The following is a 57,671-nucleotide window of genomic DNA, read 5'->3' on the forward strand; positions in this document are numbered from 1 at the left end:
ACCGAACCCTTCCCCCCTTCCCCCCCCCCCCCCCCCCCCCCCCCCCCCCTCCCCCCCCCCCCCCCCCCCCCCTTTTCCCCCCCCCCCCCCCCCCCCCCCCCCCCCCCCCCCCCCCCCCACCCCCCCCCCGCCCCCCCCCCCCCCCCCCCCCCCCCGCTTCGTTGTCCTCCCGCACCTCAGGAGCCGAGGATGCGGGCCTTCTGCGCGGCGAACTCCTCCTCGGTGAGCACCCCCTGGTCCTTGAGCGTGCCGAGCTCCTTCAACTGGGCGATCTTGTCCTCCATGGAGGGCGCGGCCGCCGCGGGCGGGGGCTGGGAAGTCGCCTGCGGCGCCGCCGCCGCGCTCTGCTGCGCCTCCTGCTGGGCCCAGCGGCCGGCCTGGCGGCGCGAGACGCGGTTGGAGACGGCGGTGGCCGTCCCCGCGACCACCGCGGTGCGAGCGACCCCTCGAAGCAGTCCGGGCATGGTCTTCCTCCTCCGTCTCGTGTCAGGCCGCGCCGTCGAGGGCGTCCAGTGCCTCGACGATGTCCTGGACCGGTATGCGGCCGCTCGCGATCATCCGGGCGTCGGCCCGGCGCAGGGCCGCGGCCAGGGGCGCCGCCCACAGGTTCTCGTACAGGAGCACGGCCGCGGAGTCGCCCGGCCCCAGCAGCGTCCCGGCCTCGTCGAGGTCCTCCTGGCCGAGCAGGCCCGAGGAGACCCCCTCGAAGAGGGTGAGGTCGAGGCTGCCGTCGCCCGTGACGTCGGCCAGGGCGAGGCCCCGCACCGACCCGTCCTCCCCCTTGGTGAGGAAGGTGAGGTCGAGAATGCGGATGATCCCGCGGTCCACGAGATCGGCCAGCAGGGGCATTCCCTCGCCGGTCAGGTGGCTGCCGGGAAACTCGACCACCAGGTAGTCGATGGGCCCCATCTCGTCGAGGCCGTTCTCTCTGGTCACGTCCGCTCCTCCTGTCGCATCCCGTCACACGGTCACGGACGAAGTCGACCGTAGACGCGCCGCAGCCCGCGGGAGGTCACCCCCCGCGGGTGAGGCACCGGGGCGGGCGCCGGGCCATCCTCGGAGGGAGGGGAGAGGCTGGAGCGCGCTGTCCGCGCACTCCCCTGCACCCCGCCCGACGAGGTGAGGAGGAGCCATGAGCGCCCCCGAACGGCCCGTACCGCCGGAGCCGGCCGACGACCCCTTCGGCAGCTCCTCCGCGACCCGCGGCGGCCTGGCCGCCGACCCGCTCGACCGGCTCGGCGCACTCGGCGCCTCCTGGAAGTGGGTGCTGGGCTCGGCCCTGGCGACCCTGGTGTTCGGCGTCCTCATGCTGGTCTGGCCGGACAAGACGCTGTATCTGGTGGCGGTGCTCATCGGGCTCTACCTGCTGGTGGCGGGCGTCTTCCGGTTCGTGGCGGCGTTCGCCGGGCCGCACGAGGCGGGCGAGCGGGCGGCCGGGCTGCTGGCCGCCGTCGTGTACGTCGTGGCCGGCGTGCTGTGCCTGCGCGGCCCCCAGCTGACCATCACGGTGCTGGCGCTGGTCATCGGCATGGTGTGGCTCGCCTCCGGGATGCTGGGCGCCTACGCGGCCGTCGCGAACAGGGCGCTCCCCCACCGCGGCCTGGCCTTCGCGCTCGCGCTGCTCGTGATCGTCGCCGGCATCGTCGTGCTGTCCCTGCCGATCGAGTCCGCCGTCGCGCTGACCCGGCTGCTCGGGCTGTGGCTGGTGCTGCTCGGCCTCGCCGAGGCCGCCGCCGCCTTCGCCCTGCGGTCGGCGCTGCGGCACTGACCGGCGCCCGTGCGGGGAGCCCGTACGGCGGGACGCGCAACGGCCCCCGCCCCTCCTGCGAGGGTGCGGGGGCCGCCGTGCGGTGCCGTCGCCGTGCCGGTCAGACCCGGAGGGCCTTGATGGCGGTCGGGGCGTGGCCGGGCTCGGTGGCGAGTTCCTCGAACTCGGTCACGTTGCTCATGTCGACCGTCTTGCTCATGGAGATGTTGGTGACGCGCTCCAGGATGGCCTCGACGACGACCGGGACCCGGTGCTCGACGGCCAGCTTCTTGGCCTGCTCGAAGGCGGCGCCCAGCTCGTCCGGGTCCGTCACGCGGATGGCCTTGACGCCCAGGCCCTCGGCGACCTTGACGTGGTCGACGCCGTAGACGCCGATCTCAGGGGTGTTGATGTTCTCGAACTCCAGGTTGACCTGGAAGTTGATGTCGAGGCCCGCCTGCGCCTGGCGGATCAGGCCCAGGTAGGCGTTGTTGACGAGGACGTGGACGTACGGGACCTTGTGCTGCGCGGCGACCGCCAGCTCCTCGATCATGAACTGGAAGTCGTAGTCGCCGGACAGCGCGACGATCGGGGTCTCCGGGTCCGCGGTGGCGGCGCCGATGGCGGCCGGGATCGTCCAGCCGAGCGGGCCGGCCTGGCCGCAGTTGATCCAGTGGCGCGGCTTGTAGACGTGCAGGAACTGCGCGGCGGCGATCTGCGAGAGGCCGATGGTGGTGACGTAGCGCGTCTCCGGGCCGAACGCCCTGTTCATCTCCTCGTACACGCGCTGCGGCTTCATCGGGATGTTGTCGAAGTGCGTGCGGCGCTGCAGGGTGGCCTTGCGCTCCTGCGCGGAGGCGGCCCAGGCGGAGAAGTCCGGCAGCCGGCCCGCGGCCTTGAGCTCCTCGGCGATCTCGACGAACAGCTCCAGCGCGGCCTTGGCGTCGGAGGCGATGCCGTAGTCCGGGGCGAAGATCTTGCCGAGCTGGGTGGGCTCGATGTCGACGTGGACGAACGTGCGGCCCTTGGTGTACGCCTCGAGGTTGTACCCGGTGTGGCGGTTGGCCCAGCGGTTGCCGATGCCGAGGACGAAGTCCGAGGCGAGGAAGGTCTCGTTGCCGTAGCGGTGCGAGGTCTGGACGCCGACCATGCCGGCGGCGAGCTCGTGGTCGTCCGGGATGGCGCCCCAGCCCATCAGGGTGGAGATGACCGGGACGTTGGTGAGTTCGGCGAACTCGACCAGCAGGTCGGAGGCGTCGGCGTTGATGATGCCGCCGCCGGCGACGATCAGCGGGCGCTCGGACTCCAGCAGGAAGGCGAGGGCCTTCTCGGCCTGGGCGCGGGTGGCCTGCGGCTTGTAGACCTGCAGGGGCTCGTACGTCTCCGGGTCGAACTCGATCTCGGTGAGCTGGACGTCGATCGGCAGGTCGATGAGGACCGGGCCGGGGCGGCCGGAGCGCATCAGGTGGAAGGCCTCCTGGAAGACGCCCGGGACCTGCGCGGCCTCCAGGACCGTCGTCGCCTTCTTCGTGACCGGCTTGGCGATGGAGGCGATGTCGACGGCCTGGAAGTCCTCCTTGTGGAGCTTCGAGACCGGGGCCTGGCCGGTGATGCACAGGATCGGGATGGAGTCGGCGATCGCCGAGTACAGGCCGGTGATCATGTCTGTGCCGGCCGGGCCGGAGGTGCCGATGCAGACGCCGATGTTGCCCGCCTTGGCCCGGGTGAAGCCCTCCGCCATGTGCGAGGCGCCCTCGACGTGGCGGGCGAGGGTGTGGTTGATGCCGCCCACGTTCTTGAGCTCTCGGTAGAACGGGTTGATCGCAGCGCCGGGCACGCCGAACGCTTGCGCGACACCCTCGCGCTTGAGGATCTCCACGGCGGCGGCTGCGGCTGTCATACGGGGCATCGGGTCTCCTGCGGGGTCTGGCGGGTCAGACGTTTCCGTAATACGGAAGTTTTATTCTGTTATACGGAACAAGCTAAGCGGCGGGTCGGGGCACGTCAAGGCACCCGGGCACCTCCGAACCCACCAAATGCCGCGCCCCGTTCAAGCGGGACGCACAAACAGCGGCCCGCGGGGCCGGAAAACGCCGCCGCTGCCGCCGGGGCGGCCGCCGTTGCGGGAGCATGGACGCAGCCCACAGCGACGGAGGGGGGCCTGTCCCATGCCGGAAGCGGTACCGGTGCGCTGCCCGGAGTGCCTGCGCGAGAACGGCTACGCCGCACCGGTCTTCCCGTGCGCGTGCGGAGCCCCGGCCGTGCTGCCGCTGGACCTGTCGGCGCCGCCGGCGGTGCTGACGCACCGGACGTGGTCGGAGGCGTGGGTGCGGGCGCGGTGCGCGGCGTGCGGACGGGTCGGCGAATGGCCGCAGCCGGAGGTGGGGTGCGGCTCGTGCGGCACGGTGGTGCGGCTCGCGGTCCTGCCCGCGGACGCGCCGGGGCGGCCGGGGGCTGAGGCGTACGGAGAGGGGGCCGGCGGATCAGGGGCCGGCGGGGGCTCCGGCGCGGGGCCCGCGGCGGCTGTGGGCGGCCCGGCGGTGCCGGTGCCTCGGGCGCCGTTCCGCCCGGTGACGATCCGCACCGCCCGCGACGCCGTGGCGACGGCCGCCCTGTACCTGCGCTGGCTCGGCTTCCGGGACGTCCGCCACCCCGGCGGGCCGCCCGTCCCCTCCGCCGCCGTGGACCTGTGCGCCCCCGGGCTCGTCGCCCAGGTGGACCCGACGACCGCGCCGGCCGGGCTCCGGGCGGTGGAGTGCGTGTGGCTGAACGCGCTGGCGTCCTCCGCCTCCGGCGTCTACTTCGCCCTCGCCGGCTACACGCAGGAGGCGCGCTCCCGGGCGGACGCCCTCGGGATACCGCTGTTCGCCATGGACCTGACGGGCGCACCGCAGCCGCTCAACGAGGCGGCCGAGGCGCTCGTCACGGCGGGTGCCTGACCGCCGGGGGCGGGGCGCCGGCCGCACCGGCCGCACCCGCCCGCCCGGCCGGCACGTAGGCTCGGGGCGGAACCGGCTGGCCGCGACAGCCCCTTCACCTCCGAGGAGAGCCGATGAGCCTGTACGACATCCCGCTGACCACCCTGTCCGACGAGCCCACCACCCTCGGCGAGCACAAGGGCAAGGTGGTCCTGCTGGTGAACACCGCCTCGCAGTGCGGGCTCACCCCGCAGTACTCGGGCCTGGCCCGGCTGCAGTTCGCGTACGAGGCGAAGGGCTTCACCGTCGTGGGCGTGCCCTGCAACCAGTTCGGCGGGCAGGAGCCCGGCACCGCCGAGGACATCCAGACGTTCTGCGCGGCGGGCTTCGGCGTGACGTTCCCGATGCTGGAGAAGACCGAGGTCAACGGCGAGAACCGGCACCCGCTCTACCGCGAGCTGGTGAAGACCCCGGACGCCGACGGCGAGGCCGGCGACATCCAGTGGAACTTCGAGAAGTTCCTGATCTCCCCGGCCGGCGAGGTCGTCGCCCGGTTCCGGCCGCGCACCGAGCCGGAGTCCGAGGAGATCGTCTCCGCGATCGAGGCGCTGCTCCCCGCGCGGTAGGCCCGGCGGCGCGGCGGGGACAGCCCGGAGCGCGGCTGCCCCCGCGGCCTCAGCCCAGCTCCGCCTCGTCGTACTCGGTCCCCGACCCGGCGACGGTGAGGGCCCGCAGCTCCACCCGGCGGATCTTCCCCGAGACCGTCTTCGGCAGCTCGGCGAACTCGATCCGCCGGATCCGCTTGTACGGGGAGAGCACCGCGCGGGAGTGCGCGAACAGGGCCCGGGCCGTCTCCGGCCCCGCCTCCCATCCGGCGGCGAGCGCGACGTACGCCTTCGGCACCGCCAGCCGCACCGCGTCCGGGGCCGGGACGACGGCCGCCTCGGCGACGGCCTCGTGCTCCAGCAGCGCGCTCTCCAGCTCGAACGGGCTGATCTTGTAGTCGGAGGCCTTGAAGACGTCGTCCGAGCGGCCCACGTAGGAGAGGTATCCGTCGGCGTCGCGCGCGGCGATGTCGCCGGTGCGGTAGAGCCCGTCCGCCATGGCCTCGGCGGTCCGCTCGGGGTCGTCCCGGTAGCCGGTCATCACCCCGGCCGGACGGGCGCCGAGGTCCACGCAGATCTCGCCCTCGTCCTGCGACACCTTGCCGCTGACCGGGTCCAGGAGCACGATCCGGTAGCCGGGGGCGGGCCGGCCCATCGAGCCCGGCTTCACCGGCACACCGGGGAAGTTGCCGATCTGCAGGGTGGTCTCCGTCTGCCCGAAGCCGTCGCGGACGGTGACGCCCCAGGCGTCGCGGACCTTCTCGATCACCTCCGGGTTGAGCGGCTCCCCGGCGGCGACGGCCTCGCGGGGCGGGGTCCGCAGCTTCGACAGGTCCGACTGGATCAGCATGCGCCACACCGTCGGCGGGGCGCAGAAGGTGGTCACGCCGTGCCGGTCCATCAGCTCCATCAGCCGCTCCGCGTCGAAGCGGGCGTAGTTGTGGACGAAGACGGTGGCGCCGGCGTTCCACGGCGCGAAGAGGTTCGACCAGGCGTGCTTGGCCCAGCCGGGCGAGGCGATGTTGAGGTGCACGTCGCCGGGGCGCAGCCCGATCCAGTACATGGTGGACAGGTGGCCGATGGGGTACGAGGCGTGCGTGTGCTCGACGAGCTTGGGGCGGGCCGTGGTGCCGGAGGTGAAGTAGAGCATCAGCGGGTCGTCGGCGGAGGTGTCGCCGTCGGGGGTGAAGCCGGGGTCGGCGCCGTACATGTCCGCCAGCCGCCGCCAGCCGGCGGGAACGTCGGGGCCGGCCGCGATCCTCGTGTACGTGCCCGGCGCGGTATCGAACTTGCGGGTGTCCTCGGCGCGTACGACGACGTGGCGTACGCGGCCCCGCTCGATGCGGTCGCGGAGGTCGGCCGGGCCGAGGAGCGGCGTGGCGGGGATGACGACGGCGCGCAGCCGCATCGCGGCGAGCATGACCTCCCACAGCTCGCGCTGGTTGCCGAGCATGACGAGGACGCGGTCGCCGGCGGCGACGCCCTGCGCGCGCAGCCAGGTGGCGGCGCATCGGGAGGCGGCCGCCAGCTCCTCGAAGGTCAGGGCGTGGACCGTCCCGTCCTCCTCGGCGATGCGCAGGGCGTCGGCGCTGTTGCCGGCGGCGAGGCGGTCGAACCAGTCCTGGGCCCAGTTGAAGCGCCGCGGCCGCGGCCAGGTGAATCCGGCGCTCGCGGCGTCGGGGTCGCCGCGGTGTGCGAGGAGGAAGTCGCGGGCGGCGAGGAACTCGGCGGCGGGGTCTCCGCCGCCGGCGGTCCGGGCGGTGTCGTCGTGGGTCATGGAGGGCATCGTGCCGTGCGTGGTGCGGGGCCCACCAGAGCGGCGTCAGCTGCGGATTGACGCGAAGCGGACGGAGCCGCTCCCCTCCGTCATGTCGGCGAGCAGCCGCTCCCCCTCGGCGGCGACGAGCTCCTCCTGCGCGGCGCCGATCCCGTCGAACAGCTCCACGGTGAGCCCGCCTCCCTCCTCCAGCCGCCACAGCCCGGCCAGGAACCCGTCGACGAGGAGCGTGCAGTGGGCCTGATTGCCCGACCAGCTGCGCCCCTTGAGCTCGGGCGGCACGACGCGGCTGCGGTCGGCGTGGGAAAGCAGCAGGTTGTCGAACTCCGGCAGGAAGCGTGGCGGCGCGGGCGTGTCCTCGCCGGGCCGCGGAGCGTCGGGCAGGTCGAACAGCTCGACGCCGTCCGGGTCCCGGAAGACGACCAACTCCGGCCGGAGCCGCTCGAACACCTCCCGCAGCCGGGTCGTCCCCGCCCACACCTGCATGTCCTTGACGGACGCGGGGCCGAACGCCCCCAGATACCGCAGGGCGAGGTCGTCGATGCCCTGCGGCCGCTCCTGCGCCGCGGCGACGGCCTCGGCGCCGAGCCACCGCTCCACGGTCGTCAGCCGCACCTGCCCGCTGCGGCCCCACACCCCGCGGGGCGTCACCTGGACGAGCGGCAGCCGCCGCGTGGCCGCCACGGACAGCCCCAGCGGATCGGCCCCGGGCCACTCCCGCAGCAGCTCGGCCCGGATCTCCGCCATGGTCCGCGGCTCGTCCTCGACGTACGCCCGGACGCGCCGCGTCAACCGCTCCAGATCCACCCCGCCGAGCTTCTTCCGGAACTGCGCCACCTCCCGGTCCCGCGCGGCCTGCACGAGGGGCCTCAGGGTCAGCGCGTCGTGCGCGGTGTGCGTGTGGATGGTGGACCGCAGGGTCACCATCCGCACGACCTCCCGCGCCTCCATGGCCGCGGCCAGCCCGGCGGGCCGGAACCCGTCGAGCCGGGCATGCAGCTGGAAGTACGGGGGCCGCACGTTCTGCGCCTGAAGCCCGACCAGCCCCGAAACGGCGTCCCCCACCCCCACCGGGACTCGCTCGAGCAGCATCTGCCGGGCGAGGGTGGCACGGTTGAGGGCACGGGTACCTAGCACGGTCTGCGAAGTCCTGGAGGCCATACCCCCAAGCTATCCCCGAACGAGGACAGAAACCGTCCTCATTCGGGGATGCCGCCTACTCCGCACACCTGTCGCCGGGGGCTGCCGGCCGGGGGCGAAGGCGCACCCGCAAACCCGCCCTTGTCAGCCGACGGCGTGGTGGAAGGCCGTTCCCACCACACCGCCGTACTGATCGATCTCGTACGGCGCCGCGCCTGCGGAGGTCTGTCGGTCCTGTCCCGTCGTGCCGTCCAGGACGAGGGGCTCGTCACCCACTTGCCCGTACACGGCGCCGTGCCAGAATCCGTTGACCTTCGGCACCTTGCGTCCGGAACCGTCGGGCAAGGCCCACCGCTTCTGAACCGAAGCGGCGTCGAAGACCGCGACTCCGCGGTCCTTCTCCCTGTACCCGTTCCTGGAGCACAGGACCAGGGACTGGGCGTCGTAGCGGCACCGCCAGCCGCTGCCGTCGAGTTCCACGCGCTGCTCACCACTGACGGAATCCACCACAAGCGTCTTCCCTGCGAGCGTTGCGCTCAGCAGCCGAGGCGCGGCGGCGGCCGGCTGCCGCGCCTCCGCCACGGTCCAGCGCTGCTCACCCGTGGCGGCGGCAAGTCCCAGGAGCCTGCCCTCGCCGAAGCCCGTCCTCTCGCCGCCGGCAACGATGCCGTCGGCCAAGGCCACCGCACGGAAGTCGGGCTTCTTCCAGCGGACGGTGCCCGCAGAGGCTTCCACCGCGTACGTGGTGTCAGCCGCGGTCACAAGCGCCGTACCGGCGTCGACGCCGACGACTTGCGGTGCGAGCATCTCGTCGGCCCCGATGGGCGTGGCAGCGAGTCCGCGGGAGCTCGGAGCGGCCTCGACCTCGACCGTCCACGCGGTCTTGCCGCTGGCCGTCTCAACGGCCAGCACCTCGATCACGGCTCGGTCCGGTGCTGTCCCCTGACCCTTCACATGCCTGTTCCAGGCGGCGTACACGGTTGCGCCGTCAGCCGAGACGAGAGGAGCGGCCCGGTTGCTTCCGAAGCCTCCCTTCTCTGCGGGGTACTTCGTGTTGACTTCCCATCGCGGCTCACCGGTCCCGGTGTCGATCGCCTGGAGTCCCTCCTCGGCCGTGACGTAGGCGACGCCGCCGGCAAGCGTGAGCGCGGGCCGCGTCGCTTCCCCGCTCGTCGTACTGGGCTGGCGGGCCTCCGAGAATTCGACCGCGGACCCCTCGAAGCGCACGGGCGGGTCGAATGCCGGACGGCTCGCCGGTCCGGTCGCCGTAGGGGACGGTTCCGCAGACGTGCCGGACGACTTCGCATCCGACGAGGCGCCTTCTCCACAACCGCTCAGTACGGTTGCCGCCAACGTCACTCCCACCGCCGCAGAAACCCACCGCCGCGTCCCGCCCGTCCGTACCATCGCTCCCCCAAGTCGCGGTCTTCGTTGATCACGATGACCATAGCGGTCGGGCCGCGGGTACGCCGCCGCGTTATGCCGCCGCCCCGGCAACCAGCCGGGGACGCCTGCCCGGCTCGGCTCAGGAGACCGGCATGTCGTAGGTGATCCACATCGTGCGGGTGGCCACCTGATCGTACTTGGCGCGGGCGCGGTGGTTGTCGTCCGCGGTGATCCAGCGGACGACGCTCCAGCCGCGTTCCGCGGCCAGGTCGCGCAGGGCCGTGAGGAGGAGGTCCGCGGCGCCCGAGCCGCGGCTTTCCGGGGCGACGAAGAGGTCGTCGAGGTAGCAGCCTGTCGAGGCGGAGAGGGGGCGGGCGAAGGGGCGGTGGTGGGCGAGGCCGACCAGCCGGCCGTCGGCGTCCTCGGCGACGAGGCCGGACACCTCGTGGCCGGGGTCGTTCAGCCACGACCACACGGTCGCCGCCATCTCCTCGGTCTGGTCGACCCCGTAGAAGTCGGCGTAGCCGCGGTAGAGGACGCGCCACTGCGCGAAGTCCTCGGCGCGGACGGAGCGGATCTGGATGCCGGTCGACACGGGCCTCCCCTTCGGTCGCAGGGGCCGGTCCCCCGCCGTGCAGTCATCCGATCATCCGTGACGGGGGCCGGGTCCTTTCCGCCGGGGCCTCTCAGTGGAGGACGTCGGCGGCCTTCAGGCCGGGTTCGCCGTGCCAGGTGAAGGTGAGGCCGCGCTCCTCGGCCGCCCGGGCGAGGAGGCGGCGCAGGAGGTCCGCGGCGAGGGTGAGGGCCTGGATGCCGTCGATGCCGTGGACCTCGTGGATCTCGGAGTCGCCGAGGCCGTCGATGCGGCAGGGGCAGATCCAGTCGCCGGAGGGGTCCGGGTCGGGGTACGGGGCGCCCAGTTCGAGGGCGAGCGGGAACGGGGCGCCCTCGCCCTCGCGCGGTACGGCCTCCAGGCGGCGGTCGGCGATCAGCGTGCCCAGGGGGTGGGCGTCGGGGGTCATCGGTCCTCCGGAGGGAGCGGGGCCTCGTGGTCGCCGCCATCCTCCCAGGCCGCGCTCACGGCACCAGCAGGCGCTCCCTGAGGCGTTCCGCGGTGTGCCGCGTGATGCCGACGCGGTCCGTGAGGTACGCGGTCGGCGAGCCGTGGCGGGTGGTCAGGTCGGCGAGGGTCAGGGACATCACGGTCGCCGGCGCCCTGCCGTACGAGGGCCAGCGCATGGTGCGGCCCGGGTTGGCGTCGTGCCAGTCGGCCAGGAGGCGGGCGGTGGCCAGTTCGGTCAGGGCGAAGTCGGCGAGGATCTGCTCCTCGGGCACCTCCAGGAGGGTCAGGACGAGCGCGGCGATGAGCCCGGTGCGGTCCTTGCCGGACGTGCAGTGGAACACCGCCGGCCCCGGCCCCTCGGCGAGCAGCTCCAGGACCTGCCGGATCTCGGCGGCGCCGTCCTCGGCCACCTCCGCGAACCGGTCGGCGAGGTAGCGCCAGGGGTCGACGTCCGGGTCGATGGCGGACTGGTCGTACGGGCGGTGCTCGATGCTGTGGTTGGCGTACGTGAAGCGGTCCGGTTCGGGGATCCGGCCCTTGGCCTCGATCTCCCACGGGTAGCGCAGGTCGACGACGGTCCGCACACCGAGCCCGAGGAAGCGCTCCCAGTCGGCGCCGCGCAGCTTGCCGAGGGAGTCGGCGCGGTAGAGGCGGCCCCACGCCACGGTGCGGCCGTCGGCGGTGCGGTAGCCGCCGAGGTCTCGGAAGTTGTGGAGCCGGTCGAAGGGGACGTGGCGCCGGGGGTCCTGGCGGACGGCCGCCGTCTGCTGCGGCTGCGGCTGCGGCTGCTGTCGGATGGCGGTCAACTGCGGCTCCTCGGGGCGGGCTTCGGCGACTCCTGCCGATCAAGGATGCCGTCTGCCGGGCCCCGCCGCGAGGCCGACGCGTAGGGTACGGGGACCCCGGGCGCGGGCGCGGCCGCCGGACCGGGTGTCGTGCAGCCGTCCGGGCGGGAGTTCCACATGATCAGCAACAGCCGCAGCGGCAGCGGCCGCCCACGGCGCCTGCACGTCCGGCTCCTCGTCGGCGCGGGCGGTGCGCTGCTGGCCGCCGGCGGGGCGGCGTACGCGTGGGGGCTGCCCGGGATCCTCGCGCACTCGGCGGCCGGAGACCGGGCGCGCGGCAGCCACGCGGCGGATCCCGCGGACGGCGACCGCGCCGCCGCGGCCCTGCTGGCCGGGGGCGTGCGGGAGGTCCCGGCGGCCGGGCGGAGCGGGCCGGGCGAGGCCGCCGGCCCGGCGGAGGCGCCCAGCCCGGCGGAGGCAGCCGGCCCGACCGGAGCGCCTGGCCCGGCCGAGGCGCCCGGCGCGGCCGCCGGCGGCGGGCAGTCGGCCGGCCCGGCGCCCTCCGGGCCGCTCGCCGCGCGCCCCGCCGCCGCCGAGCCGGCGATAGGGGCGCTGTTCTCCCCGGGCGAGGACGGCGACGGCGCCCACCACTGCTCGGGCGTCGTCGTGCACGCGCCGGGCGGCGACCTGGTGGCCACGGCCGCGCACTGCGTGCACCGTCCGCTGCTGGGTTTCCGGACGAACCTCGTCTTCGTGCCGGGCTACCGGGACGGGCAGGCCCCGCACGGGGTGTGGGTGCCGACCCGGATCGACGTGCACCCGCGCTGGGCCGCCTCCCAGGACCCCGACCACGACATCGCGTTCCTGCGCGTACGCCGCCCCGGCCGCCCCGGCGAGCGGCTGGAGGACGCGGCCGGCGCGTACCCGGTCCGGTTCGGGGCCGGGCTGCCGCTGCCCGCACGGCTCGTCGGCTATCCGGGCGGCGCGGAGCAGCCGCTGGACTGCTCCACCGCCGCCGTCGCCGAGTCGGCCACGCAGCTGCGGCTGGACTGCGCGGACGTGCCGAACGGCACGAGCGGCGGGCCCGTACTGGCCGGCGGCCGCACCCTGATCGGCGTCATCGGCGGGCGCGACGGCGGCGGCGACGAGCGGACCTCCTACAGCGTCCGCTTCGGCGACGCGACCCGTGAGCTGTACGAACGGGCCGCCCGGGCCGGGTAGCGGGACGCCGGCCGGCGCCCAGGTCGTCTCTTTCTGATCCTGCCGGTCAAGCCCGCGTCGTCCGGTGCCGTGCATCGCAAGGCGGAGGGCCGCCGTGGTGGGCGGGGTAGGCGGCCGTCATCGGCGGGGACGACGGCAGCCGCCACTTGGACAGCACCCGTACGACCGTCGCCGGGCCCAGCAGCGTCTCGGGCGGCTCGGACAGCGACAGCACGCGGAAGAAGGGCCGGGAGAGCGCCGGGTCGGTGTTCGCGCCGGCGACGACCCGCGCCATGTAGTGCTGGAGCACCTTCGTCGCCCGGTCCGCGGGCGGGCCCTCCGTCCCGGGGTAGCGCATGTCCTCGCTGGTGGCGATCTGCCAGGCGGCATCCGCGACGGCGGCGGTGCGCGTCTGGATGCGGCGGGCGGCCGCGGCGGCCCCGCGCGGCGTGAGGCCGCGTATGGCGGCGGCCAGGGCGCCGGCGGCGAGCGCGGCCACCGTCATGCCGTGCCCGTACACGGGGTTGAAGCGGCAGGCGGCGTCGCCAAGCACCACGAACCCGTGCGGCCAGCGGTCCAGGCGCTCGAAGTGGCGGCGCTCGTTCGCGGTGCTGCGGAATCCGGTCGGCGCGGACAGCGGTTCGGCGCCGCGCAGGGCGTCGTACAGGGCGGGGCTGCGCAGCGTCCGCGTGTACTCCAGGAACTCGGCGTCGCCGGTCGGCGGGGCGTGCTCGCCGTTGCCGATGAGGGTGGCGAGCCAGCGCCCGTCGTGCAGGGGAGCGAGGACCCCGCCGCGGGGGGTGTCGGGGCGGCCCTGCACGTACATGCCGTGCCAGCGCCGCCTGGGGTCGGGTTTCAGCGCGTAGTACCGGCTGGAGTAGCCGAGGTGCGAGTCGTAGCGGGTGGTCCGCGGGGCGGGCAGGCCGAGGGCGGTGAGCCAGGCCGGGGCGCGGGAGCCGCGGCCCGTCGCGTCGACGACGAAGCGGGCGGGGAGTTCCTCGCCGCCGCGGAGCCGGACGCCGGTGACGGTACGGCCGCCGGGCCCGGCGAGGAGGCCGTCCCCGGGGACTCCGGCGCGGATGCGGATGCGGTCGTCGCGCAGGACCTCGCGGCGCAGCGTCCAGTCGATCAGCTCCCGCCCGGCGAGGAGCAGGTGCGCGCCGGGCACCTGGCCGAACCAGTCTGCGGAGCTGAGCCAGAGGAAGTCGCGGGGCGACTCCAGCAGGGACGCGCCGGCGTCCAGCAGCTTGCGGGTGATGCCGGGGACGAGCTCCTCCATGGTGTCGAGGCCGCGCGCCCAGAGCACGTGGACGTGTCTGGACTGGAGCACTCCGCGCCGGAAGGCCGGTGGGCCGTCGGGGAGTTCGTCCCGCTCCACGACGGTCACCCGGGCGAAGCACCGTGCGAGGACCCGCGCCGCGAGCAGGCCGGCCAGTCCGCCGCCGAGCACGACGGCGTGGTCGTCGGCGCCTGGGTGGTTGTCCGTGTCGTCGTCGTCCATGCCGCCGAGTCTTCCGTGCGGGGCCGGCCCGGGTTGAGGCCTCATCCGGGGCGCCCCGGTGCACCTCGGGGGCGGACGGACTCACGTGGGGCGCTCCGGCGCGGCGGGCCTGCGCCGGCGCGTGTCGCCTGGCCGGCGGAGACCGCGGCGGGCTGGTCGAGGGCGGGGCGGTGCAGGTGGGGGCGGGGGGCGGGCGATCGGGGTGGGTGACCGGACAGTAGGCTGCGGGTTCGGCGCGCGTGCGTGCCGCCGGACCGGCCGGCTCCCGGCCCGCTTCGGCTGCCGCGCCCGCCCTCCGCCGCCCCGATCCGCCGTCCTGCCGACCTTCCGTCCGTCTTCGTACCGATTCCAGAGGTATCGCGTCGTGAGCCCCGTACCGCCCCCCGTGCCCGTCTCGGTCGTCGGCGTCGGCGCCGACGGGTGGGGCGGGCTCACCGCCGCCGCGCGTTCCGCCCTGGCCTGCGCCGAGGTGGTGATCGGGGGGCCGCGGCAGCTGGACCTGCTGCCCGCCGCCGACTGCCCCGGGGAGCGGGTGCCGTGGCCCAGCCCGTTGCGGCCCGCCGTGCCGCGGCTCGCCGCCGAGCACGCGGGGCGCCGTATCGCCGTGCTGGCCAGCGGGGACCCCATGTTCTACGGGATCGGCCGCGCCCTGTCCGAGGAGCTCGGGCCCGACGCGCTGCTCGTCCACCCGCACCCCTCCTCGGTGTCGTACGCGTGCGCCCGCCTCGGCTGGCCCGTGGAGGACACCGAGGTCGTCACGGTCGTCGGCCGGCCCGTGGCCCGGCTCGCCGCGGCCCTGCACGACGGCCGCCGGGTGCTCGTCCTCAGCTCCGGTGCGGCGAGCCCGCACGAGATCGCGGCGCTGCTGTGCGAGCGGGGCTTCGGCCCGAGCCGGATGCGGGTGCTGGAGCAGCTGGGCTCGGAGCGCGAGGACGCGTACGAGGGCACCGCCGAGGGCTGGGACCGTCCGCCGGGCGACCCGCTGAACGTGGTGGCGGTGGACTGCCGCCGCGACCCGGCCTCCGCCGTCCCGCGGCTCGGCGCGACGCCGGGCCTGCCGGATGCGGCGTACGAGCACGACGGCCAGCTCACCAAGCGGCATGTGCGGGCGGCGACGCTGTGCGCGCTGGCCCCGGCGCCCGGGGAGCTGCTGTGGGACATCGGCGGCGGCTCCGGGTCGATCGGCATCGAGTGGATGCGGACGCACCCGTCCTGCCGGGCCGTCGCGGTGGAGCGCGTCCCGGAGCGGGCCGGCCGCATCGCCCGCAACGCGGCCGCGCTCGGTGTGCCCGGGCTGCGCGTGGTGACCGGGTCGGCGCCCGCGGCGCTGGCCGGACTGCCCGTGCCGGACGCGGTGTTCGTCGGCGGCGGGCTGACCGCCCCGGGCCTGCTGGACGCGGTCTGGGAGGCGCTGCCGCCCGGCGGCCGGCTCGTCGTGAACACGGTCACCCTGGAGTCCGAGGCGGTCCTCGGCGAGCGGCACCGCCGCCACGGCGGCGACCTGGTCAAGCTGGCCGTCGCGCACGCCGTGCCCGTCGGCGGGTTCACGGGCTGGCGGCAGGCGATGCCCGTGACCCAGTGGTCGGTCGTCAAGCCGGCCGCCTCCGTATCCGCCGCACCCGCCCCTTCCCCCTCCGACGACAAGGACCAGCAGTCATGACCGTGTACTTCATCGGGGCGGGCCCCGGTGCCGCCGACCTGATCACGGTGCGCGGGGCCCGGACGCTGGCCGCCGCCCCGGTCTGCCTCTACGCCGGGAGCCTCGTCCCGCGCGAGCTGCTCGCCGAATGCCCGGACGGCGCCCGCCTGGTGGACACCTCCCGCCTGCACCTGGACGAGATCGTCGCCGAGTTCGTACGGGCCCACGAGGCGGGCCAGGACGTGGCGCGGCTTCACTCCGGCGACCCGTCCGTCTTCAGCGCGGTCGCCGAGCAGATGCGGCGGCTCGACGCGGCGGGGATCCCGTACGAGGTCGTGCCCGGCGTGCCGGCGTTCGCGGCGGCGGCCGCCGCGCTGAAGCGGGAGCTGACGGTCCCGACCGTCGGCCAGACGGTGATCCTGACCCGGATCGCCCAGCAGGCCACGCCGATGCCGCCGGGCGAGGACCTGGCCACGCTGGGCCGCAGCGGGGCGCTGCTGGTGCTGCACCTGGCGACCCGCTACGTCGACCGGGTCGTGGAGGAGCTGCTGCCGCACTACGGGGCCGACTGCCCGGCCGCGGTGGTGGCGATGGCGAGCCGCCCCGACGAGCTGGTCCTGCGCGGCACGCTGGCCGACATCGCCGGCCAGGTGAAGGGGGCGGGCCTGGTCCGCACGTCCGTCATCATCGTGGGCCGCACGCTGGGCGCGGAGCAGTTCCGCGACAGCCACCTGTACTCCCCCGAGCGCGACCGGCATGCCTGCTGAGGCCGGAGCCGGGCCGCACGTCCTGGTTCTGGGCGGCACCACCGAGGCCCGGCGCCTCGCCGAGCTTCTCGCGGAGGGGGCGTCGCCCGCCGCCGCGGGCCGTGGGTGGCGGGTGACGACGTCCCTGGCCGGCCGGGTGGCCGCACCGGTGCTGCCGCCGGGCGGGGTGCGGATCGGCGGGTTCGGCGGGCCGGAGGGGCTCGCCGCGTGGATCGCCGCGCACGGCGTCACCCACCTCGTCGACGCCACTCATCCGTTCGCGGAGCGGATGAGCTTCAACGCGGCGGGCGCGGCCCGGCTGGCCGGGGTGCCGCTGCTGGCGCTGCGCCGTCCCGGCTGGTCGCCCGGGCCGGGTGACGACTGGACGTTCGCCGAGGACCTTGCGGAGGCGGCGTCCCTCCTGTCCGGGCTCGGCCGGCGGGTGTTCCTGACGACCGGCCGGACCGGGCTGCACGCCTTCGCGCACCTGGCGGACCCGTGGTTCCTGGTGCGCTCCGTGGACCCGCCGGCCGCACCCGCGCCGCCGCGCCTCGAAGTCCTGCTGGCTCGCGGCCCGTTCGGCCTGGACGACGAACGGGAGCTGCTCGCCCGGCACCGCATCGACGTCCTCGTCACCAAGGACAGCGGCGGCTCGGCGACCGCCCCGAAGCTGGCCGCCGCCCGCGAGGCGGGGATCCCGGTGCTGGTGGTGCGCCGCCCGCCGGTGCCGGCCGGGGTGCCGGAAGCCGGTACGGCGGCTGCCGCCGCGCGCTGGCTGCACGGCCTGGCAGGCGGGGGCTGAGCAGCCTCAGCAGCGCCCGGCGCCGTCGTGGCCCGGGCGCTGCTGCGGCTGCCGCCGCCCGTCAGGGGTAGCGGCGGGGCGTCCAGGCGACGGACGTCCCGTCGGGCCGCTCCGTGACCTGCGTCTGCGAGGAGCCGATCAGCAGGATCGTCCGCATGTCGACCTCGGACGGCTCCAGCGCCTCCAGCGTCAGGACGCGCACGGACTGCTCCGGGCCGCCCACGTCGCGGGCGACGACCACCGGCGTCTGCGGGGAGCGCAGCTCCAGCAGCAGGTCGCGGGCCTTGGCGACCTGCCAGGTCCGGCTGCGGGAGCCCGGGTTGTACAGGGCGAGGACCAGGTCCGCGGCGGCTGCCGCGCGCAGCCGGTCCGCGATCACGTCCCAGGGCTTGAGCCGGTCGGACAGCGAGACGGTGGCGTAGTCGTGGCCGAGCGGCGCGCCGGCCGCCGCGGCGGCCGCGTTGGCGGCGGTCACGCCGGGCAGGACCCGTACGGGCACGTCCTTGTACGCGTCCTGCGCGGCGGCCTCCAGGACGGCGGTGGCCATGGCGAAGACGCCCGGGTCGCCGCCGGACACGACGGCGACGCGCTTGCCGCGGCGGGCCAGGTCGAGCGCGAACTCGGCGCGCTCCGCCTCGACCTTGTTGTCGGAGCCGTGCCGGACCTGGCCGGGCCGGGCGGGGACCCGGTCGAGGTAGGTGGTGTAGCCGACGAGGACCTCGGCGTCGCACAGCGCCCGCCGCGTCTCGGGGGTCAGCCACAGCGGCCCGGCGGGCCCGGTGCCGACGACGGCGACCTCGCCGGGGCCGGACGGGACGCTGCCCGGGTTGCCGACGCGGCTGGGGACGACGGCGACGGAGAAGTACGGGACGGTGTCCGGGTCGGTGTCGGCGAGCAGCCCGGTCCGCTCGCCCTCCATGGTGGCCCGCTCGACGTAGCGCGCCTCGGCGAGGCGGCCGCTCGTCTCCAGGGCGCGGCGCACGGCGGGGAAGGTGCGGCCCAGCTTCATGACGACCGCGGAGTCGGTGGCGGCGAGCCGCGCGGCGAGCTCCTCCTCGGGGAGGGTGCCGGGGAGGATCGTCAGGACCTCCTCGCCCTCGACGAGCGGGGTGCCGAGGCGGGCGGCGGCGGCGCTGACCGAGGTCACGCCGGGGATGACCTCGGCCTCGTACCGGTCGGCGAGCCGCTTGTGCATGTGCATGTACGAGCCGTAGAAGAGCGGGTCGCCCTCGGCGAGGACGGCGACGGTGCGGCCGGCGTCCAGGTGGGCGGCGAGGCGGGCGGCGGAGGCCTCGTAGAACTCCTCCATCGCGCCCTGGTAGCCGCCCGGGTGGTCGGTGGTCTCGGTGGTGACCGGGTAGACCAGCGGCTCCTCGATGTGGTCGGCGCGCAGGTGGCGGGCGGCGATGGAGCGGGCGATGGAGCGGCCGTGGCGGGCGCTGTGGTAGGCGACGACGTCGGCCTCGCCGATGGCCTCGACGGCGCGCAGCGTCATCAGGGACGGGTCGCCGGGGCCGAGGCCGACCCCGTAGAGGCGGCCCTTGGCCGGGGCGTCGGCAGCGGCGGCTGCGGTTCCGGTGGCTGCGGGGGTTGCTGCGGTGGTGCTCATTCTTCCTCGCTCGCGATCGCGTTGAGGGCGGCGGCCGCGAGGGCGCTGCCGCCGCGCCGGCCGCGGACGACGAGGTGGTCGAGGTTCGAGGGGTGCGCGGCGAGGGCGTCCTTGGACTCGGCGGCGCCGATGAAGCCGACGGGCACGCCGATGACGGCGGCCGGGCGCGGGGCGCCCTCCTCGATCATCTCCAGCAGCCGGAACAGCGCGGTCGGGGCGTTGCCGACGGCGATGACGGAGCCCTCCAGCAGGCCGCGGTCGCGCCACACCTCCAGCGCGGCGGCGCTGCGGGTGGTGCCCATGCGGGCGGCGAGCGCGGGGACGGCCGGGTCGGAGAGGGTGCAGACGACCTGGTTGTCGGCGGGGAGCCGCTTGCGGGTGACGCCGCTGGCGACCATCTGCACGTCGCAGAGGATCGGCGCGCCCGCGTGCAGGGCGGCCCGGGCACGGAGCACGACGTCCGGGGTGTAGCCGAGGTCCTGGGGCAGGTCGGTCATCCCGCAGGCGTGGATCATGCGCACCGCGACCTGCGCGACGGAAGCCGGCAGTCCGGAGAGGTCCGCCTCGGCGCGGATCGTGGCAAAGGACTGGCGGTAGATCTCCGCCCCGTCCTTCTCGTACTCGAACACTGTGTACTCGCTCATTTCTTCGCTGCGTCGTGGGAGGTGGTGCGGCGTGCGTCGGTGCGGCGTGCGTCCGCGAGGACCGCGGCCAGTTCGGAAGTCTTCACGGTGCGGGGCGCCGGGCCGGCGGTTCCGGCTGCGGAGAGGGCGACGGCGTACCCGTCGCCGGTTGCGACGAGGTCGACCCAGGCGGTGCCGCGGGGGTGGCCGCAGCGGCGCTCGCAGCCGGACCAGTGCACGGGCAGCGGGCCGGTCGCCCGCGCGGCGACGGCGCGCGCGTCGGCCCGTACGTCGACGAGCGCCTTGGCGCAACCGGGCCGCCCCGTACAGGCGGTGACGGACCGCCAGGGGCTGTCGGGGGCGGTGGCGAGCCCGGCGCGGGCCAGGTCGGCGAGCGCGGAATCCGCGGCTGCGGCGGCCAGTCCGGGGACGACGACGCCCCGCCAGGGCGTCAGCCGCATACGGCCCGTCAGCCCGGCCAGCAGCCGCCACTGGGCGGTGTCGAGCCGGCCGAGCGGGGCGACGACGGACAGCGCGGCCGACCCGCCGGGGCCGCCGCGCACCACGCCGGGCAGGGGCTCGGGCCCGCCGGTCCCCTGCGGGGCGGCAAGCGGAGCCACCTCGGCCGGAATCCCGGCGGAGGCAAGCTGTGCCGCCAACTCGACGGCGTCGGGGCGGCGTTCGGGCGTCAGCTCGTCGACCCGCCAGGCGCGGGTGCCGGCGGCGCGGGCCGCGTCGAGGAAGCACAGCGCGGCGACCACCGCGGCGCGCGGCACGTCGTCCGCGGCGACGAGCACGGCCCGGGGGCCCCCGGAGTCCGCGCTCGCCGGGCCGGCACCGCCCGCGCCCGCGGCAACCGCCGGGCCCGCGCCGTCCACGGCAGCGCCGGCCGCCGAACCCGCGCCGGTGCACACGCCGATCGCACCCGCAAGGTCGAGCGGACCCGCGCCCCCCGCGGTCGCGGCCACCTCCGGGCCCGCGCCGGCCGCGCCCGGGCCGGCCACGGCAGCGCCGGCCGCCGAACCCGCGCCGGCGACCGCGCCGATCATGTCCGCAGCGTCTGGCGGACCCGCGTCGCCTGCGGTCGCGTCGACCGTCGACCCCGCGCCGCCCGCGCCCGCCGTACCCGGCCTGCCCGGGGCCCCGTCGCCCGTGCCGAGCCACAGCAGGGCCCGCCCGCCGCCCTGCGCCAGGACGTTGACGTCGGCGGAGAGGGACAGCACGTCGCCGCGGCCGTCGTCGACGGCGAACAGGAACCGCCCCGACAGTGCGGCCGCGGCCGGTTCCGCGCACAGTTCGCGGTCCAGGCGGGCGACCCACGGTGCGACGTCCGCCCGGCCGCGCCCGTCCAGGCCGGTCAGCGGCGAGGCGACGACGTTGCGGACGCGCTCGTGTCCGGGCGCCGGCAGCAGTCCGGCCCGGTCCAGGACGGCGGCGAGTTCCCCGCCGCAGGACGCGCCGAGGCCGCGGAGTTGCGCGTTGCCCCGCGAGGTGAGGTCGATGTGCCCGTCGCCGAGCCGGTCGGCGGCGTCGGCCAGGAGCAGGGCCGCGTCGGCGCCGAGGATGCCGCCGGGGATCCGGATCCGGGCCAGGTACCCGTCGTCGGCGGCGTGGAGCCGCAGTGCGCCCGGACAGGCGTCACCGCGGTCACGTATGACCGGTTCGTCCCGCGATACGGCGGAAGGGGGCTGGGGCATGGCGGCGAGCATACCCACCGATGCGCTCCCCCCATGCTCCCGTGAGCTGTGGCCGACGCCACCCTCCCGGCCTCCCGGCCGGGGTCGGCGGCACCTAAGATGACCTTCGGCGTGCCACACGGCCCGCTCATCGCCGAGGACGGCGACATGGGAGGAAGCCCGGTGCGATTCCGGCGCGGTCCCGCCACTGTGAGCCCGGCAGAGCAGCCGCTCGGCGCCGGGTGAGCCAGGAACTCCCGCCGTCCCCACTGCCCGGGGCGCGGAAACCCCGAGGAAGGCCTGCCGCCGCATGATCCTGCTGCTGTCGACGTCCGACACCGATCTGCTCAGCGCCCGCGCCGCCGGGGGCCCCGTGCCCTACCGGTTCGCGAACCCCTCCCGCCTTCCCCTGGACGACCTGCGCGGACTCCTCGACGGCGCCGACCTGGTCGTCGTACGCCTCCTCGGCGGCCTGCGCGCCTGGGAGGACGGCCTGGAGGTGCTCCTGGACCGCGAGCAGACCCGCCCGGTGGTCGTCCTGACCGGCGAACAGGCCCCCGACGCGCAGCTGATGGAGGCGTCCACCGTCCCGATCGGCATCGCGGCCGAGGCGCACGCCTACCTCGCGCACGGCGGGCCGGCCAACCTGGAGCAGCTGGCCCGCTTCCTGTCCGACACGGTGCTGCTGACCGGCCACGGCTTCGAGCCGCCCGCCGCCGCGCCGACGTGGGGCCCCCTGGAGCGCCCGGACGCCGCGGCCGGGGCGGACGGCCCGCGGATCGCCGTGCTGTACTACCGCGCCCACCAGATGAGCGGCAACACCGCGTTCGTGCACGCCCTGTGCGACGCGATCGCCGTGGCGGGCGGCTCGCCCATGCCGCTGTACGTGTCCTCCCTGCGCACGCCCGAGCCGGAGCTGCTGGCCGCGCTGGAGGGCGCCGACGCCGTCGTCACGACGGTCCTCGCGGCGGGCGGCACCCGCCCGGCGACCGCGTCCGCCGGCGGGGACGACGAGTCCTGGGACGCCGGCGCGCTCGCCCGCCTCGGGGTGCCCGTCCTGCAGGCGCTGTGCCTGACCGGGTCGCGCAGCGCCTGGGAGGAGAACGACGAGGGCCTGTCCCCGCTGGACGCGGCGACGCAGGTCGCCGTCCCCGAGTTCGACGGCCGCCTGATCACCGTGCCGTTCTCCTTCAAGGAGTTCGACGCGGACGGGCTGCCCGCCTACGTCGCCGACCCCGAGCGGGCCGCGCGCGTCGCCGGGATCGCCGTACGGCACGCCCGGCTGCGGCACATCGCCCGCGCCGACAAGAGGATCGCGCTGGTGCTGTCGGCGTACCCGACGAAGCACTCCCGGATCGGCAACGCCGTCGGCCTCGACACTCCGGCGAGCGCGGTGGAGCTGCTGCGCGCCCTCATCGAGGGCGGCTACGACTTCGGGCCGGCCGAGGACATCCCGGGCCTGGTGTCCGGCGACGGCGACGAGCTGATCCGCGCCCTGATCGAGGCCGGCGGCCACGACCAGGACTGGCTGACGGAGGAGCAGCTCGCCCGCAACCCGGTCCGCATCCCCGCCGCCGACTACAAGCGCTGGTTCGCCGAACTGCCGGCGGAGCTGCGCGAGCGGGTCGAGGAGCACTGGGGCGAGGCCCCCGGCAGCATGTTCGTCGACCGCTCGGCCAACCCCGAGGGCGACATCGTCCTCGCGGCGCTGCGCCGCGGGAACCTGCTGATCCTGATCCAGCCGCCGCGCGGCTTCGGCGAGAACCCGATCGCGATCTACCACGACCCGGACCTGCCGCCGTCGCACCACTACCTGGCCGCGTACCGGTGGATCCAGGCGGCCGCCGAGGACGGCGGCTTCGGCGCCGACGCGATGATCCACCTGGGCAAGCACGGCAACCTGGAGTGGCTGCCGGGCAAGAACGCGGGCCTGTCCGCGGCGTGCGCCCCCGACGCGGCGCTGGGCGACCTGCCGCTCGTCTACCCGTTCCTCGTCAACGACCCCGGCGAGGGCACCCAGGCCAAGCGGCGCGTGCACGCCACCCTCGTCGACCACCTGGTGCCGCCGATGGCGCGCGCGGAGTCGTACGGCGACATCGCGCGCCTGGAGCAGCACCTCGACGAGTACGCGCAGATCTCCGCGATGGACCCGGCGAAGCTGCCGGCGATCCGCGCGCAGATCTGGACCCTGATCCAGGCCGCGAAGCTGGACCACGACCTGGGCCTGGAGGAGCGCCCGGACGACGACGGCTTCGACGACTTCCTGCTCCACGTCGACGGCTGGCTGTGCGAGGTGAAGGACGCGCAGATCCGCGACGGCCTGCACGTGCTGGGCGGCGCCCCGGCCGGCGAGGCCCGCGTCAACCTGGTCCTGGCGATCCTGCGGGCCCGCCAGATCTGGGGCGGCACGACCGCCCTGCCCGGCCTGCGCGAGGCCCTCGGCCTGGACGAGTCGAAGGCGACCCGCACCTCCGCCGACGGGGCGGAGGAGGCGGCGCGGGGGCTGGTGCAGGCGATGGAGGACGCCGACTGGGACCCGGCCGCGGTGTCCCGGGTGGCCGCCGGGCACCCGGAGCAGGTCGCGGCGGTGCTGGACTTCGCGGCCCGCGAGGTCGTCCCCCGCCTGGCGGGCACGACCGACGAGATCGCGCACGTGGTGGCCGCGCTCGACGGCCGGTTCGTCCCGGCCGGCCCGTCCGGGTCGCCGCTGCGCGGCCTGGTCAACGTGCTGCCGACCGGCCGCAACTTCTACTCCGTCGACCCGAAGGCCGTCCCGTCCCGACTGGCCTGGGAGACCGGCCAGGCGCTGGCGGAGTCGCTGCTGGAGCGCTACCGCGCCGACAACGGCGAGTGGCCGGCGTCGGTCGGCCTGTCCCTGTGGGGCACGAGCGCGATGCGCACCGCCGGCGACGATGTCGCCGAGGCGCTGGCCCTGCTCGGCGTGCGCCCGGTGTGGGACGAGGCCTCGCGCCGGGTGACCTCCCTGGAGGCGATCCCCCTCGCCGAGCTGGGCCGTCCCCGCATCGACGTCACGCTGCGCATCTCCGGCTTCTTCCGGGATGCCTTCCCCCACGTGATCGGCCTCCTCGACGACGCGGTACGGCTGGTGGCCGCGCTCGACGAGCCGGCGGAGCAGAACTTCGTACGGGCCCACGCGCAGGCGGACCTGGCCGAGCACGGCGACGAGCGGCGCGCCACCACCCGTATCTTCGGCTCCCGGCCGGGCACCTACGGGGCGGGCATCCTCCAGTTGATCGACTCCCGGGACTGGCGCACCGACGCCGACCTGGCGGAGGTGTACACCGTGTGGGGCGGCTACGCGTACGGCCGCGGCCTGGAGGGCCGCCCGGCGCGCGCCGAGATGGAGTCCGCGTACAAGCGGATCACGGTGGCGGCGAAGAACACGGACACCCGCGAGCACGACATCGCCGACTCGGACGACTACTTCCAGTACCACGGCGGCATGGTGGCGACGGTCCGCGCACTGCGCGGCACGGCGCCGGAGGCGTACATCGGCGACTCCACCCGCCCGGAGACGGTCAAGACCCGCACCCTGGTGGAGGAGACATCCCGCGTCTTCCGCGCCCGGGTGGTGAACCCGCGGTGGATCGAGGCGATGCGCCGCCACGGCTACAAGGGCGCCTTCGAGCTGGCGGCGACGGTGGACTACCTGTTCGGGTACGACGCCACGACGGGCGTGGTCGCGGACTGGATGTACGACAAGCTGACCGAGACGTACGTCCTGGACCCGGAGAACCGCGCGTTCCTGGAGGAGGCCAACCCCTGGGCGCTGCACGGCATCGCCGAGCGGCTGCTGGAGGCGGAGTCCCGCGGCCTGTGGGAGAAGCCGGACCCGCAGGTCCTGGAGGCGCTGCGGCAGGTGTACCTGGACACGGAGGGCAACCTGGAGTCCGACGGGGAGTGACCCCTTAGCGGGTCCGCGGCGCCGGCGCGCGAGCGTCGGCGCCGCTTCACCTGATGCGGTGAAGCGGTACTGGGGGCGGGCGGGGCCGGGGTAGGGCACTGCCGATCCCGTGCGGGAGGACGGTTTCCGGGGAGGTGTCCGGCCCTCCGCAGCCCCGGACCGAAAGGCATCCTCCGACGTGACCCAGCCGTTCCGCCTGCCGGATTTCCATGTGCCGTATCCGGCGAGACTCAACCCGCACCTGGAGGCCGCCAGGGAGCACACCCGGCGCTGGGCCCGCGAGTTCGGGATGCTGGAGGGATCCGGCGTCTGGACGTCGGCGGACCTCGAGGCGCACGACTACGCGCTGCTGTGCGCGCACACGCACCCCGACTGCGACGCCGAGGTTTTGAAGCTGGTCACGGACTGGTACGTGTGGGTGTTCTTCTTCGACGACCACTTCCTGGAGCTGTTCAAGCGCACCGGGGACCGCGAGGGCGCGAGGAAGTACCTCGACGGGTTGGCGGCGTTCATGCCGATGGACCTCGCGGACGGGTTCCCCGAGCCGGCGAACCCGGTGGAGGCGGGTCTGAAGGACCTGTGGCAGCGCACGGTCCCGGCGATGTCCGCCGACTGGAGGGAACGGTTCTCCGAGTCGACGCGGAACCTGCTGAACGAGTCGATGTGGGAGCTGCACAACATCGGCATGGGGCGGGTCGCGAACCCGCTGGAGTACATCGAGATGCGCCGCAAGGTCGGCGGGGCGCCCTGGTCGGCCGGGCTCGTCGAGTACGTGGCGGCGGAGGTCCCGGCGCGGGTGGCGCACGAGCGGCCCGTCCAGGTGCTGCGGGACGCCTTCTCCGACGCGGTGCACATCCGCAACGACATCTTCTCCTACCGCCGCGAGGTGCAGGAGGAGGGCGAACTCTCCAACGCTGTCCTGGTGTTGGAGACCTTCCTGGGCTGCGCCACGCAGGAGGCCGCCGATCTGGCGAACGACCTGCTGACGTCCCGGCTGGAGCAGTTCGACTACACGGCCCTCGTCGAGATGCCCGCCCTCGCTGCCCGCGTGGGGCTCGGCCCCGAGGAGGCCGCCGCGCTCACGGCGTACGCGAAGGGCCTGCAGGACTGGCAGTCCGGCGGCCACGAGTGGCACATGGCCTCCAGCCGGTACATGAACGAGGAGGCGCGGACGTCCGGCCCGCGGACCCTGCCGTTCCTGCCCGGGGGGCTCGGCACGGCGGCCCTCGACTGGCGCTCGGTCCTCGCGCCGCGGGCGCTGGAGCTGCGTCGGCGCCGGTTCGCGCACGTGCCGTTCCGGAAGGTGGGCCGGCGGGTGCTGCCGGACATCCACCTGCCGTTCGCGCTCACCCTCAACCCGCACCTGGGCCGGGCGCGCCGCGAACTCGCCGCGTGGTGCCGTCGGATGGGGATGGTCGGGCCGCAGCCCGGGGATCCCGGCTCGGACATCTGGACCGAGGCCACCCTGGACGGCATGGACCTGGCGCTGTGCGCGGCGGGAATTGACCCGGACGCCGCGGCGGAGGCGCTGTCGCTGGGCGCGCAGTGGCTGGCCTGGGGCACGTACGGGGACGACTACTACCCGCGGGTGTTCGGCGCGGCCCGTGACACGGCCGGGGCGCGGGCGGCGGCGGACCGGCTCACGGCGATGATGCCCCTGGAGCCGGGGCAGGGGGTGGAGCCGCTCACGGCGCTGGAGCGGAGCCTGGCCGACCTGTGGGCGCGGACCGCCGCCGGCCTGGACGGGCGGGCCCGGGCGGAGTTCCGCCGGCACATCGCCGTGATGCTGGACTCCTGGGTGTGGGAGATCGCGAACGTGGCGGCGAACCGCATCCCGGACCCGGTGGACTACGCGGAGATGCGCCGCTTCACCTTCGGCTCGGACCTGACGATGTTCCTGGCCCGGCTCGGGCACGGGGACGGCTCCTGCCTGGAGGAGCTGCGCCGCGACGGCGTGGTCCGCTCGCTGGAGAGCGCCGCCGCCGATGTCGGGTGCCTGGTCAACGACCTGTTCTCGTACCGCAAGGAGATCGAGTTCGAGGGCGAGGTGCACAACCACGTCCTGGTCGCGCAGAACTTCTTCGGCATCGGCTACCCGCAGGCGGCCGCGATCGTCGCCGACCTGCTGGCGCAGCGGGTGCGGGAGTTCGAGCACATCCGCGACCACCAGCTGCCGGTGCTGTGCGAGGACCGGCGGCTGGGGGCCGGGGAGCGGGCTGCGCTCGGCGCGTACGTGCGGGAGCTGGAGGACTGGATGGCCGCGATCCTCCACTGGCACCGGAGCGTGCGCCGCTACCGGGACGAGGAGCTGCGGCCGGGGCCGGACGGGCTGCGCGCGCTGCTGGCGGGCCCCGGGTTCGGGATGTCGGCGGCGCGGATCTCCCTGCCGTCGTAGTCCCGCGTCTACCGGGTCCCGGTCCAGTCGGCGGGGACCCGGCCGAGGCGGACGCGCTGGGGGTGGTCGCCGACGGGGACGGAGACCCGCTTCTCCCCGGTGGCGAAGTCGATGGCGGTGACGCGGTCGGAGCCGCTCTCGGAGATGACGCAGGCCGTGCCGTCGCCGCTGACGGTCGCCCAGTACGGCTTGTCGGCGGGGACGAGCGGCCCCTCGGCGAGGGTGGCCCGGTCGACGACGGTGGCGTAGTCGTCCATGGTGCCGGCGATGCACAGCTTCGTGCCGTCGGGGCTCATCGCCATGCCGTGGTGGCGGGAGTCGTTGACCCAGGACGTGCGGTCGGAGGGGGTCTTCGGGTTCTTCGGGAGGGTCTTGACGCGGGTGATCCGGTCGGCGGCGACGTCGTACTCGGCGAAGCCGTTGAAGAAGGACACCTGGAAGTACAGCATCGACTCGTCCGGGGTGAAGGCGTTCGGCCGGATCGAGTCGGACAGGTCGGAGCGGCCCGCGGCGTCGAGGCGTTCGCGCATGTCGACCGTGCGGACGGTGCGGAAGGTCTGCGCGTCCACGACGGTGAACTTCCGGTCGCCCTTGGTCCAGTCGAGCCAGGGCGCGTCCAGGGCGGTGTTGACCTCGCCGATGGAGGCGTTCCAGATGAGCCGGCCGTCGCGGGAGAAGGTGTTCTCGTGCGGCTTGTCGCCGGTGGTGAACGAGCCGGCCTGGCGGCCGGTCGCGATGTCGAGGACGTGGACGGTGTTCGAGGTGGACGCGGACACCGCGACGCGGGTGCCGTCGGGTGAGACGGCCATGTGGTCGGAGCGGTAGCCGGAGACGGGGAAGCGCCAGTTGACGCGGCCGGTGCGCAGGTCGAGGGAGACGACGTCGGCGAAGCTCGGGCGGGAGACGACCACGGCGGTGCCGTCGGGGGTGGTGTACATGTCGTCGGCGAGCTGGTCGTGGCCCTCGCCGGCGCTGTGCCGGATGCCGAGGAAGTAGGCGAGCTTCACCGGGTTGAGGTGGATCTCCCGGAGGCGCTCCTCCTTGTCGGGGACGACGTTGATCCGGCCGATGCGCTCCAGGCCTCCGGTGGAGGCGAGGACGTCGGCGGTGCCGTCCCAGTTGTTGCCGACGAAGAGCACCTCGCGCAGTCCGGCCGCCTCGGGGGCGGCGGGCGCGGCGGGTGCGGGTGCGGCGGCCCCCGCGAGGGCCGCCGCGGCGAGCACGCCGCCGGCGAGGAGCGTGCGGACGGGCGTACGGGCAGTGCGGGCGGTCCGGGGCATCGCTCAACTCCGTTGCGGAAAGGCGCTGTTACCGGCCGGTAAAACTAAGGGGGGCGCCGGTGGGGCGCAAGCCCCGCGACGCGGCCTTTTCCCTGCCCGGCGCGCCCGTCAGGCCACGGAGCCGATCCGCCGGGCCGCGGTGGTCGAGGCGTCGGGGTGGATCGGGATGTGCGCGCCGGTCAGCGCGGCCCCGGAGCCGCCCCGCCGGTTGGCGACGATCTCGGCGGCGATGGACAGGGCGGTCTCCTCCGGGGAGCGCGCCCCGAGGTCGAGGCCGATCGGGGAGCGCAGGCGGGCCAGTTCGAGTTCGGTGACGCCGACCTCGCGCAGCCGCCGGTTGCGGTCCTCGTGGGTCCTGCGCGAGCCCATGGCCCCGACGTAGGCGACGGGCAGGCGCAGGGCGAGCCGCAGCAGGGGCACGTCGAACTTGGCGTCGTGGGTGAGGACGCAGAGCACGGTCCGGCCGTCGGTCTCGGTGCCCTCCAGGTAGCGGTGGGGCCAGTCGACGACGATCTCGTCGGCCTCGGGGAAGCGCTGCTTCGTCGCGAAGACGGGCCGCGCGTCGCACAGCGTCACGCGGTAGCCGAGGAACTTGCCGATCCGCACGAGGGCGGACGCGAAGTCGATGGCCCCGAAGACGATCATCCGCGGGGGCGGGACGCTGGACTCGACGAGCACCTTGAGCGGCTCGCCGCACAGCCGGCCGTCGGCGCCGACCTCCAGGACGCCGGTCCTCCCGGCGTCGAGCAGGGCGCGGGCCTCCTCGGCGACCATGCGGTCCAGTTCGCGGTGGCCGCCGAAGCCGCCCAGGAAGCCGTCCCCGCCGTCCGTGCCGGCCCCGCCGCGGACGAGCACGGCGCTGCCCTTCAGCTCCGCCGGCCCCTCGGCGATCCGGGCGACGGCGGCGGCCTCTCCGCGGGCGGCGGCGGCCAGCGCGGCTTCGAAGACCTCCCGCTGCGGGGTGCCGGCGCGGACGGGGGTGACGAGGATGTCGATGATCCCGCCGCAGGTCAGGCCCACGGCGAACGCGTCGTCGTCGCTGTAGCCGAAGCGCTCCAGGACGGTCTCGCCGTCCTGGAGCGCCTGCCGGCACAGGTCGTACACCGCGCCCTCCACGCATCCGCCGGACACCGAGCCGACGGCCGTCCCCGCCTCGTCGACGGCGAGGGCCGCCCCGGGCTGCCGGGGCGCGCTGCCGGTGACCGCCACGACGGTGGCGACGGCGAAGTCGCGCCCCTGCCCGACCCACCGGTTCAGCTCTTCGGCGATGTCCAGCATGGGGGGCCTCCTGGAGGGGGTTCGGTTCCAGTATCGGATGCGTGGAGGGGCAGGGCCGGAGCCCGCGTCAGTGGACGCCGAGCCAGCCCTCGATCGGGTCGAGCGCGAAGAACACCGCGAAGATCGCGGTGAGCGCCCACATGAACGCGCCGATCTCGCGGGCCTTGCCCTGCGCGACCTTGATGGCGACGTGCGAGATGACGCCGGCGGCGACGCCGGCCGTGATCGTGTACGTGAACGGCATGATCACGACGGTGAGGAAGACCGGCACCGCGGTGGCGGCGTCCGCCCAGTCCACGTGGCGGGCGTTCTGCATCATCATGGCGCCGATCACGACGAGCGCGGCCGAGGCGACCTCGCCGGGGACGATCTGCGTGATCGGGGTGAAGAAGATGCACAGGGCGAAGAAGAGGCCGGTGACGACCGAGGCCAGGCCCGTGCGGGCGCCCTCGCCCACGCCGGTGGCGGACTCGACGAACACGGTCTGGCCGCTGCCGCCCGAGACGCCGCCGATGGCACCGCCGGCGCCGTCGATGAAGAGGGCCTTCGACAGGCCGGGCATGCGGCCCTTGTCGTCGGCCAGCTTGGCCTCGGTGCCGACGCCGATGATGGTGGCCATCGCGTCGAAGAAGCCGGCCAGCACCAGCGTGAAGACGATCATGCCGACGGTCATCGCGCCGACCTCGCCCCAGCCGCCGAACTCGACCTGCCCGAAGAGCGAGAAGTCCGGCAGGGAGACCGCGGAGCCGCTCAGCTCCGGCGGGCCGCTGGCCCAGGCCTTCGGGTCGATGTCCGCGATCGCGTTCAGGACGACCGCGAGGACGGTGCCGACGACGATGCCGATGAGGATCGCGCCGGGGACCTTGCGGGCCTGCAGCATGAAGATGAGCAGGAGGGTGACGGCGAAGAGCAGCACCGGCCAGCCGGCCAGCTCGCCCGTCGGGCCGAGGGTGACGGGGCCGCCGCCGGGGGCGGGGTTCTCGTGCACGAACCCGGCCTTGACGAAGCCGATGAGCGCGACGAAGAGGCCGATGCCCATGGTGATCGCGTGCTTGAGGGCCAGCGGGATCGCATTCATGATCATCTCGCGGAGGCCGGTGACGACCAGGAGGCAGATCACGACGCCGTACATGACGCACATGCCCATGGCCTGCGGCCAGGTCATCTGCGGGGCGACCTGCGAGGCGAGCACGCCGGACACGGAGAGGCCGGCGGCGAGCGCGAGCGGCACCTTGCCGACGAAGCCCATGAGCAGGGTGGTCACGGCCGCGGCGAACGCGGTGGCGGTGATCAGCGCCTTCTGGCTCATGGTGTCCCCCGCGGCGTCCTTGCCGGAGAGGATCAGGGGATTCAGCAGGAGGATGTACGCCATCGCCATGAAGGTCGTGACGCCGCCACGAATCTCATTGCCGACGTTCGACCCTCTATGGGTGATGTGGAAGTACCGGTCGAGCCAAGAACGCCCGGCGGGATTGCGAGAGCCGTCGCCGGCCTCTTCCGCGGTGGTCTTGGGCTCCACAGACGATTGGGTCATGGTGCCTAAACTCCCAAGGTTCAAAGGGGCACCCGCACCTGGAATTCCAGGAGAGCTGCGGGATTTGGGAAATGCCGTTCGGCTGCACGACCCGGGGTGACGGCCCGAGGCGACGCGAATTGCACTGCGTGTACTGCGGGTACTGCGGGGGTTCTGCGGTACTTGGCGGCGGCTCCGGGGTGCCGGTGCCGGCGTGTCCTGCGTGGGGGTGCTGCCGGGGACGGGCCGCGAGCGGTGCGGCATGCGTCCCGGACTTCCTTGCTCCGGACGGCGCGGCGGGGGCGCGGGGCCCCGCTGCCGTGCCGCCCGGAGAGTTCGCGGTCCGGGGGCCGCGAGGCCCCCGGAGGGGCGCCGTCCTAGAGGGTGCCGGTGAGGGCTTCCGGGCGGATGGGCGTCTTGTTGAGCTCCAGGCCGGTCGCCGCCCGGATCGCCGCGAGGACGGCCGGGGTGGACGACAGGGTGGGGGCCTCGCCGAGCCCGCGCAGGCCGTACGGCGCGTTCGGGTCGGCGAGCTCCAGGTAGTCGACCGGGATGCTCGGGGTGTCGAGGATCGTCGGGATCAGGTAGTCCGTGAAGGAGGGGTTGCGCACCTTCGCGGTCTTCGGGTCGACGATGATCTCCTCCATCACCGCGACGCCCAGGCCCTGGGTGGTGCCGCCCTGGATCTGGCCGACGACGGAGAGCGGGTTGAGGGCCTTGCCGACGTCCTGGGCGCAGGCCAGCTCGACGACCTTGACGAGGCCGAGCTCGGTGTCCACCTCGACGACCGCGCGGTGCGCGGCGAAGGTGTACTGGACGTGGCCGTCGCCCTGGCCGGTGACGAGGTCGAAGGCGGCCGTCGGGCGGTGGCGGAACTCCAGCTCCATGTCGATGGGCTCCTCGCCCTCCAGCAGCTCCGCGATGTCCGCGAGGACCTCGCCGCCGTCGGTGACGACCTTGCCGCCCTCCAGGAGCAGCTCGGCGGTCGCCCACGCGGGGTGGTAGGAGCCGTTTTTGCGGCGGCCGATCTCGAGGACCTTCTCGCGGACGGCCTCGCAGGTGTTCTTCACGGCGCCGCCGGTCATGTACGTCTGCCGGGACGCGGACGTGGAGCCGGCCGAGCCGACCCGGGTGTCGGCGGGGTGGATCGTCACGTGGGTGACGCCCAGCTCCGTGCGGGCGATCTGGGCGTGGACGGTGACGCCGCCCTGGCCGACCTCCGCCATGGCGGTGTGGACCATCGCGACGGCCTCGCCGCCGATGACCTCCAGGCGCACGCGGGCGGTGGAGTAGTCGTCGAAGCCCTCGGAGAAGCCGACGTTCTTGATGCCGACCGCGTAGCCGACGCCGCGGACGACGCCCTCGCCGTGGGTGGTGTTCGACAGGCCGCCGGGCAGCGCGCGGACGTCCGCGCCCTCGCCGGCGGTCTCCCACTGGCGCTCCGGCGGCAGCGGGCGGGCCTTGACCCGGCGCAGCAGCTCGGCGACCGGGGCCGGGGAGTCCACGACCTGCCCGGTGGGCATGATCGTGCCCTGCTCCATGGCGTTGAGCTGGCGGAACTCCACCGGGTCCATGCCCAGCTTCGCCGCGAGCCTGTCCATCTGGGCCTCGTACGCGAAGCAGGCCTGGACGGCGCCGAAGCCGCGCATGGCGCCGCAGGGCGGGTTGTTCGTGTAGAGGGCGATCGCCTCGATGTCGACGTCGTCCACGACGTACGGGCCGACGGAGAGCGAGGAGGCGTTGCCGACGACCGCCGGGGAGGCCGACGCGTAGGCGCCGCCGTCCAGGACGATCCGGCACTTCATGTGCGTGAGCTTGCCGTCCTTGGTGGCGCCGTGCTCGTAGTACAGCTTGGCCGGGTGGCGGTGCACGTGGCCGAAGAAGGACTCGAACCGGTTGTAGACCATCTTGACCGGCTTGTTCGTGGCGAGGGCCAGCAGGCAGGCGTGGATCTGCATGGAGATGTCCTCGCGGCCGCCGAAGGCGCCGCCGACGCCGGACAGCGTCATGCGGACCTTCTCCTCGGGCAGGCCGAGGACGGGGGCGATCTGCCGGAGGTCGGAGTGCAGCCACTGGGTGGCGACGTACAGGTCGACGCCGCCGTCCTCGCCGGGTACCGCGAGGCCGGACTCGGGGCCGAGGAAGGCCTGGTCCTGCATGCCGAAGGTGTACTCGCCCTCGACGATGACGTCGGCGCGCTTGCGGGCCTCCTCCACGTTGCCGCGGACGATGGGCTGGCGGTGCACGATGTTCGGGTGCGGGACGTGCCCGGCGTGGTGGTCGTCGCGGCCCTCGTGGAGGAGCGGCGCGCCGGGGGCGAGGGCGGAGGCCTCGTCGGTGACGACCGGCAGCTCCCGGTAGTCCACCTTGATCTTGGCGGCGGCCCGGCGGGCCGTCTCCGGGTGGTCGGCGGCGACGAGGGCCACCGGCTCGCCGTGGTGGCGTACCCGGCCGTTGGCGAGGACCGGGGTGTCCTGGATCTCCAGGCCGTAGTTCTTCATCTCGGCCGGCAGGTCCGCGTAGGTGAGGACCGAGTAGACGCCCGGCACGGCCAGCGCCTCGGAGATGTCGATGCCCGCGATCTCGGCGTGCGCGACGGGGCTGCGCAGGGTCTGGCCCCAGAGCATGTCCTCGTGCCACATGTCGGAGGAGTACGCGAACTCGCCGGTGACCTTGAGGGTGCCGTCGGGGCGGAGCGTGGACTCGCCGATGCCGCCCTGGGCGTGCTTCTGGGAGACGTTCGTCGGCGTGCCGGACGGAGTGGTGCGGGTGTTGGCCATGGTCAGACCGCCTCTCCCTGGCGGGCGGCCGCCAGGCGGACCGCGTCGAGGATCTTCTCGTAGCCCGTGCAGCGGCAGAGGTTGCCGGACAGGGCCTCACGGATGTCCTGGTCGGTCGGGTCCGGGTTCTGCTCCAGCAGGGCGTCGGCCTGGACCAGCAGACCCGGGGTGCAGAAGCCGCACTGGACGGCGCCGGCGTCGATGAACGCCTGCTGGATGCCGGACAGCTCCACGCCCTCGCCGGTCTGCGAGTCGGTGCCCTTCGCGGACCAGCGCTGCGCCTCGTCGGCGGACACGCCGGCCGCGCCGCCGCAGGCGCCGGTGCCGCAGGCGCCGCCGTGGCCGTGCTCCCCGCGCTTGCGGGCGAAGTCGGCCAGGCCCTCGACGGTCACGACGTCGCGGCCCTCGACCTGGCCGGCGGCGACGAGACAGGAGCAGACGGGCACGCCGTCGAGGCGTACGGTGCAGGATCCGCACTCGCCCTGCTCGCAGGCGTTCTTCGAGCCGGGCAGGCCCAGGCGCTCACGCAGGACGTAGAGGAGGGACTCGCCCTCCCAGACGTCGTCGGCCTGCTGCGGACGACCGTTGACGGTGAAATTGACGCGCATGGTTACGCAGCCCCTTCAAGCGAGCGGCCGTTCGTGCCGCGGTACTGCTCCCACGTCCAGACGAGCTGGCGGCGAGCCATGATGCCGACCGCGTGGCGGCGGTACTTCGCCGTGCCGCGGATGTCGTCGATCGGGTTGCAGGCGCCTGAGGCGAGCTCACCGAACTGCTTGGCGATCGACGGGGTGATGACCTTGCCGTTCTCCCAGAAGCCGCCCTCCTCCAGGGCGGCGTTCAGGAACTCCTCGGCGGCCTTCGCCCGGATGGGCGTGGGCGCGGCCGAGCCGATGCCCGTCCGCACGGTGCGGGTCTCGGGGTGCAGCGCGAGGCCGAAGGCGCACACCGCGATGACCATCGCGTTGCGGGTGCCGACCTTGGAGTACTGCTGCGGGCCGGTGGCGTTCCTGACGTGGATCGCCTTGATGAGTTCGTCGGCGGCGAGCGCGTTGCGCTTGACGCCGGTGTAGAACTCGTCGATCGGGATCATGCGGGTGCCGCGGACGGACTCGACCTCGACCTCGGCGCCGGCGGCGAGGAGGGCGGGGTGGGAGTCGCCCGCGGGAGAGGCGCAGCCCAGGTTGCCGCCGACGCCGCCGCGGTTGCGGATCTGCGGGGAGGCGACCGTGTGCGAGGCCAGCGCGAGCCCGGGCAGCGGCTCGCGCAGGTTCTCCATGATGTGCGTGTACGGGACGGAGGCGCCGACCCTGGTGACCTCCTCGCCTACCTCCCACTCCCGCAGCAGGCCGATGCGGTTCAGGTCGAGGAGGTACTCCGGACGGCGGTGGTCGAAGTTGATCTCGACCATGATGTCGGTGCCACCCGCAATCGGCACAGCTGTGGGGTACTCGGCCTTGGCGGCGAGTGCCTCCTCCCAGCTGGCGGGGCGAAGGAAGTCCATGTGCGGCTCTCTTCTTGTAATCGGGTCGTTCGCTTGGGGGCCAGGAGGCCGAAGGGCCCTCGACTGGTCGTTCACTTGCTGTTAACGCGGTGTGGAGTCAGTACACAAGCCGGGCGTCCTTGTGGTGCAGTCACCGAAACCATGAAGGAGTTGGCTGGCGGCCTCCCTCGTCTTGTAGATTCGTATGAAAGGCAGGATGCACTGACCTGCCCGATTTCCTACGGCAACATTCGAGACAGATCGGCGGCGACACCATGCGGCTGCGCGCACTGCTGGAAACCGAGGCGCTGGGGCTGCGGCTGCTGGGCGGCGAGGACGAACTCGACCGGACGGTCCGCGGCGTCATGACGACGGACCTGAGGGATCCCAGCCGGTACCTCACCGGCGGCGAACTCGTCCTGACAGGCCTGGCCTGGCGAAGAAATTCAGCCGACTCCGAGCCGTTCGTACGAATCCTGGCGAGCGCGGGCGTCGCCGGCCTCGCCGCGGGCGAGGCCGAGCTGGGCGACATCCCCGACGACCTGGTCTCCGCCTGCCGGCACCACCGGCTCCCGCTGTTCGCGGTGAACGAGGACGTTGCGTTCGCCACCATCACGGAGTACGTGGTGCGGCAGGTCTCCGGCGAGCGCGCCGGCGACCTCGCGGCCGTCGTCGACCGCCACCGCCGGCTGATGACCTCCGGTCCTGCGGGCGGCGGGCCGGACGTGGTGCTCGATCTGCTCACCACCGACCTCGATCTGCGGGCGTGGGTGCTCTCCCCCACGGGCCGGCAGATCGCCGGAGCGGGAGAACCCCTGCCGCCGGGGGTCTGTGCGGCCCTGGCCGGCGAGCACCTCGCGGCGGTCCGCACCGGGCGCAGGGGCCCGCACCGGATCTCCCTCCAGGGTATTGCGTACTCGCTGTTCCCGATCAGGGGAGCGGGCCGCGCCCCGGGCGGCCCGGGCGGCCGCGACGTGCGCGAGAGCGTGCTGTCGGACTGGCTGCTGGCCGTCGAGGCCGACGCGGGCGACTGGCCGGCGGAGCGGCTCGACCTGCTCCAGGGCGTGACCCAGCTGATCGCCGTCGAGCGGGACCGGCGCGACGCCGCCCGCACGGTGCGCCGCCGCCTGGCGCAGGAGGTGCTGGAGCTGGTCCAGACGGGCGCCCCGCCCGCCGAGATCGCCGCCCGTCTGCGCGTCGCGGCCCCGGTGCTGCTGCCGGGGCTCGGCGCGGCCCCGCACTGGCAGGTCGTCGTGGCCCGGGTGGACTGGGAGGGCGGCGACATCCCCGGCGGGCCGGTGGCGCAGTCGCTGCTGGAGGAGATCCTCGTCGACCCGTCGGTGTCCGGGCCGGAGCCCTCGGACCGCATCGCGGTCGCCCACACGGGCGACGAGGCCATCGCCCTGGTGCCGCTGCCCGCGCAGACCGGGGAGGGCGGCGAGGACAAGGCCGCGGAGGCCGCCCTGCACGCCGACGAGCTGCTCGCGACCGTACGGGAGCCGCTGCGCGCGGGCCTCGCCGACGACGGCCGGCTCACCCTCGGCGTCAGCGCGGCGGTGCACTCCGCCGAGGGGCTGCGCGGCGCGCTGGAGGAGGCCCGGCACGCCCGGCGGGTCGCCGCGGCCCGCCCCGGCCGGGTGTGCGCGGCCGGCCACCACGAGCTGGCCTCGCACGTGCTGCTGCTGCCGTTCGTCCCGGACGACGTGCGCCGCGCGTTCACGGCGCGGCTGCTGGACCCGCTGCGGGACTACGACCGCCGCCACCGCGCGGAGCTCATCCCGACGCTGGAGGCGTTCCTGGACTGCGACGGCTCGTGGACGCGCTGTGCGACCCGGCTGCACCTGCACGTCAACACGCTGCGCTACCGGGTCGGGCGAATCGAGCAGTTGACGTCCCGCGACCTGTCCAGGCTGGAGGACAAGCTCGACTTCTTCCTCGCACTGCGCATGAGCTGAGGCGTTCCGCAGGGCCGGTTGTTCCGTGTGGGATGCACGGTGCTGACGAGGTGTCCGGACTTTGTGAAAGAGTTCACCCGACCTCTTGGCCGAACCCTCGGATCCGTGCTCTCATTTCGCCCCAGGGCTCGAAGACGTGCTGCTTGGTTGCTTTGGGGAGGGCAATGTGGCGGACACCGCCATGTCCGGCGCCGGAACCACCGGGGGGGACGACCCCCTCCAGCGGGCGATATGGCGGCTGCGCTCGCGCGGCTGCTGGACCGACGCGGCAGCCCTGCTGACCGCGCACCAGGAGGACGCCGGAGCCGCCGTGCAGCGGACCGCTCTGCTGGTCGAGCGGTGCCTGTTCACCGGCCAGGGCTGGTCGGAGGCGGAGGACGCGCTGCGGGTCGCGGAGGCGGTGGCCGGGGACGACGACGAGCGCGGTGCGGCGGCCTGCGAGCGCGGCCACCTGGCGTACGCGGCCACGGTCCTGGGGGTGCGCGACCGCGCGGACGAGGCCCGCTCCGCGCTGGGCCGGGCGGCCGCCCTGCTGTCCCCCGCCTCCCCTACCCGCCCGCTGCTGGACTTCCGCCGCGGCCTGGTAGCCGAGCACCTGGCGGACGCCCCCCAGTCCGCCCGCCCTGCCTACCGTCGCGCCCACGCGGGCGCGACGGCCAACGGGGACACGCTGCTGCTGTCGTTCACCTGGCGGCATCTGGCCGCGCTGGCCCTGCGCGACGGGGAGGTGGCGGAGGCCCGCAGGGGCTTCGCGGAGTCGCTCCGCATCCGCGAGGAGCTGGGCTTCCTCGTCGGCACCGCACCGGCCCTGGCGGCGCTCGCCGAGGCCGAACCGGAACCGGAGGCCAGCCGACTGCGCGCCGAGGCCCGCCGCCTGTTCCACCTCCTGGGCGGCATCCCCACCTGGCTGGCGGACCAGCTCCACCCCAGGCCGTCCCTGCCGGATCCCGCCTGATTGAACGGGACGGCGGTCCGGGGCGGCCCGGTCCTGGGTCGTCTCTTTCGAATCTCCCCCGGCCCGCGCCGCCCGGCACCGCGCCTCGCCGCGTTGTCGGACCGCCCACCCGCCCCAGTACGCGGGCGGCCCTCCGCCTTGCGATGCACGGCACCGGACGACGCGGGCTCAGGGGGTCCCGGCGAAGTGCTCCCGCACCAGCGATTCCACGGCCGCCAGCTCACCGGCGACCAGGGCCTCCAGCAGGGCCGCGTGCTCGGCCGCGTCGGCGACGAGATCGGCGCGCCGCACCCGCGGAGCCCCGGGCAGCGGCCACTGGGAGCGGCGGTGCAGTTCCTCGGCCACCTGGACGAGCTGCTCGTTGCCGCCGAGGCCGAGGACCTGCCGGTGGAAGGCCCGGTCGGCCTCCGCGTAGCGTGCGGGGTCCCCGGCCGCGGCCGCTTCGGCGGTGGCGGCGGCCGCCGGCCGCAGGGCCACCCAGGTCTCCGGGGCGACGGTCCGGGCCAGCCGCAGCATGACGGGGACCTCCAGCAGCGCCCGTACCTCGGCCAGCTCCGCGAGGGCCCGCCGCGTGCGCGACAGTACCCGGAAGCCGCGGTTCGGCAGGCACTCCACGGCCCCTTCCAGGGCCAGCTGCTGCATCGCCTCGCGGACCGGCGTGGCGGACACGCCGAAGCGCTCGGCCAGGGCGGGGCCGGAGTAGATCTCCCCGGGCTCCAGTTCGCCGTCGACCAGGGCGGCGCGCAGCGCCTCCAGTACCTGCGCCCGGACGGAATGGCGCAGCACCTTCTGCGTCGGGATCAGCGCCGACACCCCCGCGTGGGCCGCCTCGTGCACTCGGTCCTCCTTTGGGTCTCGGCCTGTCGGGAGAATAGTTGAGATCGGGCGGGAAAAGGGCATACAAGCCCACGAGTATCAGCTAAGGTAAGGCTTACCTTCATTCCCCTCGACTGAATCGGTGATCCGCCATGTCCGCGCCCGCCCCCGCCGCCACCTCCCCCCTGGCGGGCGCGTACGCACGGCTGACGGAGGCGTACGACGGCCTCCGGGTCGTCGAGCGCGCCGCGCACGAGCCCGCCCCCCGCGGTGCGGGGTGGATCGGCGCGGACGAGCTCGCGGCGGGCGGCCCCGCCGCGGAGGCCTATCTGGCGTGGGACAAGGCGCAGATCATGCGGGACTACGGGCGCGAGGCACGGCCCGACGTGGTCGCCACGTTCGGCCTGCACCGCTACGCCTGGCCCGCCTGCCTGCTGATCACGGCTCCGTGGTTCCTCCTCCGCCGCGTGCCGCGGCTTCAGGAGGTCGCGTACCACCGGGCGGGCGGAATCATGAGCGTGCGGACCGAGACCTTCGCCTGCCTTCCCGGCGATCCCGCGGCCGGCCTTCCGGGGGCCCGGGTCGTGCCTGACGGAGAGGCGTTGCGGGCCGAGGTGCGCGCGGCGGTGGCGCAGCACCTGGAGCCGCTGCTGGAGGCCTTCGGTCCGCGCATGCGGCGCAGGCGGCGCGCCCTGTGGGGCATGGCGACGGACGATGTCGTGGCCAGCCTGTGGTACGTGGGCCGGATGCTGGACGAGGAGGACCGGGCGATCGCCGAGCTGGAGGCGCTGCTGCCCGGCTCGACCGCCCCGTACGCGGGCGGCGCGGGCTTCCGTACGCTCACGGCGCCCGACGGGGCCTGCATGCCGACGCGGGACCGTGCGAGCTGCTGCCTCTTCTACACGATCCGCCCGAAGGACACGTGCGTCACGTGCCCCCGCACGTCCGACGCGGACCGCATCGCCCGCCTCACGGCCCGCGCGGCGGCGTAACGTTCCTCCTCGTCGGCACCCGGATCCGCGCCCGCGGCCGGCCCCGCAGGCACCCCTCCCACCCGCCGGACCGACCTCGCTCGAACACAACACCCATTCCCCATACGGCAGTTCGAGCCACAACACCCTTTCCGGCGGCCACGGCCCCCGATGGCGTCCACTTGCCCCGAAACCCGCGTGCGAAGCGAATCCCCTGCGCCACCATGGCCCCGGTAGGCCGCATACGCGAAGCAAGGGACATCCGCATGAGACTGACCGACATATCGCTGGACTGGCTGCTGCCCGGCAGCCTGTTGATCCTGGGCGTACTTGCGGCAGTTGCGGTACTGGCCCGGGGCAAGCGGGAGGGCGAGAAGGCCGCGGCCGAGGACTCCTGGGAGCGCAGCGAGGAGCGCCGGCGCCGCAAGGAGGCCGTGTACGGGACCGCCTCCTACGTCCTGCTGTTCTGCTGTGCCGCGGTGGCGGCCGCGCTGTCCTTCCACGGGCTGGTCGGTTTCGGCCGGCAGAACCTGAACCTTTCGGGCGGCTGGGAGTACCTGGTCCCGTTCGGCCTGGACGGCGCCGCGATGTTCTGTTCGGTGCTCGCCGTCCGGGAGGCGAGCCACGGCGACGCCGCGCTGGGTTCGCGCATGCTGGTGTGGCTGTTCGCGGGCGCAGCGGCCTGGTTCAACTGGGTGCACGCGCCCCGCGGGGTCGGGCACGACGGCGCGCCGCAGTTCTTCGCCGGCATGTCGCTGTCGGCGGCGGTCCTCTTCGACCGGGCCCTGAAGCAGACCCGCAGGGCGGCGCTGCGCGAGCAGGGCCTGATCCCGCGCCCGCTGCCGCAGATCCGCATGGTCCGCTGGCTGCGGGCTCCCCGGGAGACGTTCGGCGCGTGGTCGCTGATGCTGCTGGAAGGGGTGCGCACGTTGGACGAGGCCGTCGACGAGGTGCGCGAGGACCGGCGGGAGAGGGAAGCGGACCGGCTCCGCAGGCGCGACCAGAACCGCCTGAACCGGGCACGCCTGAAGGCTCTGGGCCGACAGCACCGGACGTCCGTCTTCGGCCGGTCGCGCGGCCGCCAGGTCGACATGGCGGGGCTCGCCTCCGCCGCGGGCTCCGCGCCGGTCGGCGCGGAGCCGGCCATAGCGGATCTGGGACAACTGCCCGCTCCGCCCCGGCGCCCCTCCCTGCAAGCCGTGAACACTGACGTGACGGGCCCCCGAACGGTCGACCTGACCGCCGAGGACGACACCCAGACCCTCCCCCGACTCGACTCCCTGGAACGCAAACTGAAGGACCTGGAACAGCAGTTCGGCTGACAGCTCCGCTCCGAGGGCCCGCCTGCCAGGCGGGCCCTCGGCCGTGTCGGGCGCCCTACGCCACGTCCGCCAGTTCGAACCACACCACTTTGCCGCCCGCCCCCGTCTCCACTCCCCAGGCTGCGGCCAGCGCTTCCACCAGCGCCAGCCCTCTTCCGTGCGTACCGTCGTCGGCGGCCGGTACGTACGGCCTGGGCGGCCGCCCCGCCGCCCCGTCACCCACCTCGACCCGCAGCCGACCGCCGAAAAGCCGCGCGGTCACCTCGGCTCCGCACTCCGTGTGCACGAGGGCATTGGTCACGAGTTCGGTGACCAGCAGCTCGGCCGTCTCCACGGCGTCGGCCCGACACCGCCGCCGCATCAACTCCCTCACAGCCTTCCGTACGTCCCCCACGCCCTTGAAGTCCGCACGCCGCAGACTCCGGGACACTTCCGCCACGGGCGGCCCCGACGCCTTGCGGTCCTCCCTCTCGGCAGGCTCCCGCGGCACGGGCCGCCCCCTGCGCCACTGCTTCCCGGCCTTCGCGCCCACCTGCACGGCGACCTCCCCCGCGTCACCTCGAAAGTCGAACAGGTCTCCGGAATGCATTCCCTCCACTACCCACCGCACTCCTGCCGCCTGGCCCGCAGCCCCCGCGACCCACCCCGCATCAAGCCATCCGCGGGCCCTCCCCCACCAGACCTTCAAGCCGCCCCCCACCCCCGACCCGCCCACATCCGGTCACCCCATACCGCCCCTCCCCCCGAAGAACCAACAGGTGACCGACACAATCCAACCCCCTCCCCCACGAACCCGGCCGTCCGAAAACAACCACCCGCTTCCACCCCCCGCAAAACAACAACCTGCCGAACAAACCCACTTCGCCAGCCACCCCGTACTGCACGAGGTTGAGAAAATCTCCCACCCTCCCGGACAAAGAACATGCCGAAATCGCCGACGCACGGGTACGCACCGAGAACAACCGGAAACGCGCGCCCGGCACCGCGCCCGAAGACACCGGGCACCCCGATCCACGCCGAAGCCACGGACGGACGCAGCCGGCCGCGGCTGACGCCCCCACCGATCAAGCCCGAAGCCCCCCGGCCCCTCTCCGGCGGGGCCGGGGATCGAAGTCCCCCTGCCCTGGCCCCGGGTCACGTCCCGACCCCGCCCCGGGGACCGCCCACCGCAGCACGCCTGCGCCGTCGGGCTCCCTCACCCCTCCCACACAGCCGCGGCCGTCCGGTCGTCGGCGTACCCCTTGACCCGGAGCTGCGTGTCGGCGAGGAAGGCCGCCAGGCCCGGCGGCTCGGGGTCGGACCACCGAACGGCGAGCTCAGCCGGCAGCAGCTCCTCCTCCCGCAGCGGGTCGGCGAAACCGCCGGAGCACAGCAGCAGGGTGTCACCGGGCCGTGCGACGGCGGCGCGGAACCGGAAACCCGGCCCGGCATCCATGCCGTCCTCGGGATCGGCGCCGGCCGCCTCGGCATGCTCAAGGTCCTCCCACCCGCCGCCCCGCAGTCGGAACACCCCGCCCGACCCGGCCCCGAAGCAGACGCGGGTCCGGCACTCGGGGTCGATCGGCAGCAACAGCGCCCGCAGCCCGGCGGTGTACGCGTCCTCCGGATGCCCGAGTTCGGCGGCGCGGGCCCGCAGCCGGCCGTATCCGCGGTCGGTGAGCCGCTGGAGCCCGGAGCGGAGGGCGTCACGCCGGCCGGAGCGGATGTCGTCGGCGAGCCGGGCCTGGCTGCGGCCGACGGCCGCGCCGATCCAGTGGACCAGCTCGGCGGCCGCCTCCGCCGCACCGGCGGCGGCGCGGTCGCCGCCGGCGAGGGCGACGAACACGAGCGCGTCGTCGCCGGTGCCGAAGCGGGCGGTGAGCAGGTGGTCCCGGCGGGCCTCACCGCGGTACCGGGCGGAGTCCCCCCGGACCGAGGCGGCGCGCAGGGTGCACACACCGTGCCGGGCGCCCTCCAGGACGGTGTCCGGTACGAGGTCGTCGAGCGCCCCGGGATCGGCGAGCGGCAGCGCCCCGGGCTCCGGGGCATACGTCGGCGCACGGTCGCCGAGGTGCCGCACGGTAGGCCGGTCGGGCCCCGCGCCGGGAGCGGGCGGGCCCGGGGCGGGCCGGGCGGGACCGAAGACATCGCCCTGCCCCCGCGGCGCGGACGCGGGGGGAGGCGGCACCACGCGCGGCGGCCGCGGCGCGGGGGGAACGGGCAGCACGGGAGGCACGGTGACATCCCCCAGTCCGTACCCGGTGCTCCCGCCCTCCCGCGGATCCCGCGGGAGATCGGACGGCGGCGCGACCGGCGGCGGGGCGACCGGCGGCGAGCCGTCACTCGGCGGCCCCGGCACCGCGGCTCCCGGACCGGCGGCGCAAGGCGCAGCACCCGGCGGCGGCACGGGCGACGGGGCGAACCACCCGCCCGGCGAGCCCGCCACCGGCCCGGAAGCCGCAGACGACGGCAGCCGTGACGGCGACGGCGGTGACGACGGCGACGGCGGTGACGGTGACGGCGGTGACGACGGCAAGACGAATCCCCTACTCGGCGATTCAGCCGGGAGCCCCCCTCCCTGCGCCGGAGCCGGCGCCCCGTAGCCGTCGGCGGCAGGCGGGGACGGCGGCCTCGGTGGGGGGACGGGTCCCGCAGCGGGAGGTTCGGCGGGGGGTGGCGGTCCCGCCGCGGCAGGGGTGTCGGCGGTCGGCCGCGCCGGCGGCATCGGCGGTACGGGCGTGCCGGCGTTGCCCCCCGGCCCCCCGGCCTGCGGCGGGGCGGGCGGCGCCGTCGGCGGGGCGGGGGTGCGTGGCGGCGGAACGTCCGGGGGCGGAGGCACGGCGGGCGGGCGGTGCTGCGCCGGCACCGTCGGCGGGGCCTCGGTGTGAACGGCGGCGGGCGGCTGCTCCTGCCCGGTGCGTTCCGCCGGTGCTCCTGTCGGCGGCGCTGCGGGTGCCGCCGTCGGCGGAGAGACGGCAGGCACCGGGGACACGAGGTTGGCCGCGGCCCGGAACCGGGACTCCAGGGTGTCGACCGCGGCGGGGTCAACCGGGGCAGGGCCGACCGGCGCGGTGTCGGCCTCCGCGCCCCCGCTGCCCGGCCCGGGGTCCGCTCCCGTGTCGGGTTCCCCGTACAGCTTCTGCCACCAGTCGTCCGCACCCCGCTGACTCATGCGGCTATTCTCGGCGCGCCTCCGCCCCGGAAAACGCGGAACTCACGAAATGAGTAGTCCCGGCAACACCCCCGGGCGGGGCGGTATACGCCCCTCCGCTCGTACACCGGCACGCATCCCGACCCACGCACACGCCCCGCCCACACTGCTTGCTCCCGTCCGCCCTTGTCACGGGGGCGGACCATCCGGTGATGATGTCCGCGGCGGGTTTGCGCCGTGGCCGCTTCCCGCCAGCCGGCCGGGCGGTCACGCGGGCAGCGAGGCGGCCGGCCACACAGGCAGCAGCGGCCGACCGCGCATCCGGTCGGCCGGACAGCCACGCAGGAGGGGTGGACCGTGGGCGAAAGGTGGGGGTGGACGGGTTGCTGAGCGCGATCGGCCTGGACGAGGGGCAGGAGTCGGCGTACCGCGCACTGGTGGCGCTGGGGGCGGCGGAGGTGCCCGATCTGGCGCACCGGCTGGCGCTGCCGGTGCGGCAGACGGAGCGGGCGCTGCGCCATCTGGAGCGGCACGGCCTGGCCGCGCAGTCGTCGGCCCGGCCGGGCCGCTGGGTGGCGGCTCCGCCGGCGGTGGCGTTGGGGGCGCTGCTGTCGCGGCAGCGGCAGGAGCTGGAGGAGGCGGAGCTGGCGGCGGAGCTGCTGGCGCAGGAGTACCGGGCGGAGCCGGCGGAGCCGACGGTGCACGACCTGGTGGAGGTGGTGACGGGCGCGAGCGCGGTCGCGCACCGGTTCCGCCAGCTCCAGGCGGGTGCGGAGCGGGAGGTGTGCGCGCTGGTCAGCGCCCGCCCGCAGGTCGTGGCCGCGGGGGACAACCCGGAGGAGGAAAGGGCGGCGGTGCGCGGGGTGGCGTACCGGGTGGTGATCGAGCGGGAGGTGCTCGGCCTGCCGTCGGGGATCCGCGAGGCGTCGACCGCGTTGGCGCGCGGCGAGCTGGTGCGGGTGACGGAGCGGGTGCCGACGCGGCTCGTCATCGCGGACGGGTCGCTCGCGATGGTGCCGCTGACGGGGCGCGCGGCGGAGCCCACGGTGCTGATGGTGCACGCGTCGGGGCTGCTGGAGTCGCTGGCGGGGCTGTTCGAGGCGGTGTGGCGCGAGGCGATGCCGCTGCGGCTGGGCGCGACGGGGGCTCCGCAGGAGTCCGCGGAGGTGCCGGACGACACGGACCTGGAGATCCTCACGCTCCTCCTCGCCGGGATGACGGACACGAGCGTGGCCAAGCACCTGGAGCTGGGGCTGCGGACGGTGCAGCGGCGCGTGAAGGGCCTGATGGAGCTGGCCGGGGTCACGACCCGGCTTCAGCTGGGCTGGCATGCGCACGAGCGGGGCTGGGTGTCCCGCTAGGGGGTGTTGCCCAACCGGCTGCTGCCCGGCCGTCCGGCTGGGTGGCCCGTCGGCGGCCGGTCGGGCACGCTGAGCAGATGGATCTGCCGCAGCTGCTCCTGGCGGGGCTGGTGCTGCTGCTCGGGACGGTGGGGGTGATGGTTCCGGGCGTGCCGGGGACGTGGCTGGTGTGGGCGGGGGTGCTGTGGTGGGCGCTGCAGGACCGGTCGGCGGCGGCGTGGTCGCTGCTGGTCGCGTCGACGGCGCTGCTGCTGGTGGTGCAGGTGGTGAAGTGGCAGCTGCCGCCGCGGCGGGTGCGGGACGTCGGGGTGACCCGCCGGACGGCGGTGTTCGCGGGTGCGGGGGCGCTGCTGGGCTTCGTCCTGCTGCCGGTGGTGGGGGCGGTTCCGGGTTTCGTGGGCGGGGTCTACCTGTGCGAGCGGCTGCGGCTCGGCTCGCGCGGCGAGGCGTGGGCGTCGGTACGGGCCGTCATGCGGTCGGTGGGGACGAGCGTGCTGGTGGAGCTGCTGGCGTGCCTGATGGTGCTGGGCGCGTGGACGGGCACGGTCCTGTCGGCCTGACCACTTCAGCGTCCCTGGCCCACGGCCACACCCGGCGCTCGCCACCCGCATGAACGGCGCCGCGTAGGCGCACACGCCGGGAGCCCCGTCCCGCCCCGGCCGGAGAGGGACGGGGCGGGGCAGGGCTCCGGACGAGAAGCCGCCGTCAGCCGCGGCCGCCGCGCTTGGCGGCGTAGTTGGCGCGCCCCACGGCCGACTTCAGGCGCCAGTCGCGGCGGATTTCCGCCCGCAGGCGGGCGTCCGTCTTGGCCACGATCCGCTGGTTCTCCCGCAGCAGCTTGCGGTAGCTCTCCAGGCGGCGTTCCGGCAGCGCGCCGTCCGCCACGGCCGCGGTCACCGCGCAGCCGGGCTCCGACTCGTGGGCGCAGTCGTGGAAGCGGCAGTCGGCGGCGTACTCCTCGATCTCGGAGAACACCTGCCCGACGCCCGCCTCCGCGTCCCACAGGCCGACGCCGCGCAGCCCGGGGGTGTCGATCAGGACGCCCCCGCCGGGCAGCGCGAGCAGGTTGCGGGTGGTCGTCGTGTGACGGCCCTTGCCGTCGACCTCCCGGGTCGCCCGGACGTCCATGACGTCCTCGCCCAGGAGCGCGTTGGCCAGGGTGGACTTGCCGGCGCCGGAGATGCCGAGCAGCACGCTCGTACCGCCGGCGACGACCGCCGCGAGGACGTCCATGCCCTCACCGGTCAGCGAGGACACCGTCAGCACCTGCACGCCGGGCGCCGCGGCCTCCACGTCCTGGACCAGGTACCCCAGGGCGGCCGGGTCAGGAACGAGGTCCGCCTTGGTCAGGACGACGAGCGGCTGCGCACCCGACTCCCAGGAGTCCGCCGACGTACGCAGCAGTGCCTCACCGCTCGAACTGGACATCGCGAGCGCGAGGAACCGTTCGATCCGCCCGAGGTCGAGTTCGACCGCGAGCGACACACAGATGACGATGTGATCGATGTTAGTGGCCAGCACCTGGCCCTCGGACCGCTTGGACGACGTCGACCGGACGAACGCGGTCCGCCGAGGCAGGATCGTCCGCGCGTACCGGGGGTCACTGCCCTCGGGGTCGACGGCGACCCAGTCCCCCGTGCACACGACCTTCATCGGGTCATGGGGAACGACGAACGCGGTGTCGGCACGGACGACACCGTCAGGGGTGGCCACGTCGCACTGACCGCGATCGACACGGACGACCCGGCCCGGGAGCAGGCCCTGGGCGGCGTACGGGGCGAACTCGGCCTCCCAGCCCTCGTCCCAGCCGTAGACGGCGAGCGGGTGCTGGACAGCGGAAAGAGAAGACGGGTAGAGCGAAGCGTTGAACAAGGGGAAACCCTTCGAAGGGTGGCCCCGGCGGCGCGCTCCGAGCGCGCGGATCGAGTGGGTGTCAGCCGGAGACCACAGGGGTGGGAACGATGAACTCCTGAATGCGGGCAGAGCCCGTCACCGTGACAGTCATCAATGTCCTCACCTCCTGCTTCTTCTCAACGAACCAACACCGTGCCCTCGGCAACGACACAGCCGCGCCTTGGAACGAGCAGAACCATAGCCTCGCCCCAGGGCACGGCACCACCGATTAAATTCGGGGTCCCCCGTACGACGCCGACAAGCAGCGGACCAGCGTCACGCCGCAAGTCGCACGGCGTCCTGGGCGAGGACCTGGGTCCTGCCGATCTCAACGACCGGCCGCCTGTAGCTCGCGGCGATCCCAGAGCGCGTGGTGAACTCCACCAGTGCGTACCGGAGTACACCCACGACCGGAACAGCCGCCGTGTCCAGGGCGGCAGCCAACGCGGGCAGCTCGGCAGCGAGTTCCCACGAAGTCGATACGAGGTCGAACGCACCCAGCCCGGGAAGGTCCGCCAGCCGGAAGCCGATTCGGACCTCAGGTGTCGGCCCGCGACCTGCCTGGGCTGCCGCCTTGCGATCAGCCAGGCTCGCCGGACAACCACACAGCGATCCACGTGCGCCCACCGGCTCCAAGAGCCGAGTTCCGTCGCAGACATGGAAAGTCTCACCAGCTCCGCGCATCACCATGCGAAGCGAGATGGCCCCGCGGCCATCCAGCAAGACAGGGATGTGATCGCGGCGAGTCAGGATCTCGACGACGTGCTCGTCGCCGGCGTCCAACATCCGCGGCACACCTCCATAGAGCCCACCCACAGCGTCAGCGACTGCGGGATTCTCCGTTGTAACGCGCCATGCCTGCACCGCAATGGGCTTTCCGCCTCGCTGTCGCGCCACGTGGAATCGGCCCACGGGATCCGACGCGGATACGCGCGACCGATCTGCCCTAGTGTCGTCGAGCTTCTGATCCCGACTGGGGCTGTAATGCAGGTAGGGAGCCATGGCCTTCCTCCGGCAGCGCGATGTTCAGAGGCTCCAAGGATCCGATGCCCTCGCCGGTTGGCGTAGCCGGAATTCACGTGTAGAGAGATGCCGGCTCGCACGTCACGAGGTCCGAGCCAGGTCTGATCAGGTCCACCAGCACCAGAACCTCAGCGGCGCCCCGACCTCGCACCAACGCATTACGAGACCACGAGTGATGGTGCTGACTGGTGCCTCGCCGCCCCAAGCACCCCTTCGCTGGCATTCCGGCACCCCTCCCCGGCACGAAGACCTGCCAACGCAGACGGGGGTCCCACACCAGCATCGTCGTCGTGCGAGGACAACGATGGTCGCGAGGAAGACATCCCGCCTCAGGCGGGGTGCCGGTGGCATCCTGTGCCGGTGGACATAACCCTTCCCGACCAACTGGGCACAGTTGAACGAGACTCCCGTGCTGCTGCGCGAGCAGTGATCCGAAGGCTGAATCTCTCCGCGCCTCCTGGGCAGACCACGGGACAGCACGAAGTCGCCTTCGTGCCAGTGACCCGCGCGCAATGGAAATCAGTGTTGAGGGACGCCGGCCTGCCCGGGCTTCAGCGGGAGACCGACGAGAAGGTTGCGGAGATCCTGCGCCTGCGGACCGCTTCTGGCCGAACCATCGGGAAGCAGCTTCCGGAGTTGTTGCGGCATCTCCATGCATCGGTTGTCGCCTTGGGTGTTGTCGCAGAAGAGGTATCCCGGTTCAGTCCGTCCCGCACCAGCGCGGCAGAACAGCGGTTGGCGGCTGACCTGGCGCGGGCGAATCGGAGCGAGGCTCAAGCGCTGTTCGCCTGTCTGGAACAGGGATGGGCGGAGTCCGCTTGGTCTGCAGTACGGAGGAATGCCCTCGCGGCCCAAGAAGCCGGGCGAAATCTGGAGGCTGCCGCCAGAACTGATCACGACGGCCTTCCTGACGAGGACGTCTACCAGCGAACGCTCGGGATGTCGGCCGAGCGACTGCGCCCCGGGACGGGTGTGGCGTCACGGGCCCGCCTGCTGGCCGCTTGGACGGAAGCCCCGAAGACACTGGACCGTCGGCTGCGCAGGAGCATGAGACATCTGATCGATGACTCGCTACCACTAACAGTGATACTTCTCCACCACCTTGCCGTCCTCGCGCTGTCCGATCGGCCTTTGGTGACACACCGCGCTGCCCTCCTGGGACGTGGTCTGGTGACGTCCCAGCTGAAGGCCAAACCGGAGCTGACATGTTCAGTGATGGCACGCCACGTCGCTCGAGAACCGGAGATGGTGTCCTCCCATCGCGGGCAGATCGCCTATCTTGACGCCTACTACCAGGCGGAATACAAGGAAGAAAAGGCGCGAGCGGTCACGGACCTACACCGGGCCGTGCTGGAAGCAGACGTCAGGCGCACGGCTGTTGTGGTGTTGGAACTATTAGGAAGGACGGTCCCGCAGGGGGCCTCGCTCGCCACCGTCCGGGATCTGCTGGCAGCTGAAGACAATCAGCCGCTGTGCAAGCTCCTTGCTTCGACGATCCGCTCTGAGTGGCGCAACGCGAACGCACACGAGGACTTTCACTGGGACCCCGAAAACAACACACTCCTCTTGAGCGGACGGCCAGCCGATCTCGAAGAGGTGCTGGATGCAGCAATCCGCGCTCGCGCCATTTGCCGCGGATTCGAGCACGGTGTCGCCGTGGCCTACGCACAGAACGCATCGCTGGTCATCCGGGGCACGGAGGACTCGACCTACGTCGGCCGAGACCTCTCGATACTCCAAGCAGCCGGAGAAGCCAGACTCCCGGTGCTGGACATCCGACGCCATGGCAGTCTCGTGCGGCTGGACGTGCCCGACATCTCCATTGAGAGCCTGAGAGAGGCGCTTCGCGCCATCCTCAGGGCCGCCATCACGGACCCCAGCGTCGAGCGCTGGGAACTACGTCAGACCTCTCCTGACCGACCGCTACTGCACGTGGACCGTGCTGGAACCCATGCCGGCCTGCAGGTCGCGGAGCCCCTCTGGGACATTGCCGACCCCCTCCCTTTCGCCGCTCTCCCCCTGCTGGCGAATGCCATGACCAATGCGAGAGAACCCGCCGCGACAGCAGCTTCAACGGTTCTCTGCTTGGCGGCTGTCCATGTCGTCGGAGAACGAGACCGCTTGTCGCCGGTCCTTGCACACGGTGATCCGGCTGCCAAGGACGAGTTGATCAACACCGCGAAGCTGATCAGCGACGCCACCAAGGCAGCAGCGCATCTTCTGGAGGGCCCAGCCCAACGCAAGTTGTCGGCCTTCGCTGAAGTTCTTGCCGGAGAATGCCACCGGCTGAAGAGCGCTCCCCCCTTCAAACTAGTTCGCGAGTTCTTGCCGGCGGATCGGGCCCTGCGGAGACATGCGCCACCTCGCCTTCCATGGATAACAGGACTCCACGACTCTGCCGTCTGAGCTCCCCGAAATGGTCAGGCTCAGATCACGCTTCACAACCCAGTGCGTGTGCGAGATGGCCTACACGCCAATCACCCGGGCCGGGAATCATGACTGTTTGGCGTCCTTCGTCGTAGCGCGAGGGTTCGGAACAGAACCCTGGTCCGCGGCCTTCCCCTTTCCGTCCAGCCCCAGGGACTGCTTGATGTTCTCGAAGTCGACGACCGGGGTGCCGATCCTGCCCACCGTGTGCCCGTGCGAGGTCAACATGGCCTCGGCGAACGGGCTGTCCAGCGTGGCGACACGGGTCCACGAGCGGACCTCTGCCAACGGAGCAGACTGAACGATCTCGAAGTCGACCAGCAGGTCGGGGATGTCGAGGTACTTGGGCAGAATCCGGTAACGGGCGTTGTTGTCGCGGAACATCTCCAGAGCCGCGTTCCGTTCCCGGCTCCCCTTGACGGGGGATCCGGCCTCGATCCAACGAGCGATCAGCGGTGCTTCGTTCAACGGAACCGCCTTGGCGAGACGCACGTACTCGGCCTTGGCCGTGCGATTTCCACCGCTGGGCAAATCCTCGTAGAGGTCGCAGGCAGGCGTGAGGACGACCCACCAGCCGTCCTGGGGGTCCCGCAGAAGGTCTGCCGCGGTCACGTGCTTGGTGACCGGCGGCATCAGGTACATCCGGGCGGTCGACGCGTGCCCCATCACGCGGTCCTCGGAGGAACCGAGCGCGGCTCCGAGGGCCTCGGCTGCGTTCTCCTTCAGCCAGGCCGCCAAGCGGTGCACGAGGACAGGGGCGATCTGGCTACGGTCGACAGCCTCAAGCCGGTCCCAATTCGGGGCGATCTCGTCCCGGAGGAATCCGCGCACGTGCTCGTCCACGAGGGCGGTGATGTGCCGGGTGAGAACCGGGACACCGGACTCAAGGCCCTCCCGTATCGCGGCGACGGCGTCGTCCAGCCGGTTCTTCGGGACCACCTGGATGAGCGGTGGCTGCGCCAGGTCGCTCACCTGCTCCGCGAGGCCGGTGCAGAAGACGACCGGCACCCAGCGGGTCTTGGCGATCCGGTCGTACAGTTCCCGGCCCTGCAGGTTGGGGTGCGCGGTGGAGCCACGTCGTGTCCCGTCCCTGACGTCCAGAACAACCAGATCGAACGCCTGGGTCTCCAGCAGGCGTTCGGCTTCGTCGAAATCGTTCTCGACGTAGATGTCGAGCGTTCCGAGGTCCGAGAGTTCCTCCACGAGCATCTCGGACAGTTCCTCCGCGATGTCCACCTCGTCCTCGACAATCAAGACCCGGTACACCGCGCCCCCGTCCGTCACCCAACTCTCCTTCGCAGTCTTGCTCTGAACGTGGCTCCGGCAAGGGGCCCTGGCGTCACCAGGGACAGGGAGCCGTCGTAGAAGTCCTTCACGACGCTGCCGGCGATGCTGAGGCCCAGCCCAATGCCGTCCTCCTTGTCGCTGAAGTACGTATCGAAGATCATCTCTTGGATCTCCTCACGTACTCCGGGGCCGCTGTCGCTCACATCGATGTCGACCTCGTCCTCGGGCGTCCTCCTCGTCTCGATGAGGATGGTGCGCTCCTTCCCCTCGGGCAGGGTGGAGAGCCAGTAGATCGAGTTCCCTACGAGGTTGTGGACCACCTGGGAGATGTCACCGGGGTCAGCCGTCACTGTCACGTCCTCGCCGCTGACGGTGACGGTGATGCCGTGCTTCTTCAGCGTGCCCTCGTGGACCGCGACAGCCTCGTCGATCGCGGCTTGGAGGGACAGAGCACGGGGCCGGCCTCGCCGCCGGCCGCTCAGCGGCTCGACGCGGGTGAAGAGCCGGTCCAGAGCCTGTTCCTGCGCAGTGAGGTCGACATGCATCTTCGTGAGAGCAGAGGCGAGCTGTTCGTCCTCGTCACGCTTACGGCCCGCCAGCTTGTTCAACCGACGGAGGACATAGGCGATCCGGGTCAGTGCCGTTCGACCGTCGTGCAGTACGACGTCGACCAGCGCTCCCAGAGTCGCGAGGCGGGAGAACTGCGAGAGGACCTCCTGGACCTTCTCGACACTCTCGTCAATCGTTTCCTGAGCCTGCTCCAGTGCACGGCTCAGCTCGGTATCGTCCGGGTACTTCGCGTTGACGACGTCCCGGACGGGAGAAAGATTGAAGTTCTGGAACAGGCCGTGACGGTCGCTTCCGGCACCGGAGGGGGTGTCCACCGTGATCGGACCCCGCCTGCGGCTCTCTCCCGTCGGACGGCGCAGCCCGTAGCGCCAGGTCTCGAGTCGACTCGCGGCCTCTCTCAGGACACCCTTCAGGTCCTCGTACTCGGGGGAGTCGATAAGCCCTTCCCGGTGCGACCGGTCCCGGAGCCCGGGGTTACCGTCCGCCGATATGTACACGAAGCCCGCGACCTGGTTGTTGGAGAACCGCATGGTGGGGTTGTTCACGCGGCGGAGGTCGAAGCCAAGCCAGTCGAAGTCGACCTCACCGAAGGGCTGCACCCGGAAGCCGTCCCGGTAGAGGGCGACACCACTGTTGCCCTTGATCAGCTTACGGACCTCGGTGATGTTGCGGGCCCCGAGGTCGATGTCGAGCATCTCCTTGAGGGAGGCCGAGTCGAGGTCCCAGGTACGGAGGTCGAGTTTCAGGGGTCCGCACCTGGGCGCCTTCCCGTGCGACGGGAAGAGGTACTGGTTCAGGGTCTCCGACTGCCCGGACGTCAGGTGGGTCATGGTCAGGTCGGCGAGACCGTTTGTGTCGATGGTCCCTATGAGGCGGTAGTGCGGATGCGCCAGAGCTTCACTGGCCCCGACGAAGCCGGTGTGGTGGTGCAACAGCCCAGCCGGAAGCGAGAGGTAGATCGCGAACTCCGGCTGGTCGGGTACGTCCAACTCCGCAGGAGGAAGAGGAGGCAGGAGTCGGGACAGGGACCGCTTCAGGCTCTCCACCGACTCGGCGCCCCAGTCCTGCCGAAGCCCTTCGAGCCGGACGAGGGTGCCGTGAGAACCCGTCCAGGCGGGTTGTTTCTCCCTTGCACGGAAAGCACTTGTCACCTCATCGAAGAGGCGTCGCGCTTGGCCGTTGTCGGCGAACACCTCGGGAGCGCCCACGTTCCACTGGACCGGCACTTCGTCGAGGTAGGCGTTCTCAGCGGCGAAGTCACTCCAGTCGAGCCGGATATTCACCTCCGGGGCGCCGGCCTTGCGACTCGTGATCGCGGTCACGGCGCCGAGCCGGGCTGCGGAGAAGCGCCCGATCCCCTTTGCACCAAGAACCCGTCGCCCGGACTGTTCGCTACGCGGAGCACGGTGTCGGAACGGTGTGGCAATCTCCATCCAGGTGTCCCGGACGGTCTCAGGGGACATTCCGTGCCCGTCGTCCCACACCTCGATGGAACCGTAGCCCTCTTCCAACGGCCCGTTGAACCTGATCACAACCAGGCTGGCATCGGCGTCGTAGGCGTTCTTGACCAGCTCGGTGAGCGCCACCCGCTCGTTGCTGATCAGTTCCTCACCGAGTGTGCTCATCAGGCGTGCGCGGGGACGTAGGAACGTCTGTGTGTTCTCGGAGTCCACGCTCGCCCCTCTAACCGCTCAGTACCGCTCCCCCCACCCGAGGAGCACCGGTTGCGATCTTAACGGCGGGGAGGGCTCCGGAAGCGCCGCTCAGAAGATTTGGGCAGCATGTGTGGCAGCGGCGACTCACGGTGACGGCAGCACCCGACGGAAGGGCCCGGTCCCGTGATCGAACGTGTCTTCCAGTCCGGGGGTTCGTTGAGACAGGTGACGTTCGTAGACGTATCGCATCACAGAACGGGGGGGGGGACGCGAGGAGTAGCCCAGAGGTGTCCACTAGCATGGGGTGGCTCAGGAGTAGAACGCTGCTTCAAGTCACCAATAGGACACGGTGAGTGAACAGCGGTGTTCGCCAGGCAGGTCACCCGCGTGACAGTCGAGGCTTTGCGGCGGTGTGGACCGGCCGGGAACCTTGCCTTCGTAGCGCCGTACGTGATCTCCTGGAGGTCATTCAGGTCGGCAGGTACGGAGGAGTGGGTCGTGGCGAAGGAGAAGGGGGCAAAAAACACGTACGGCGTGCCCCTGGAGCGAAGCGACTACCTCAAACCGGATAAGCACAGGCACCACTGCGAGCCGGATGATTTCACGAAATGGGTCCAGTCCGGTTACGGAAAAGGCAAGCGCCTGGCCGTAGACCTTTTCTCGGGTGCTGGCGGGCTGAGCCTGGGCCTTGAGCGGGCCGGATGGACCACCGCAGCAGCCGTGGACTTCGACGAGCGGGCCCGCGAGACGCATGCAGCAAACTTCCCTGGAATGAGTCTTTGCGTAGACCTCGGGGACGACCTCCAGCGAGGCGCATTTATCCAGCGAATCGTGGACTCCGGCGCCGATATCGACCTTGTGGCAGGAGGCCCCCCCTGCCAGCCGTTCAGTCGCGCCGGCCGTAGCAAGATCCGGCATTTGGTCGAGTACCACAACCGCGACCCGCACGATCTCCGCAAGGAACTCTGGCGCGCTTATGTCGATGTGGTGGAGCGGCTCCTGCCACGCGCTGTCCTCATGGAGAACGTTCCTGACATGGGGCTCGGCGATGACTTCAGCGTAATACGCGTCATCGAGGCAAAGCTGGAGAGCCTTGGGTACGTAACCCAGGTACGGCTCGTGGATGCGTGGAACTATCGCGTGCCGCAGCACAGGAAGCGCCTGATCCTGCTCGCACGGAGAGACGGTGGCGGCTTCGTGTGGGGTAAGCCGAAGAAACAGACCACCCTTCGGGATGCCATCGGCGACCTTCCTGCGCTCAATCCTCAGCCCTTGGAACCGGTAGGTTCCCGAGTCTGCGACTACGACGAGCAGCAGGAGTCACCTTCTTCCTTCGCCAAGGAGATGCGCAAAAGGGCGGATAAGGGCGTAATTCATGACCACATGACACGGCGAGTCCGTAAGGACGACTTCAGAATCTTCACGGTCATGGATTCCAAAACCCTCTACTCCGAGCTTGACGAGAAGCTGGAAGAGGACGAGAAGGACTTCCAGAGGTACGACGCGGAGCAGTTCACCGACAAGTACAAGAAACTGGACTGGGAGGAATTGAGCCGGACCATCACTGCCCACATCGCCAAGGACGGTTACTGGTACATCCATCCTGAAGAGCCGCGAACGCTGACCGTGCGTGAAGCTGCGAGGATCCAGACCTTCCCGGACCGCTTTCGGTTCGCAGGCACGCGGAGTGACGCCTTCCGACAGATTGGCAACGCGGTTCCCCCACTGTTGGGCGAGGCCGCAGCCCGGGTCCTCCTGCCGCAGGACGTTCCCGCCGGGGACGAGGACGCGGACAAGTGGCCGAAAGTACGTGAGGAGTTGACCCGCTGGGCCAAGGAGCAGCGCGCGGGTAGGCAGTGGTACCAGTTCCCCAGTGGCCGGAAGATGAAGCCGCTCGGGGCTCTCGTCATGGCGGTGCTCTCGGGGAGCAAGCTGCACCCGAAGCACCTCTCTCACGTGATGGACGATGTCGCTGGGCACAAGGAACTGACACAGGACGTCTACCTCGCCCTCGTGAACGCGGCACCGACAGCAGCAGTCCGCAAGCGCCTGGAGGACCGGCTCGGTCCGGTCGTCGACAAGCCCGAGGTCTGGGTGGACGCGGATTCGGTTCTTGATCACAGCAAGGTGATGGGGCTAAAGCCGGCTGAGCTCGCATTGTTCAGGCTGCTGGCCGGCGGCGACATCATGCTGGTCAGCCAGAGCGCGTTGCGGGTGGCTGCGAGGGTGCAACAGAACGAATCGCACCTGACCAACCGACTGACCGAGGGGCGGCTCAACCTCATCAAGCTTCTCGGCGCCGGCCGTGATGCACCGGTGCGCATGGCCGCCATCAGATTCATCGGCGACAACCTGTGCCGGGACAAGCAGCCGGTTTGTGGAAGCTGCCCGCTGAGCGACTACTGTCCGACGCGTCCGCAGGAGGACGAGGGCGC

44 protein-coding genes and 1 riboswitch (2 of these 45 only partly in view) are annotated in these 57,671 nt (G+C 72.9%); of the genes, 17 read left to right on the forward strand and 27 right to left on the reverse strand.

Annotated features, from left to right (window positions below; translation table 11 throughout):
• Positions 1–176: 176 nt before the first annotated feature.
• Together ACZ462_RS08185 and ACZ462_RS08190 are read right to left on the reverse strand one after the other, a co-directional pair.
• Positions 177–464: an SHOCT domain-containing protein gene (locus ACZ462_RS08185; protein WP_467807531.1), complete on the reverse strand. Its 288-nt coding sequence runs from the start codon at positions 462–464 to the stop codon at positions 177–179.
• A gap of 22 nt (positions 465–486) precedes the next feature.
• Positions 487–909: a DUF6325 family protein gene (locus ACZ462_RS08190; RefSeq protein WP_467807596.1), complete on the reverse strand. Its 423-nt coding sequence runs from the start codon at positions 907–909 to the stop codon at positions 487–489.
• 223 nt (positions 910–1,132) lie between these two features.
• On the opposite strand from ACZ462_RS08190, the gene ACZ462_RS08195 reads away from it, so the two are divergent.
• Positions 1,133–1,768: an HdeD family acid-resistance protein gene (locus ACZ462_RS08195; RefSeq protein WP_467807532.1), complete on the forward strand. Its 636-nt coding sequence runs from the start codon at positions 1,133–1,135 to the stop codon at positions 1,766–1,768.
• Positions 1,769–1,868: 100 nt separating this feature from the next.
• On the opposite strand, the gene gcl is transcribed toward ACZ462_RS08195, so the two are convergent.
• Complete coding sequence (gcl, locus tag ACZ462_RS08200) at positions 1,869–3,656, reverse strand: glyoxylate carboligase (protein WP_467807533.1); 1,788 nt, start codon at positions 3,654–3,656, stop codon at positions 1,869–1,871.
• 259 nt (positions 3,657–3,915) lie between these two features.
• On the opposite strand from gcl, the gene ACZ462_RS08205 reads away from it, so the two are divergent.
• Positions 3,916–4,686, forward strand: coding sequence for a hypothetical protein (locus ACZ462_RS08205; RefSeq protein WP_467807534.1), 771 nt, complete (start codon positions 3,916–3,918; stop codon positions 4,684–4,686).
• Positions 4,687–4,799: 113 nt separating this feature from the next.
• Entirely contained in the window at positions 4,800–5,291 is a 492-nt protein-coding gene (locus tag ACZ462_RS08210; RefSeq protein ID WP_467807536.1) for a glutathione peroxidase, read from the forward strand.
• 49 nt (positions 5,292–5,340) lie between these two features.
• Here ACZ462_RS08210 and ACZ462_RS08215 read toward each other — a convergent pair whose 3' ends face one another.
• From ACZ462_RS08215 to ACZ462_RS08240, 6 genes are all read right to left on the reverse strand, one after another.
• A complete protein-coding gene (locus ACZ462_RS08215; protein WP_467807538.1) occupies positions 5,341–7,047 on the reverse strand; it encodes an AMP-binding protein in 1,707 nt (568 codons plus the stop codon).
• 45 nt (positions 7,048–7,092) lie between these two features.
• Positions 7,093–8,208, reverse strand: coding sequence for a winged helix DNA-binding domain-containing protein (locus tag ACZ462_RS08220; protein WP_467807539.1), 1,116 nt, complete (start codon positions 8,206–8,208; stop codon positions 7,093–7,095).
• A 123-nt stretch (positions 8,209–8,331) separates the two neighbouring features.
• A complete protein-coding gene (locus ACZ462_RS08225; RefSeq protein WP_467807541.1) occupies positions 8,332–9,414 on the reverse strand; it encodes an outer membrane protein assembly factor BamB family protein in 1,083 nt (360 codons plus the stop codon).
• 298 nt (positions 9,415–9,712) lie between these two features.
• The gene (locus tag ACZ462_RS08230; RefSeq protein ID WP_467807543.1) at positions 9,713–10,168 is read right to left on the reverse strand and encodes a GNAT family N-acetyltransferase; all 456 of its coding nucleotides are present in this window, start codon (positions 10,166–10,168) and stop codon (positions 9,713–9,715) included.
• A gap of 91 nt (positions 10,169–10,259) precedes the next feature.
• A complete protein-coding gene (locus ACZ462_RS08235; protein WP_467807545.1) occupies positions 10,260–10,595 on the reverse strand; it encodes a DUF6968 family protein in 336 nt (111 codons plus the stop codon).
• 55 nt (positions 10,596–10,650) lie between these two features.
• Positions 10,651–11,433 carry a tyrosine-protein phosphatase gene (locus tag ACZ462_RS08240; RefSeq protein ID WP_467807597.1) on the reverse strand — a complete coding sequence of 261 codons (783 nt, stop codon included), beginning with the start codon at positions 11,431–11,433 and terminating at the stop codon, positions 10,651–10,653.
• Between the two features lie 165 nt (positions 11,434–11,598).
• On the opposite strand from ACZ462_RS08240, the gene ACZ462_RS08245 reads away from it, so the two are divergent.
• Positions 11,599–12,642 (forward strand): trypsin-like serine peptidase, encoded by a 1,044-nt coding sequence (locus tag ACZ462_RS08245; RefSeq protein ID WP_467807546.1) that lies wholly within the window; start codon positions 11,599–11,601, stop codon positions 12,640–12,642.
• 46 nt (positions 12,643–12,688) lie between these two features.
• On the opposite strand, the gene ACZ462_RS08250 is transcribed toward ACZ462_RS08245, so the two are convergent.
• A complete protein-coding gene (locus ACZ462_RS08250) occupies positions 12,689–14,122 on the reverse strand; it encodes an NAD(P)/FAD-dependent oxidoreductase (protein ID WP_467807547.1) in 1,434 nt (477 codons plus the stop codon).
• 364 nt (positions 14,123–14,486) lie between these two features.
• On the opposite strand from ACZ462_RS08250, the gene cbiE reads away from it, so the two are divergent.
• The 3 genes from cbiE to ACZ462_RS08265 are packed head-to-tail and all read left to right on the forward strand — an operon-like array spanning position 14,487 to position 17,309.
• Positions 14,487–15,782, forward strand: a complete 1,296-nt coding sequence (gene cbiE / locus ACZ462_RS08255) for a precorrin-6y C5,15-methyltransferase (decarboxylating) subunit CbiE (RefSeq protein WP_467807549.1) — start codon at positions 14,487–14,489, stop codon at positions 15,780–15,782.
• Positions 15,779–16,528, forward strand: a complete 750-nt coding sequence (cobM, locus tag ACZ462_RS08260; RefSeq protein ID WP_467807551.1) for a precorrin-4 C(11)-methyltransferase — start codon at positions 15,779–15,781, stop codon at positions 16,526–16,528. The genes cbiE and cobM overlap by 4 nt, the downstream gene beginning before the upstream one ends.
• Positions 16,518–17,309, forward strand: a complete 792-nt coding sequence (locus ACZ462_RS08265) for a cobalt-precorrin-6A reductase (RefSeq protein ID WP_467807552.1) — start codon at positions 16,518–16,520, stop codon at positions 17,307–17,309. The genes cobM and ACZ462_RS08265 overlap by 11 nt, the downstream gene beginning before the upstream one ends.
• A 61-nt stretch (positions 17,310–17,370) precedes the next feature.
• Here ACZ462_RS08265 and ACZ462_RS08270 read toward each other — a convergent pair whose 3' ends face one another.
• From ACZ462_RS08270 to ACZ462_RS08280, 3 genes are read right to left on the reverse strand one after another with little or no spacing between them, the layout of a single operon-like run.
• Entirely contained in the window at positions 17,371–18,918 is a 1,548-nt protein-coding gene (locus ACZ462_RS08270) for a precorrin-2 C(20)-methyltransferase (protein WP_467807553.1), read from the reverse strand.
• Entirely contained in the window at positions 18,915–19,562 is a 648-nt protein-coding gene (locus ACZ462_RS08275; RefSeq protein WP_189809300.1) for a precorrin-8X methylmutase, read from the reverse strand. The genes ACZ462_RS08270 and ACZ462_RS08275 overlap by 4 nt, the downstream gene beginning before the upstream one ends.
• Complete coding sequence (locus ACZ462_RS08280) at positions 19,559–21,238, reverse strand: nitrite reductase (RefSeq protein ID WP_467807554.1); 1,680 nt, start codon at positions 21,236–21,238, stop codon at positions 19,559–19,561. Before ACZ462_RS08280 ends, ACZ462_RS08275 begins: the two co-directional genes overlap by 4 nt.
• A gap of 130 nt (positions 21,239–21,368) precedes the next feature.
• A riboswitch (cobalamin riboswitch) is annotated at positions 21,369–21,474 on the forward strand.
• Between the two features lie 53 nt (positions 21,475–21,527).
• Between ACZ462_RS08280 and cobN the strand changes: the two genes are divergently transcribed.
• Positions 21,528–25,142, forward strand: a complete 3,615-nt coding sequence (gene cobN / locus ACZ462_RS08285; protein WP_467807556.1) for a cobaltochelatase subunit CobN — start codon at positions 21,528–21,530, stop codon at positions 25,140–25,142.
• 178 nt (positions 25,143–25,320) lie between these two features.
• Positions 25,321–27,537 carry a terpene synthase family protein gene (locus ACZ462_RS08290; RefSeq protein WP_467807557.1) on the forward strand — a complete coding sequence of 739 codons (2,217 nt, stop codon included), beginning with the start codon at positions 25,321–25,323 and terminating at the stop codon, positions 27,535–27,537.
• 8 nt (positions 27,538–27,545) lie between these two features.
• Here ACZ462_RS08290 and ACZ462_RS08295 read toward each other — a convergent pair whose 3' ends face one another.
• The 6 genes from ACZ462_RS08295 to ACZ462_RS08320 all read right to left on the reverse strand — a co-directional run bounded on the left by ACZ462_RS08295 (position 27,546) and on the right by ACZ462_RS08320 (position 35,892).
• A complete protein-coding gene (locus tag ACZ462_RS08295; RefSeq protein WP_467807559.1) occupies positions 27,546–28,817 on the reverse strand; it encodes a YncE family protein in 1,272 nt (423 codons plus the stop codon).
• A 108-nt stretch (positions 28,818–28,925) separates the two neighbouring features.
• Positions 28,926–30,095: an XdhC family protein gene (locus ACZ462_RS08300; RefSeq protein WP_467807561.1), complete on the reverse strand. Its 1,170-nt coding sequence runs from the start codon at positions 30,093–30,095 to the stop codon at positions 28,926–28,928.
• 67 nt (positions 30,096–30,162) lie between these two features.
• Positions 30,163–31,629: an NCS2 family permease gene (locus tag ACZ462_RS08305; protein ID WP_467807562.1), complete on the reverse strand. Its 1,467-nt coding sequence runs from the start codon at positions 31,627–31,629 to the stop codon at positions 30,163–30,165.
• A 356-nt stretch (positions 31,630–31,985) separates the two neighbouring features.
• A complete protein-coding gene (gene pucD / locus ACZ462_RS08310) occupies positions 31,986–34,388 on the reverse strand; it encodes a xanthine dehydrogenase subunit D (protein WP_467807564.1) in 2,403 nt (800 codons plus the stop codon).
• A 2-nt stretch (positions 34,389–34,390) separates the two neighbouring features.
• A complete protein-coding gene (locus tag ACZ462_RS08315; protein ID WP_467807566.1) occupies positions 34,391–34,996 on the reverse strand; it encodes a (2Fe-2S)-binding protein in 606 nt (201 codons plus the stop codon).
• Positions 34,997–34,998: 2 nt separating this feature from the next.
• The gene (locus ACZ462_RS08320) at positions 34,999–35,892 is read right to left on the reverse strand and encodes an FAD binding domain-containing protein (protein ID WP_467807567.1); all 894 of its coding nucleotides are present in this window, start codon (positions 35,890–35,892) and stop codon (positions 34,999–35,001) included.
• A gap of 254 nt (positions 35,893–36,146) precedes the next feature.
• Here ACZ462_RS08320 and ACZ462_RS08325 point away from each other — a divergent pair, with 254 nt between their 5' ends.
• Positions 36,147–37,826 carry a PucR family transcriptional regulator gene (locus ACZ462_RS08325; protein ID WP_467807569.1) on the forward strand — a complete coding sequence of 560 codons (1,680 nt, stop codon included), beginning with the start codon at positions 36,147–36,149 and terminating at the stop codon, positions 37,824–37,826.
• Between the two features lie 166 nt (positions 37,827–37,992).
• The gene (locus ACZ462_RS08330; protein ID WP_467807570.1) at positions 37,993–38,781 is read left to right on the forward strand and encodes a hypothetical protein; all 789 of its coding nucleotides are present in this window, start codon (positions 37,993–37,995) and stop codon (positions 38,779–38,781) included.
• Positions 38,782–38,949: 168 nt separating this feature from the next.
• Here ACZ462_RS08330 and ACZ462_RS08335 read toward each other — a convergent pair whose 3' ends face one another.
• Positions 38,950–39,681, reverse strand: coding sequence for a GntR family transcriptional regulator (locus tag ACZ462_RS08335; protein ID WP_467807572.1), 732 nt, complete (start codon positions 39,679–39,681; stop codon positions 38,950–38,952).
• 68 nt (positions 39,682–39,749) lie between these two features.
• Between ACZ462_RS08335 and ACZ462_RS08340 the strand changes: the two genes are divergently transcribed.
• A complete protein-coding gene (locus tag ACZ462_RS08340) occupies positions 39,750–40,589 on the forward strand; it encodes a (2Fe-2S)-binding protein (protein ID WP_467807574.1) in 840 nt (279 codons plus the stop codon).
• A gap of 245 nt (positions 40,590–40,834) precedes the next feature.
• Positions 40,835–41,890: a DUF2637 domain-containing protein gene (locus tag ACZ462_RS08345; RefSeq protein ID WP_467807575.1), complete on the forward strand. Its 1,056-nt coding sequence runs from the start codon at positions 40,835–40,837 to the stop codon at positions 41,888–41,890.
• Positions 41,891–41,945: 55 nt separating this feature from the next.
• Here the strand turns inward: ACZ462_RS08345 and ACZ462_RS08350 are convergent, their stop codons facing one another.
• Complete coding sequence (locus ACZ462_RS08350) at positions 41,946–42,308, reverse strand: ATP-binding protein (RefSeq protein ID WP_467807599.1); 363 nt, start codon at positions 42,306–42,308, stop codon at positions 41,946–41,948.
• A gap of 777 nt (positions 42,309–43,085) precedes the next feature.
• Entirely contained in the window at positions 43,086–43,949 is an 864-nt protein-coding gene (locus ACZ462_RS08355) for a protein phosphatase 2C domain-containing protein (RefSeq protein WP_467807577.1), read from the reverse strand.
• Between the two features lie 1,454 nt (positions 43,950–45,403).
• Between ACZ462_RS08355 and ACZ462_RS08360 the strand changes: the two genes are divergently transcribed.
• Both ACZ462_RS08360 and ACZ462_RS08365 read left to right on the forward strand, forming a co-directional pair.
• On the forward strand, positions 45,404–46,381 hold the full coding sequence (locus ACZ462_RS08360) for a helix-turn-helix domain-containing protein (protein ID WP_467807600.1): 978 nt from the start codon (positions 45,404–45,406) through the stop codon (positions 46,379–46,381).
• A 77-nt stretch (positions 46,382–46,458) separates the two neighbouring features.
• The gene (locus tag ACZ462_RS08365; protein ID WP_467807578.1) at positions 46,459–46,941 is read left to right on the forward strand and encodes a DUF456 domain-containing protein; all 483 of its coding nucleotides are present in this window, start codon (positions 46,459–46,461) and stop codon (positions 46,939–46,941) included.
• Between the two features lie 145 nt (positions 46,942–47,086).
• Here the strand turns inward: ACZ462_RS08365 and rsgA are convergent, their stop codons facing one another.
• The gene (gene rsgA, locus ACZ462_RS08370) at positions 47,087–48,253 is read right to left on the reverse strand and encodes a ribosome small subunit-dependent GTPase A (protein ID WP_467807580.1); all 1,167 of its coding nucleotides are present in this window, start codon (positions 48,251–48,253) and stop codon (positions 47,087–47,089) included.
• 297 nt (positions 48,254–48,550) lie between these two features.
• Complete coding sequence (locus ACZ462_RS08375) at positions 48,551–49,276, reverse strand: recombination directionality factor (protein WP_385847325.1); 726 nt, start codon at positions 49,274–49,276, stop codon at positions 48,551–48,553.
• Between the two features lie 381 nt (positions 49,277–49,657).
• On the opposite strand from ACZ462_RS08375, the gene ACZ462_RS08380 reads away from it, so the two are divergent.
• Positions 49,658–51,703, forward strand: coding sequence for a hypothetical protein (locus tag ACZ462_RS08380; protein ID WP_467807581.1), 2,046 nt, complete (start codon positions 49,658–49,660; stop codon positions 51,701–51,703).
• 87 nt (positions 51,704–51,790) lie between these two features.
• Here the strand turns inward: ACZ462_RS08380 and ACZ462_RS08385 are convergent, their stop codons facing one another.
• Both ACZ462_RS08385 and ACZ462_RS08390 read right to left on the reverse strand, forming a co-directional pair.
• The gene (locus tag ACZ462_RS08385; RefSeq protein ID WP_467807583.1) at positions 51,791–53,008 is read right to left on the reverse strand and encodes a hypothetical protein; all 1,218 of its coding nucleotides are present in this window, start codon (positions 53,006–53,008) and stop codon (positions 51,791–51,793) included.
• A complete protein-coding gene (locus ACZ462_RS08390; RefSeq protein ID WP_467807584.1) occupies positions 53,005–55,254 on the reverse strand; it encodes a sensor histidine kinase in 2,250 nt (749 codons plus the stop codon). Before ACZ462_RS08390 ends, ACZ462_RS08385 begins: the two co-directional genes overlap by 4 nt.
• A gap of 480 nt (positions 55,255–55,734) precedes the next feature.
• Here ACZ462_RS08390 and ACZ462_RS08395 point away from each other — a divergent pair, with 480 nt between their 5' ends.
• Positions 55,735–57,671 carry the 5' portion of a DNA cytosine methyltransferase gene (locus tag ACZ462_RS08395; RefSeq protein WP_467807586.1) on the forward strand. The gene runs 37 nt beyond the window's last position, so the window shows 1,937 of its 1,974 coding nt (coding positions 1–1,937); it begins with the start codon at positions 55,735–55,737; the stop codon falls past the right edge of the window.
• Positions 57,636–57,671, reverse strand: partial view of a very short patch repair endonuclease gene (locus ACZ462_RS08400; protein ID WP_467807588.1) — the 3' end only. The gene runs 486 nt beyond the window's last position; 36 of the gene's 522 nt are visible here — the last part of the coding sequence; the start codon falls outside the window, past its right edge; it ends in the stop codon at positions 57,636–57,638. The genes ACZ462_RS08395 and ACZ462_RS08400 overlap by 73 nt on opposite strands.

This window comes from Streptomyces sp. NPDC031121, assembly GCF_055570615.1.

Bases quoted from the DNA above. Each gene is read 5' to 3' on its own strand.
- ACZ462_RS08365 (WP_467807578.1), top strand. From the start codon at position 46,459: ATGGATCTGCCGCAGCTGCTCCTGGCGGGGCTGGTGCTGCTGCTCGGG.
- cobM (WP_467807551.1), top strand. From the start codon at position 15,779: ATGACCGTGTACTTCATCGGGGCGGGCCCCGGTGCCGCCGACCTGATC.
- ACZ462_RS08305 (WP_467807562.1), bottom strand. From the start codon at position 31,629: ATGACCCAATCGTCTGTGGAGCCCAAGACCACCGCGGAAGAGGCCGGC.
- ACZ462_RS08245 (WP_467807546.1), top strand. From the start codon at position 11,599: ATGATCAGCAACAGCCGCAGCGGCAGCGGCCGCCCACGGCGCCTGCAC.
- ACZ462_RS08315 (WP_467807566.1), bottom strand. From the start codon at position 34,996: ATGCGCGTCAATTTCACCGTCAACGGTCGTCCGCAGCAGGCCGACGAC.
- ACZ462_RS08185 (WP_467807531.1), bottom strand. From the start codon at position 464: ATGCCCGGACTGCTTCGAGGGGTCGCTCGCACCGCGGTGGTCGCGGGG.
- ACZ462_RS08270 (WP_467807553.1), bottom strand. From the start codon at position 18,918: ATGAGCACCACCGCAGCAACCCCCGCAGCCACCGGAACCGCAGCCGCC.
- ACZ462_RS08375 (WP_385847325.1), bottom strand. From the start codon at position 49,276: ATGGCTCCCTACCTGCATTACAGCCCCAGTCGGGATCAGAAGCTCGAC.
- ACZ462_RS08250 (WP_467807547.1), bottom strand. From the start codon at position 14,122: ATGGACGACGACGACACGGACAACCACCCAGGCGCCGACGACCACGCC.
- ACZ462_RS08320 (WP_467807567.1), bottom strand. From the start codon at position 35,892: ATGGACTTCCTTCGCCCCGCCAGCTGGGAGGAGGCACTCGCCGCCAAG.
- ACZ462_RS08220 (WP_467807539.1), bottom strand. From the start codon at position 8,208: ATGGCCTCCAGGACTTCGCAGACCGTGCTAGGTACCCGTGCCCTCAAC.
- ACZ462_RS08325 (WP_467807569.1), top strand. From the start codon at position 36,147: ATGCGGCTGCGCGCACTGCTGGAAACCGAGGCGCTGGGGCTGCGGCTG.
- ACZ462_RS08295 (WP_467807559.1), bottom strand. From the start codon at position 28,817: ATGCCCCGGACCGCCCGCACTGCCCGTACGCCCGTCCGCACGCTCCTC.
- ACZ462_RS08215 (WP_467807538.1), bottom strand. From the start codon at position 7,047: ATGACCCACGACGACACCGCCCGGACCGCCGGCGGCGGAGACCCCGCC.
- ACZ462_RS08210 (WP_467807536.1), top strand. From the start codon at position 4,800: ATGAGCCTGTACGACATCCCGCTGACCACCCTGTCCGACGAGCCCACC.
- gcl (WP_467807533.1), bottom strand. From the start codon at position 3,656: ATGCCCCGTATGACAGCCGCAGCCGCCGCCGTGGAGATCCTCAAGCGC.
- pucD (WP_467807564.1), bottom strand. From the start codon at position 34,388: ATGGCCAACACCCGCACCACTCCGTCCGGCACGCCGACGAACGTCTCC.
- ACZ462_RS08335 (WP_467807572.1), bottom strand. From the start codon at position 39,681: ATGCCCTTTTCCCGCCCGATCTCAACTATTCTCCCGACAGGCCGAGAC.
- ACZ462_RS08345 (WP_467807575.1), top strand. From the start codon at position 40,835: ATGAGACTGACCGACATATCGCTGGACTGGCTGCTGCCCGGCAGCCTG.
- ACZ462_RS08275 (WP_189809300.1), bottom strand. From the start codon at position 19,562: ATGAGCGAGTACACAGTGTTCGAGTACGAGAAGGACGGGGCGGAGATC.
- ACZ462_RS08195 (WP_467807532.1), top strand. From the start codon at position 1,133: ATGAGCGCCCCCGAACGGCCCGTACCGCCGGAGCCGGCCGACGACCCC.
- cobN (WP_467807556.1), top strand. From the start codon at position 21,528: ATGATCCTGCTGCTGTCGACGTCCGACACCGATCTGCTCAGCGCCCGC.
- ACZ462_RS08340 (WP_467807574.1), top strand. From the start codon at position 39,750: ATGTCCGCGCCCGCCCCCGCCGCCACCTCCCCCCTGGCGGGCGCGTAC.
- ACZ462_RS08300 (WP_467807561.1), bottom strand. From the start codon at position 30,095: ATGCTGGACATCGCCGAAGAGCTGAACCGGTGGGTCGGGCAGGGGCGC.
- ACZ462_RS08205 (WP_467807534.1), top strand. From the start codon at position 3,916: ATGCCGGAAGCGGTACCGGTGCGCTGCCCGGAGTGCCTGCGCGAGAAC.
- ACZ462_RS08190 (WP_467807596.1), bottom strand. From the start codon at position 909: ATGGGGCCCATCGACTACCTGGTGGTCGAGTTTCCCGGCAGCCACCTG.
- ACZ462_RS08280 (WP_467807554.1), bottom strand. From the start codon at position 21,238: ATGCCCCAGCCCCCTTCCGCCGTATCGCGGGACGAACCGGTCATACGT.
- ACZ462_RS08235 (WP_467807545.1), bottom strand. From the start codon at position 10,595: ATGACCCCCGACGCCCACCCCCTGGGCACGCTGATCGCCGACCGCCGC.
- ACZ462_RS08265 (WP_467807552.1), top strand. From the start codon at position 16,518: ATGCCTGCTGAGGCCGGAGCCGGGCCGCACGTCCTGGTTCTGGGCGGC.